The organism is Pseudomonas sp. S5D5, assembly GCF_003013355.1.
GTDB classification, from domain to species: Bacteria; Pseudomonadota; Gammaproteobacteria; order Pseudomonadales; family Pseudomonadaceae; genus Aquipseudomonas; species Aquipseudomonas aylmerensis.
Genome location: NZ_PTEO01000001.1, coordinates 1680109 through 1737779 on the forward strand (window position 1 = coordinate 1680109; position 57671 = coordinate 1737779).

The window sequence follows — 57671 nt, forward strand, 5'->3', positions numbered from 1 at the left end:
CACGTATAGAGCTGGCATCTGCACTCCATGCCCGCGCGGCTCAAGCCGGCAGCGGGCGGGTTACTGAGGGGGCGCTGTGGGCCGGCGCGCTCGGCAGGCGAGTCAGGCGCAGGGCGTTGAGCACCACGGTCAACGAACTGAGGGACATGCCGATCGCCGCCCAGATCGGGGTGATCCAACCGAGGGCGGCAAACGGCAGCATCAGGCCATTGTACAGCCCGGCCCACAGCAGGTTCTCAATGATTACCCGGCGGGTGCGCCGCGCCAGGCTGAAGGCTTGCACCAGCGCGTCGAGGCGGTTGGACAGCAGCACCGCATCGGCGCTGGTCTTGGCCAGATCAGTGGCCGAGCCCATGGCCACGCTGATATCGGCAGCGGCGAGTACCGGCACATCGTTGACGCCATCGCCGAGCATCAACACCGTGCGGCCTTGCTGGTGCAAGCATTGCAACACCTGCAGTTTGTCGTCGGGGCGCAGGCCGCCGTGGGCTTCGTCGATGCCCAGCTCAGCGGCGACACTCGCGACCATCGGCGAGGTGTCCCCCGACAGCAGCAGCGTGCGCCAGCCACGCGCCTTGCACGCGGCCAGCAACGCGGGTGCGTCGCTGCGCAGGCGGTCGTCCAGCACGAACCAGGCGAGGGCGCCGTCACGGTCACCGAGCAGCAGCCATTGGCCGGCTTCGTTCGGCGAGGCCGGCATCGGGCAGCCACTGAGTTCGCAGACAAACCCCGGCTGGCCGATGCGCAGCAGGCGTTCACCGACGCGGCCTTCCAGGCCGAGCCCGGGGAAACTCAGCACTTCATCGGCGGCCATGGGCGCGCGGCCAAACGCGCGGGCAATCGGGTGTTCGGAGCGATTTTCGAGGGCGGCGGCGAGGGCCAGGCACAAGTCGCTGCTGGTGGCGCCCAAGGTGCGGATGGCTTTGAGTGCCAGGCGGCCTTCAGTGAGGGTGCCGGTCTTGTCGAAAATCACCGTGTCGATCTGGTTCAAGCCTTCGAGCACGTGGCCCCGGGTCAGCAGCAGGCCGAGTTTGTGCAGGGTGCCGGTGGCGGCGGTGAGGGCGGTCGGCGTGGCCAGGGACAGCGCGCACGGGCAGGTCGCAACCAGCATCGCCAGCACGATCCAGAACGCCCGCGACGCATCCAGCTCCCACCACACCAGGCCGATCACCGCCGCGGCGATCAGCGAGCACAACAGGAACCACTGCGCGGCGCGGTCGGCGATCTGCGCCAGGCGCGGTTTCTCGGCCTGGGCTCGCTCCAGCAGGCGCACGATGGCGGACAGGCGCGTGTCGTGGCCCAAGGCCCGCACCTCGACCTTCAGGGCGCCCTCGACATTCAGGGTGCCGGCAGTCACCGCATCGCCCGCGCGCCGCGGTTGCGGCAGGTATTCGCCGGTGAGCAGCGATTCATCGATGCTCGATTGACCGTCGAGGATCACCCCGTCCGCAGGCAGTACCGCGCCGGGATGCACCAGCACCCGGTCGCCCACCGCCAGTTCGCTCAAGAGGATGCGCTCGCTCTGGCCATCTCCCTTCAGGCGCAGGCACGAAGCCGGCAGCAGGTTGACCAATTGCGCGGTGGCCGCCGCCGTTCGCTCGCGTGCGCGGCGCTCCAGGTAACGGCCGGCGAGCAGGAACAGGGCGAACATGCCGACGGCGTCGAAGTACAACTCGCCGACCCCGGTGATCGCCGTCCAGATACCGGCCAGATAGGCCCCGCCAATCGCCAGGGATACCGATACATCCATGGTCAGGTGGCGGGTGCGCAGATCGCGCAGGGCGCCTTTGAAAAACGGCGCGCAGCTGTAGAACACGATGGGTGTTGTCAGAAACATCGCCACCCAACGCAGGATCACGTGCAGCTCGGGGCTGAGGTCGATATTGAATTCCGGCCAGGTGGCCATGGTCGCCATCATCGCCTGGAACCACAGCAAGCCGGCCACGCCCAATTGGCGCAGGGCCAGGCGGTTTTCGCTGGCCAATTGCTCGGCGGCACGGTCGGCCTGATACGGGTGCGCAGCGTAGCCGATGTGGCGCAGTTCGCTGAGCAGTTGGCTCAACGGCAACTGGCCATCGGCCCAGCGCACCTGCAGGCGATGGTTGGACAGGTTCAACCGCGCCTCGGCGACGGCGGGCAGGCTGCGCAGGTGTTTTTCGATCAGCCAGCCGCAGGCCGCGCAGCTGATGCCTTCCATCAGCAGTGTCGCTTCGGCGAGATCGCCGTCGTGGCGCACGAAGGGTTTTTGCACGTCGGCGCGGTCATACAGCGCCAGTTCGTCGACCAGTTGCACGGGCAGCGCCTCGGGGTTGGCCGAGGCTTCGCTGCGGTGCTGGTAATAGCTTTCCAGGCCCCCGGCCACGATGGCTTCGGCCACGGCCTGGCAGCCGGGGCAGCACAGCTCGCGGCGCTCGCCGAGGATCACCGCCGTGAAGCGGCTGCCGGGCGGGACGGGGAGGGCGCAGTGGTAGCAGGGGGTTGGGCTGGTCATGGGTAGGGATTCTAGCCGGCTGGGAGGGCCGCATCGCCGGCAAGCCGGCTCCTGCAGGGTAACGCGTCAGGCCTGCAGGCGCCGGCTTGCCGGCGATGCGCGAAGCGCAGGTGGATTATTTTTTCAGGTCTTCGGCACCCTGCAGTGGCTCATCACCCAGCAGCAAGTCCTTGTCGTGGCTGACCTGTTCTTCTTCGAACATGCGCCAGGTGCGGTCGCCTTCCACGCCGAGCAACTCGACGAAACGACGGCCTTCGACTTTGTCGGTGACCTGGCCGATGTAGCGGCCGGCTTCGCTGTCGCTGCGGGCCAGGTTGATCTTGCGATCCTTCTCCGGCTGGGTCGGGGAGATCAGGTTCAGTTCCAGGGTTGCCGGGTTGCTGTTGCCGGTCAGGTGCACGTCGACTTCGCCGGTCAGCTCGTCCAGGTGCACCTTGGCGCGCAGTTGCAGGGTCTGGGCCAGCAGTTCGCGGTCCAGTGAGCGGTTGATGCCTTTGCCGGCCTCGTAGTAGTTGTCGTTGACCAGGTTGTCCGGGTTGTTCACCGCGATGGTCACCATGGACAAGGTCAAGGTCACCGAGCAGGCCAGGATCCCAATGATGATCCAGGGCCAGAGGTGCTTGTACCAGGGGCTTGCGGCAGTAGCTACGGACATTCTCATGCTCTCTGTTTAACGGACTTGTGGGCCGATGAATCGGCTCTTGGCTTCGATCTGGACGCTGGTGTCATCAGCATCGCGCAGGATGAAGGTCACCTCGTTGGTGCTCGACGGCAACTGCTCCGGTGCACTCGACAACTCCACCGGCATGCTGACGATATCGCCGGCGGCCACCTTGATTTCGCGCCGGCCCTGCAGCTTGAGATCCGGCAGGCCGGCGGCGTCGAGCACGTAGGTGTGGTCGCGCTGGTCCTTGTTCATGATCTTCAGGCTGTAGACGTTTTCGATCCGGCCCTCGGCATTTTCGCGGTACAGCACGCGGTCTTTGCTGACGTCGAAACCCACCAGCGAGCGCATGAAAAACGCCCCGACCAGCAGGCCGATCATCGCCAGCAACACCAGCGCGTAACCGATCAGGCGCGGGCGCAATTTGTGGGTCTTCTGCCCGGACAGATTGTGCTCGGTGGTGTAGCTGATCAGGCCGCGCGGGTACTCCATCTTGTCCATGATGTTGTCGCAGGCATCGATGCAGGCGGCGCAACCGATGCACTCGATTTGCAGGCCGTCGCGGATGTCGATGCCGGTGGGGCAGACCTGCACGCACATCGTGCAGTCGATGCAATCGCCGAGGCCCTGGGCCTTGTAGTCGACACCCTTTTTACGCGGGCCACGCACTTCGCCACGGCGGGGGTCATAGGAGACGATCAGGGTGTCCTTGTCGAACATCACGCTCTGGAAGCGCGCATACGGGCACATGTAGATACACACCTGTTCGCGCAGCCAGCCGGCATTGCCGTAGGTGGCGAGGGTGAAGAACCCGACCCAGAAATACGACCAGCCATCGGCCTGGCCGGTGAAGAAGTCGAACACCAGTTCGCGGATCGGCGAGAAGTAGCCGACAAAGGTCATGCCCGTGACAAACCCGATCAACAGCCACAGGATGTGCTTGCTGAATTTGCGCAGGAACTTGTTGATGCCCATGGGCGCTTTATCGAGCTTGATGCGCTGGTTGCGGTCGCCTTCGGTGACTTTTTCGCACCACATGAAGATCCACGTCCACACGCTTTGCGGGCAGGTATACCCACACCACACGCGGCCGGCGTACACCGTGATGAAGAACAGGCCAAACGCCGCCACGATGAGGATGCCCGAGAGCAGGATGAAGTCCTGGGGCCAGAAGGTTGCGCCAAAAATGAAGAACTTGCGCTCCGGCAGGTTCCACCACACTGCCTGGTGTCCGCCCCAGTTCAGCCACACCGTGCCGAAGTAGAGCAGGAACAGGCCGGCGCCACCGAGCATGCGCAAGTTGCGGAACAGGCCGGTGAAGGCGCGGGTGTAGATTTTCTCTCGCGACGCATAAAGGTCGACGGATTGACTGGCGTTTTTGGCAGGCGGGGTAACGTCATGTACCGGTATCTGGTTGCTCATCATTGCATCCCACGGCGGTGGAGATTTGCCTCGGCCAGTACGTGCCAACCGGGGTCAAATTAAGGGTGTTGCAGTGGCCTAATGATACGCCCCCGACAGTGCGCAAAGGGTGCGACCTTTGGTCGCGTTGGGGGAAATCAATTGATGGTGTACGTGACCTGGATCAATTGACTTGAGAAGTATGGACGTTTTTTGCCGGTGAACAGGTCATTCGTCCCACGGATTTATCAGGGCAACACCACTGGACTTGAAGTCGCTGATGTTACGCGTCACCACGGTGAGCCCATGCACCAGCGCAGTTGCGGCAATCAATGCGTCACTTTCGTTAGCTTGGTCCGGCACCTGTAAATGGGCACAACGCAGCGCAACGGCGGCATCAACCGGCAATATTCTGGCATCGAACGCTGGCATTACATGACGTTTGAGCCACGTACGCAGCACTTTCCCCTGGGCCGGGTCTCGGCGCTCCATCCGCAGTACGCCGGTTTCCAGTTCTTTCAGCGTAATTGCTGAGATAAACATGCGCGGGGCGATAACGCTTTTTGCCCAGGCGACCACTCTTGCGTCAGCCTGAGGTTTACGAAGTTCAGAGATTACGTTGGTGTCGAGTAGGTACATTCAAGAGAGGTCCACGGGGCGGTGAGTGACCACGGCACGTTCGGTTTCAAAGTCGATTTCGGCCGCTTCCGGCATCACCAACAGGTCAACGATGTCGACATTCAGACCTGTCAGTTTCTGGTAGTCCTCAATGCTTAGCAGTACATGGGCTGGCTTGCCGCGATCAGTGATAAAAACCGGCCCCTGACGGGCGGCTTTTTTGGCACCGCTTGTGTCTTGGTTGAATTCCCGACTGGAAATGGTGGTGATAGTCATGGGCATCCTCCCTTCGGTAGATTGAATGTAGTTACGTTACTACTTTGTGGCGGTGGGCGACAAGCTCGATATTACGAGCGGTTGAGCATTCGGCCGTTGAAATGGCAGCAGCCAGAAACGACAAAGCCCCGTGATTCGGGGCTTTGTCATGACTAAAGGCTTACTGCTCTTCAGTCTTCTTGTCCCCATGGGACAAGCTGTACACATACGCCGCGAGCAGGTGCACCTTGTCGTTGCCCTGCAGTTGCTCCTGCGCAGGCATCTGGCCCTGGCGGCCCCAGCGGATGGTCTGCTGCAGTTGCGCGAAGCTCGAGCCGTAGATGAATGCGCCCGGGTGAGTCAGGTCGGGTGCGCCCATGGCGGGGGTGCCTTTGCCGGCCGGGCCATGGCAGGCCACGCAGTTGGCGGCGAAGAGTTTCTCGCCGTTGGCCACGTCAGCCTTGGTGCCTTCCGGCAGCTTGCGCCCATCGAGGTTGGTGACGACGAAGGCAGCCACATCGGCCACGCCCTGTTCCTTGAGGATATCCAGCCAGGCCGGCATCACCGCATGGCGGCCCTTCATGATGGTTTCCTTGATGGTGGCCGGCTCGCCACCCCAACGCCAGTCGGCGTCGGTCAGGTTGGGGAAGCCATAGGCACCCTTGGCGTCGGAGCCGTGGCAGACCGAGCAGTTGGAGGCGAACAGGCGGCCACCCATCTTCAGGGCCTGTGGGTCCTTGGCGACTTCCTCAATTGGCATCGACGCGAATTTGGCGAAGATCGGCCCGAACTTGGCGTCCGACCTGGCCATTTCCTTTTCCCATTCGTGCACGCCGGTCCAGCCGGTCTGGCCGTTGGCGAAGGGGGTTTGCTTGTCGTTGTCGAGGTAGTTGTAGCCCGGCAGCAGGCCTTTCCAGTTGCCCAGGCCGGGGTAGAGCGCCAGGTAACCGAGGGCGAAAATGATGGTGCCGACGAACAGCATGAACCACCACTTGGGCAGCGGGTTGTCGTACTCCTCGATGCCGTCGAACGAGTGGCCGACGGTCTCGTCGGTCTGCTCGGCGCGCTGGCCCTTGCGGGTCGACAGCAGCAGCCAGGTCAGGGCGAAGATGGTACCCAGACTGAGGACTGTGACGTACAGACTCCAGAACGTAGTCATTCTTTGTTACTCCTAGAAGCTTGCTCGACGTGCTTGATGGCTTCGGGATCATCCGCAAAGGGCAGCATGGTCGCGTCGTCAAACTCCGACTTGCGTCGCGGGCTGAACACCCACAGCGCCAGGCCGACAAAGGCCACCATCACTACAACGGTGCCCAGGCCTCGAATCATCCCGATATCCATGTAGGTCACCGTTTGCTTTTGATGATGGTGCCAAGGCCTTGCAGGTAGGCCACCAATGCGTCCATTTCAGTCTTGCCCTTCACGGCTGCAGCGGCACCGGCGATGTCTTCGTCGGTGTAGGGCACGCCCAGGGTGCGCAAGACTTCCATCTTCTTCGCGGTGTCCTTGCCGTCGAGCTTGTTTTCCACGAGGAACGGGTACGCCGGCATTTTCGACTCAGGCACCACGTTGCGCGGGTTGTACAAGTGCGCACGTTGCCAGTCATCGGAGTAACGCCCGCCGACACGGGCCAGGTCCGGGCCGGTGCGCTTGGAACCCCACAGGAACGGGTGGTCCCACACGCTTTCGCCGGCAACCGAGTAGTGGCCGTAGCGTTCGGTCTCGGCGCGGAACGGGCGGATCATCTGCGAGTGGCAGCCGACACAGCCGTTGGCGATGTAGACGTCGCGGCCTTCCAGTTCAAGCGCGGTGCGCGGCTTCATGCCTTCGACCGGCTTGTTGGTCACGTCCTGGAAAAACAGCGGGACGATCTGGGTCAGGCCGCCGATGCTCACGGCGATGACCATGAAGAAGGCCAGCAGGCCGATATTCTTCTCGACTACTTCATGCTTCATCAGTGGGCTCCCACAACGGCGATCTTGGCGGCGGCTTCGGCTTCTGCAGGGTCGGAGGCACGCACGGTGCGCCAGACGTTGTAGGCCATGAACAGCATGCCGGCGGCAAAGAACGTACCGCCCAGGGCGCGGACGATGTAGCCCGGGTGGCTGGCTTGCAGCGCTTCGACGAAGGAGTAGGTGAGGGTGCCGTCATCGTTGATCGCACGCCACATCAGGCCCTGGGTGATGCCGTTGACCCACATCGAGGCGATGTAGAGCACGGTGCCGATGGTGGCCAGCCAGAAGTGCGTGTTGATCAGGCCGACGCTGTGCATCTGCGCACGGCCGAACAGTTTCGGGATCATGTGGTACAGCGCGCCGATGGAGATCATCGCCACCCAGCCGAGGGCGCCGGCATGAACGTGGCCGATGGTCCAGTCGGTGTAGTGGGAGAGCGAGTTGACGGTCTTGATCGCCATCATCGGCCCTTCGAAGGTCGACATGCCGTAGAACGCCAGCGAGACCACGAGAAAACGCAGGATCGGGTCGGTGCGCAGCTTATGCCAGGCGCCCGACAGGGTCATCATGCCGTTGATCATGCCGCCCCAGCTCGGTGCCAGGAGGATGATCGACATCGCCATGCCCAGCGACTGCGCCCAGTCCGGCAGCGCGGTGTAGTGCAGGTGGTGCGGGCCGGCCCAGATGTACAGGGTGATCAGCGCCCAGAAGTGCACGATGGACAGGCGGTACGAGTAAATAGGACGTTCGGCCTGTTTCGGCACGAAGTAGTACATCATCCCGAGGAAACCGGTGGTCAGGAAGAAACCCACGGCGTTGTGGCCGTACCACCACTGGATCATCGCATCCGTCGCCCCGGCATAGGCCGAGTAGGACTTGAACAGGTTCACCGGCAACGAAGCGTGGTTGACGATGTGCAGCATCGCCGTGACCAGGATGAAGGCACCGTAGAACCAGTTACCGACATAGATGTGCTTGGTCTTGCGCTTGACGATGGTGCCGAAGAACACCACCGCATAGGTCACCCAGACGATGGCGAGCAGGATCGCGATCGGCCATTCCAGCTCGGCGTATTCCTTGGTGGTGGTGTAGCCCAGCGGCAGGGTGACAATGGCGCTGACGATGACCGCTTGCCAACCCCAGAAGGTGAAGGCCGCGAGACTGTCGGAGATCAGTCGCGTCTGGCAGGTGCGCTGCACGACATAGTAGGAGGTGGCAAACAATGCACATCCGCCGAAGGCGAAAATCACCAGGTTGGTGTGCAGCGGGCGCAGGCGGCCGAAGGTCGTCCAGGGCAAGCCGAAATTCAATTCCGGCCAGACCAGTTGCGAGGCGATGAACACCCCGAGCCCCATGCCAAGGATCCCCCAGACCACCGTCATGATGGCGAACTGGCGGACTACCTTATAGTTATAAGCAGTCGGACTGATTGCTGTGCTCATTCTAAGGTTCCACGGTTTAGGTTTTTTTATAGGTAAAATCGGCCGCAAGTATGTAGAAAGCGAGGGGCCATTGCAACGCAATGACTGACCTGTATCAATGCGTTCCACGCCAGATTCTGCGCCCTTTCCATGTTTTGCGTAGGGACAAAATCCGAAATCGAAAGCTGATCAAGTGGACAAGAATTTTCACAGGCCGCAGCGGGCAACGCCGTGCGCTCTGAACCGGTCCACTGTGCAAGGAAGCGTAGACCCGATTGGCAGGGGGGGAAAGTGGTGCTTTGGAAGGGTGTGACGAACTGACGCAGAGCGGCAGCCATAAGCGGCAAGTTGCATGCCGCAGGAAAAAACGGCTGCAAGATCCAAGTTGGGAACTCTTCTCTTGCAGCCTGAAGCTTGAAGCTTCCCGCTCACCGCCTGCTATTGATGGGACAGGCTATACACGTATGCCGCCAGCAGGTGCACCTTGTCATTGCCCTGCAGCACTTCCTGTGCCGGCATCTGGCCCTGACGGCCGTGACGGATGGTCTGCTGCAACTGCGCGAGGCTGGTGCCGTAGATATAGCCGGCCGGTTTGGTCAGGTCAGGCGCGCCCATCGCTTCCATACCGTGGCCTTGCGGACCGTGGCAGGCGACACAGGTGGTGTTGAACGCGGTTTGGCCCGCAGCCAGGTCGGCACTGCTGTCGGCCGGCAAGGGCAACTTGGCCAGGTCGTGGCGCACATAGGCGGCGACGTTTTTCACCCCCTCGTCACCCAGCATGTCACCCCAGGCCGGCATCGCCGCGTGGCGGCCGTTGAGGATGGTGGTCTTGATCGCCTCGGCCGAACCGCCCCAGCGCCAGATGTTGTCGGCCAGGTTCGGGAAGCCGAACGCGCCCTTGGCATCCGAGCCGTGGCACACCGCACAGTTGGAGGCGAACAGGCGTGCGCCCATCTTCAACGCCTGCGGGTCCTTGGCGACCTCTTCCAGCGGCATGGCCGAGAATTTGGCGAAGATCGGCCCGAACTTGGCGTCGGCCCTGGCCATTTCCTTGTCCCATTCCTTGGTCTGGGTCCAGCCGTCTTCATAGCCCGGCAGCACACCTTTCCAGTTGCCCAGCCCCGGGTAGAGGATCAGGTATCCGACGGCAAACACCAGGGTGCCGGCGAACAGCATGAACCACCACTGGGGCAGCGGGTTGTCGTATTCCTCGATGCCATCGAAGGCGTGGCCCATCGTCTGGTCGACGCTGCCCTTGGTCTCGCCCTTGCGGGTGCCGATCAACAGCCAGGTCAGGCCGATCAGGCTGCCGAGGGTCAGTACGCAGATCCATGTACTCCAGAATAGGGTCATGGCCGGTTGCTCCTTGTTGCAGGCTCTTCTTGAGCGTCGGATGGAGTGGGTTCATCGGCGAAGGGCAGCAGGCGCGCCTGCTCGAATTCCGCATTGCGCCGGTTGTTGAACACCCATAGCGACAAGCCGATAAAGGCGATGGCGACCACCAGCGTGCCGAGGCCGCGGATGGTGCCTGCATCGAATTCAAATCCCATGGCTCACCTCTTGCTCTTGATGGCGGTGCCGAGCACTTGCAGGTACGCCACCAGGGCGTCCATCTCGGTCTTGCCCTTGAGGCTGGCGACCGCACCACTGATGTCGTCGTCGGTGTACGGCACGCCGAGGGTGCGCATCACTTTCAACTTGGTCTCGGTGTGGCTGCTGTCGACGGGAGCGGTGACCAGCCACGGATAGGCCGGCATCTTCGACTCGGGCACCACGTTGCGCGGGTTGTACAAGTGCGCGCGGTGCCAGTCGTCGGAGTAGCGTGCGCCGACGCGCGCCAGGTCCGGGCCGGTGCGCTTGGAACCCCACAGGAACGGGTGGTCCCACACGCTTTCGCCGGCGACCGAGTAGTGGCCGTAGCGTTCGGTCTCGGCGCGGAATGGGCGGATCATCTGCGAGTGGCACTGTACGCAGCCTTCGCGGATGTAGATGTCGCGGCCTTCCAGTTGCAGCGCGGTATAGGGCTTCATGCCCTCGACCGGCTTGTTGGTCACGTCCTGGAAAAACAGCGGGACGATCTGGGTCAGGCCGCCGATGCTCACGGCGAGCACCATGAGCAGCATCAACAGGCCGACGTTCTTTTCAATCGTTTCGTGTTTCATCACAGACTCCTCAGGCCAGCTGCGCAGTGGTGGCGGCTTCGGCGGGTTGCGCCGAGCGCACGGTGCGCCATGTGTTGTAAGCCATCAGGAACATGCCGCTGAGGAACACCGCACCGCCTACCAGCCGCACGATGAAGCCAGGGTGGCTGGCCACCAGGGTTTCGACGAAGGAGTAGGTCAGGGTGCCGTCTTCGTTGACCGCACGCCACATCAGGCCCTGGGCGATGCCGTTGACCCACATCGAGGCGATGTAGAGCACGGTGCCGATGGTGGCCAGCCAGAAGTGCGCGTTGATCAGGCCGAGGCTGTACATCTGCTCGCGACCGAAGATTTTCGGGATCATGTGGTACAGCGCGCCGATGGAGATCATCGCCACCCAGCCGAGGGCGCCGGCGTGTACGTGGCCGATGGTCCAGTCGGTGTAGTGGGAGAGGGCGTTGACGGTCTTGATCGCCATCATCGGGCCTTCGAAGGTCGACATGCCGTAGAACGCCAGGGAGACCACCAGGAAGCGCAGGATCGGGTCGCTGCGCAACTTATGCCAGGCGCCCGACAGGGTCATCATGCCGTTGATCATGCCGCCCCAGCTCGGTGCCAGCAGGACCAGCGACATCACCATGCCCAGCGACTGTGCCCAGTCCGGCAGCGCGGTGTAGTGCAGGTGGTGCGGGCCGGCCCAGATGTACAGGGTGATCAGCGCCCAGAAGTGCACGATGGACAGGCGATAGGAGTACACCGGACGCTCGGCCTGCTTGGGCACGAAGTAGTACATCATCCCCAGGAAGCCCGCAGTGAGGAAGAAGCCTACGGCGTTGTGTCCGTACCACCACTGCACCATGGCATCCGTCGCACCGCCGTACAGCGAGTAGGACTTGGTCAGGCTGACCGGGATTTCCAGGTTGTTGACGATGTGCAGGATAGCCACGGTGATGATGAACGCACCGAAGAACCAGTTGCCGACGTAGATGTGCTTGGTGTTGCGCTTCATCACCGTGCCGAAAAACACGATGGCGTAGGCCACCCAGACGATGGTGATGAGGATGTCGATCGGCCATTCCAGCTCGGCGTATTCCTTGGAACTGGTGTAGCCCAGCGGCAAGGTGATCGCGGCCAGCAGGATCACCAATTGCCAGCCCCAGAAGCAGAACGCGGCGATTTTCGGCGCGAACAGCTGTGTCTGGCAGGTGCGTTGCACCGAGTAGAAGGAGCTGGCGAACAGCGCACAGCCGCCGAAGGCGAAGATCACCGCGTTGGTGTGCAGCGGGCGCAAGCGGCCGAAGCTGGTCCAGGGCAGGTCGAAGTTGAGCGCAGGCCAAACCAATTGGGCAGCGAGAAAAACCCCGAGCCCCATGCCGACGATGCCCCACACCACCGTCATAATGGCGAATTGGCGGACCACCTTGTAGTTATAGGCGGTACTTAAAGTAGTGTTCATGGTTCCCCATCCACGGTTCAACCCAAGCAGATGCGGCACTTGGGCTGGAGTTATAGGCAGACTAAAAAGCGAGGCAAGCATGGGCAAAGAGCACAAGGCCAGTATTGACGGGGATCAATGGGCGCACTGTGTGCGCGAACGCGGCTGGCTGTGGGATGTCGCGGCGGGCGAGGCGTCGGGGGCACCTGTCACGTTGATCCTGGCCCACGGCGCCGGCGCACCGATGGACTCATCGTTCATGAACGACATGGCTGCACGCCTTGCCGGGCACGGCGTGAACGTGTTGCGCTTCGAATTTGCGTACATGGCCCAGCGCCGGATGGACGGCGTTAAACGCCCGCCGAACCCGGCGCCGAAACTGCTGGAGGCGTGGCGCGAGGTGCATGCCGAGGTGCGACGTCATGTCGCTGGGAAACTGGCGATTGGCGGCAAATCCATGGGCGGGCGGATGGCCAGTTTAGTCGCGGATGAACTGGGCGCCGATGGGCTGGTGTGCCTGGGTTATCCGTTTTATGCGGTGGGCAAGCCAGAGAAGCCACGGGTCGAGCACTTGGCCGGGCTGAAGACGCCGACCTTGATCGTGCAGGGCGAGCGCGATGCGTTGGGCAATCGGGCGGCGGTGGAGGGGTATGGCTTGTCGCCGAGCATCGAGGTGATGTGGCTGGTGGCGGGGGATCATGACTTGAAGCCGTTGAAGGCATCGGGGTTCAGTCATGAGCAGCATCTGGAGGCGGCGGCAGTGAAGGTCTCAAGCTTTCTTGCTGGCCTTTAGGGCCTCATCGCAGGCAAGCCAGCTCCCACATTTTGATGTGTGAACACCGTCGAATGTGGGAGCTGGCTTGCCTGCGATAGCGATCTATCGGTTAAACCGCTCTACCAGCGAGTACTGGGTATTGGCGGTATGCGTCAGTTCTTCACTCAACTGCGCCGAGTTCAACGCCTGCTCCGAGGTCTGGTCCGCCAGCAGCGCAATGGTGCTGATATTGCGGCTGATCTCTTCGGCCACCGAGCTTTGCTCTTCGGTCGCGGCGGCGATCTGGGTGGTCATGTCGGTGATGTGCGCCACGGCTTCGCTGATGCCGACCAGCGCCTGGTCCGCTTCCATCACCCGTGCCACACCTTCTTCGGCCTGGCGGTGCCCGGCGTCCATGGTTTGCACGGCGGCCGCGGCGGTTTGCTGCAGCTTGGCGATCAGGGCATGGATCTGCCCGGTGGATTCGGCGGTGCGTTGCGCCAACTGACGGACTTCATCCGCCACGACCGCAAAACCACGGCCCATCTCACCGGCGCGGGCCGCTTCGATGGCGGCGTTCAGCGCCAGCAGGTTGGTCTGGTCGGCGATGCCTTTGATCACGTCGACCACGCCGCCGATTTCATCGCTGTCCTTGGCCAGTTGGGTGACGGTCACGCCGGTCTCGCCCACGGCCACCGACAGGCGCTGGATCGCCTCGCGGGTTTCGCCGGCGATATCGCGGCCACGGCCGGTCAGGCGATTGGCTTCCTGGGTGGCATCGGCGGTGCGCTGCACGTGGCTGGCGACTTCCTGGGTGGTCGCGGCCATCTGGTTGACTGCCGTAGCCACCTGCTCGGTTTCCACGCGCTGGCGCTCCAGGCCGGAAGAGCTGTTATGCGCCAGGGTGTTGGACTGTGCAGCCTGGTCGTTGAGGTGCTCGGCCGTGTCCTGCAAGCGCGTGAGGCAGGTCTTCAGACGCGCCTCCTGGCTGAGGATCGACATTTCCAGGCGCGCCTGGGCACCCCGGCTGTCGGTGTACATCTGCGCGATCAGCGGGTCGGACGTGGTCTGCTCGGCCAGGCGCAGCAGGCGCTTGAGGCCGCGTTGTTGCCAGCTCAGGCCCAGCAGGCCCAATGGCACCGACAGCCCGGCCGCCAAGGCGAAGCCCCAGTGGGAGTTGAGCGAGGCGCCGATCATGAAGCTCAGCTGGCTCACCAGGATAAACGGCAGCCAGTCCTGCAGCACCGGCAGCCACTTGTCGCGCTGGGGAATGGCCGACTTGCCCTGGTTGATGCGTTGATAGAGCGCTTCGGCACGGCGGATCTGCTCGGAGGTGGGCTTGATGCGCACCGATTCGTAGCCGACCACCTGGTTGCCTTCGAAGACCGGCGTCACATAGGCGTTGACCCAGTAGTGATCGCCGCTCTTGCAGCGGTTCTTGACGATGCCCATCCATGGCAAGCCTTGTTTGAGCGTGGACCACATGTGCGCGAACACCGCTGCCGGTACATCCGGGTGACGCACCAGGTTGTGCGGCGCGCGAAGCAGCTCTTCGCGGGTGAACCCACTGATCTCGACAAACGCGTCGTTACAGTAGGTGATCACACCCTTGGCATCCGTGGTGGAGATCAACCGTTGCTGAGCGGGGAAGGTACGTTCGCGCTGGGTAACGGGTTGGTTATTACGCATGATTGTTCAATCCGCAAGGCTTTCAGGGGGTATCGGCCATGGCGGGCATTTATTTAACTTATTTTTGCAACAATCATCCCGCCAGCATCGGGTAGGTAAACAACCCGAAGTGAAGCAGGTTCAAGCCAAAGTGCGTGGCAATCGCTGCACCCAGGCCACCGAAGCGATAGGCCAGGCCATATCCGACCCCGGCAATGCTCGCCAGCAACACCCAGTGCCAGCCCGCGCCCAGGTGCACCAGGCCGAACAGCAGTGAAGCCAGCAACAGCGCCAGGTTCTCGCCGTAAGGCAGATGCTGGAAGCGCTGGCGCAGGCCGCCCTGGATGTAGCCACGAAACAGTGCCTCTTCCACCAGGGTTACCAGCAGCAGGTTGTTGAGCACCCACAGCCAGGCCTGTTCCGGCCATTTCGGCGCCCAACTGATCACCCCCAGCAAGGCGGCGCCACCGAGTGCAGCTATGGCCGTGAGGGTCAGGGCCAGGGCCGTCACACACAGCGACAGGCGCAGGCTGCGCCGCGCCACAATCCACGGGCAGGCCAACAGCAGCCAGAAGCCGATCAGCGGTTTGTCCTGGTTCAGGTACATCGAGAAGGGCACGGCGTCGGGGGTGAATTGCTGCGAGCCGATGCCGCGCCCGTTGTAGAACCCCGGCAGCCAGTGCATGGCCAGGCTCACGGCGAGGACGATAAACAAACCATGACCGAGGTAACGGGCCCACGGCGTGCGCTGCTGGCGTACCGCGTACCCGGCGATCAGCAGCAGGGCCACGGACACCAGCGCCAGCGCGCCGAGTTGCCCGTAGGCCAGGGCCATCACATAGCCAATGGAAAGAAGCGCCAGGTACAGCCAGGGCAATGCGAGCATGGGAAATCCTTGGAAAAAAATCGGGCGCATTATAGCGACGCCCCCACGCCATCACTGTGAAAACTGCGCCAGGCAAAAACGCGTTGGCCAAGTCATTGCCATACCTGTCGCCGGCTGGGTATAGTCGGCGCGTCTTTATCCCTTCAAAAAGATCAGCACATGCCAGCTTCCTTGCGCATAGCGGTAGTCGATTCAGCGGTCAACGCTGCGGTCGTGCCGTGCGAGGACAAGCAGCCTGCGCAGATCAGCCACTACCCCCCACCTGTCAGTAGCACGCCGGTGTACGCAGTCGTATCACCGCCGGGTGTTGGCATTTCGGGCTGATCAGCAATTCGCTGTGCCCCTCTGCCTGCCTGAAAAAAACCTACTGAGTTTCAGCTTCAGCTGAATTGGCTTTTTTGCCTGATTACAGGTGGTAACCATGTCTGTCATTTCGAAACAATCCGTGGCCGCGGCGGCCTCGACGAGCCTGTTCGTCCTGCTCTGGAGCAGTGGTGCGATCTTCTCCAAGCTGGGCCTGGCCCATGCTTCGCCCTTTGCGTTTTTGCTCATCCGTTTTGCCATCGCCCTGGTGGGCCTGGTGTTCCTGGTGCCGATCCTCAAGTTGCAATTGCCGCGCCCCGGCAAGCCGATGCTGTACGCGGCGGCGACCGGGCTGGTGTTGTTGGGGGCGTACCAGATTTTCTACCTGCTGGCCCTGGATCTCAAAGTCACGCCCGGAATGATGGCCACCATCATGGGGGTGCAGCCGATCCTCACGGTGGTGCTGATGGAGCGCCAGCGTTCCTGGCGGCGGCTGTTTGGCCTCGGGCTGGGCCTGGCGGGGTTGATCATGGTGGTCTACCAGGGCATCGGGCTGGCGGGCATGTCCCTGGCCGGGATGCTGTTCGGGCTGCTGGCCCTGGCGAGCATGACCTTTGGCTCGATCATGCAAAAGCGCATCACCGACAACCCATTGGGCACGCTGCCCGTGCAGTACCTGGCGGGCTTGCTGCTGTGTTCGGTGTTTGTGCCGTTCCAGCCGTTCCATTTTGAACACAGCGCCGGCTTTTACCTGCCGGTACTGTGGATGGGCGTGGTGGTGTCGTTATTGGCGACTCTGCTGCTGTACCGCTTGATCGCCCGCGGCAACCTGGTGAATGTCACCAGCCTGTTCTACCTGGTGCCGGCGGTGACGGCGGTGATGGACTACCTGATCTTCGGCAACCGGCTCGCGCTGCTGAGCCTGCTGGGGATGGGATTGATCATCATCGGCCTGGTGTTCGTCTTCCGTAAGGCCTGACACCACCCCCGTCCTGTAGGAGCGCGGCTTGCCGGCGATGAACGCCATCGTCGGCAAGCCGGGTTCCTACAGGATTTTTCTCGGCCGCAAGACCAGCCACAACGCCCCCGCGATCAACACTCCGCCATACACGTGCGCCATCGACAGCGGCTCATCCAGCAGCAACGCGCCCCACAGCACGCCGAATGGCGGAATCATGAAGGTCACGGTCATCGACTTGACCGGCCCGATGGATGACAGCAGGCGGAAATAAAGGATGTAGGCAAGTGCCGTGCACACCAGTCCCAACCCCAGCAGCGACAACCACACCTGCCACCCACCCCAACTGGCGGGCGGGCGGCTGGCTGATCGCGCTGTAGGCAAAGAACGGCAACAGGAACAGGGTGGCGCCGAGCATGCTGCCCAAGGCCGACAGGCGGCTGTCCAGGCCACCGCGCTGGTCCAGCCAGCGCCGTGCCAGGAACCCGGCAAACCCATAACAGGTCGTCGCCAGCAGGCAGGCCAGCGCGCCCATCAACAACTCCAGGTCGAACGCCACCGGCCCCGCGCGGGTCAGCACGCCCACGCCCAGCAGGCCCAGGCACACCCCGGCGACTTTCGAAGGCGTGAGGCGCTCGCTGAAGAACAGCCCGCCAATCAGCACGCCCATCAGCGGCGTGGTGGCATTGAAGATCGCCGAGTAACCCGCCGGCAGCACCTGGGCCGCCACCGAGTACATGGTCGCCGGGATCCCGGAGTTGATCACCCCCAGCAGCAGGACCGTCTTGAACTTGCCCTGGAAATCCCAGCTCACCCGCATCAGCGCCAGGATGACCAGCAACCCGGCGGCGGCAATCGACACGCGGAAAAACGCGGTCGGCACGCTGCCGATCTCCGGCGCGATGATGCGCATGAACAGAAAGCTCGCGCCCCAGATGGCGGCGAGCCCGAGCAAATACAGGGTGTCGACAGGTCTCACGGAAAACTCCTACGCGAACAAGGCCGCGAGTGTGCCCAGTGACTTGGCCCTGCACAATCACTGTTTAAAGGATAAACCGCGTCACCATGCCATTGAGGTCCACCGCCAGGCGCGACAGTTCCTGGCTGGCCGCCGAGGTCTGCGTGGCGCCGGCGGCGGTCTGGGTGGACAGGTCGCGAATGTTCACCAGGCTGCGGTCCACATCGCGCGCCACCAGCGCCTGCTGCTCGGCGGCGCTGGCAATGACCAGGTTGCGCTCGCTGATCTGCGAAATCGCCGCGGTGATTTTTTCCAGCGCGCTGCCGGCACTGTTGGCCCGCTGCAGCGTCTGGCCGGCGTGTTCGGCACTGCTGTTGAGCGCGTCGACGGTGTCCTGGGTGCCTTGCTGGATGCCGGTGATCATCTGCTCGATTTCTTCGGTGGAGTCCTGGGTGCGCTGCGCCAGCGAGCGCACTTCATCGGCGACCACCGCAAAACCACGCCCGGCCTCACCCGCACGGGCGGCTTCGATGGCGGCGTTGAGCGCCAGCAGGTTGGTTTGCCCGGCGATGCCACGAATCACTTCCAGCACTTTGCTGATGTCCTGGGCCTGCACGGCCAGGCCTTCGGCCTTGTTCGACGCGCCGAGCACTTCATCCACCAGGTTCTGGATCGAACTGATGGTTTCGCTGATCTGGTAGTGGCCGTGCTTGCTGTCTTCATCGGAAGCCTTGGAGGCTTCGGCGCTGGACACTGCGTTGCCGGCCACCTCGTCCACTGCTGAACTCATTTCGGTCACGGCCGTCGCGGCCTGTTCGATTTCATCGTTCTGTGCCTGCAGGCCACGGGTGCTCTGCTCCATCACCGAGCTCATCTCTTCGGCGGCGGAAGCCAGTTGTTGGGCGGATTCGCTGATGCCACGAATGGTGCTTTGCAACTGTTCCTGCATGGTCGCCAGGGCGCCCAGCAGTTGCGCCGGCTCGTCATGGCCGTGCACCACGATCGGCTGGCTGAGGTCGCCGCCGGCGATGGTCCGCGCCACGATCAACGCCTGGCCGAGCGGCGCGGTGATGCTGCGGGTCAGCAGCCACGCCAGCAGCAAGGTGGCAATCAGCGCGACCACGATGATCAGCCCGACAACCCACTGCGCGCTCGAATAGGTCTCGGCAGCCGCGTCGGCTGCCGCTTCGACACCTTTCTGGTTGAACGCGATCAGGTCTTCCAGGTTCTGGTTGAGGGCCATGCCCTGGGGGGCCAGGCGCACGTTCAGCAGGTCGATGGCGTCTTGTTGCTGGTCCTTGTCGACCAGGGCAACCATCTGGCCGACGGTGCCCAGGTAGGTCGCCACATTGCTTTTTGCCTGCTGGAGCATTTCACGCTCTGCATCGTTGTTCAGCAGGCTTTCGTGACGCTCCAGCAGCGCTTGCAATTCACTGGTGTTGCGCGTGATCAAGGCCCTGCTGGTGTCGCGTATCCGCGATTCATCGGTGGTGACCAGGCGCAGGCCTTCCAGGCGAATGTTGGCGACGTAGGCGGCGATGTCGTGGGCGTTCTCGATGCTCGGCATCCAGGCGTCTTCGATGACCAGCGCGCTCTCGCGCAGCTTGGCCATCTGGCCCAGGCCAAACAGGCCGACAATCACCAGCAGACTGGCCAATACCCCAAAGCTCAATCCGGCACGCAGGCCGATTTTCATATTCCTCAATGACATCTCAATGCTCCTTGGGCAATTAAAACCTGATCCCGGATCGGTCTTTGGACCTTGTTAGGGTGGGAAAGGGCGCGCTATATATCAAAGTGCCATCAAGGTGGTAATCAGGGTTTCCCTTAGTTGGATCCAAAGCTCTGCTAGGGGTATGTACCCTCGAGGCGCCGCGCGATTTTCCTGGTTCACGCTGGCAGGCCACGTCGATGAAGGCCTGGAGTGAAAACGGCGTGCGACTTTTTGGTGCGTTTATTGACCGGACAGTCGAAATAAATAAATTGAAAATAAATGTACAAAGTGAACGAAGTTGTACAACGGGGCGCTGAAAGTCACCCTTCTCCTGTCTCACTACACTGGCTAAGCTCAGGACTTCCCGATGCCCGTTCGAGGTTTCCCGCATGTCGCTCACCACGCCCGCACTCGCCATTGCCCGCACGATCCTTGAAGGGTTCGACGACTACCGTGAGCACTTTCGCCAGATCACCGACGGTGCCCGCGAGCGTTTCGAAAAGGCCCAGTGGCAATTGGGGCAGGCGGCCTCGGCGGCGCGTATCAACCTGTATGAAGAGAAGGTCGGCGAGGTGACCGCACGCCTGCGGGCAAATTTTGCCGACGCGGCATTGCTCGATATAGAGGTGTGGCCGTTGGTGAAAAGCGCCTACATCGGCCTGATCGACCTGCGTTTCGACGATGAGCTGTCCGAGACCTGGTACAACTCGATTTTCTGCGGCCTTTTCAGCCATGACCTGATCAGCGATGGCTGCATGTTTATCCACACCACCCGGCCCAGCCTGCGCCGGGCACGGGCGGCGCAGACGCGCACGTATACGCCGGGCGGCCAGATCGCCGAGATGCTGGCGCAGATCTTCGCCGATTACCGTTTCAGCGAACCCTACGCGGACCTCGCCGCCGACCTGCGCCGCCTCGAAGTGCAACTGCGCGAAAACCTGCCGGACTGGGTATGCAAGGACCCGGACCTCAACGTCGAGCTGTTTTCCTCGGTGCTTTACCGCAACAAGGGCGCCTACCTTGTAGGACGTATCTACACCCGCGACGAGCAGTGGCCGTTGGTGATCCCGCTGCTGCACCGTGAAGGGCAGGGCATCCAGATTGATGCACTGATCACCGACGAAGCCGATGTGTCGATCATCTTTTCATTTACCCGTTCCTACTTCATGGTCGACGTGCCGGTGCCGGCGGAATTCATCGGTTTTCTCAAGCGCATCCTGCCGGGCAAGCACATTGCGGAGCTGTACACCTCCATCGGCTTCTACAAGCACGGCAAATCCGAGTTCTACCGCGCGCTGATCAACCACCTGGCGACCACCGACGACCGCTTTATCATGGCCCCCGGCGTGCGTGGCATGGTCATGAGCGTGTTTACGCTGCCCGGCTTCAACACCGTGTTCAAGATCATCAAGGACCGCTTTTCGCCGTCGAAAAACGTCAACCGCGCCACGGTGATCGAGAAGTACCGCCTGGTCAAAAGCGTCGACCGCGTCGGGCGCATGGCCGACACCCAGGAATTCGCCGACTTCCGCTTCCCCTTGAGCAAATTCGAGCCGGAGTGCCTGGCCGAGCTGCTCGAAGTCGCCGCTGGCACCGTCGAAGTCGAAGGCGACACTGTGCTGATTCGCCACTGCTGGACCGAACGGCGCATGACCCCGCTCAACCTTTATCTCGACAACGCCAACGACGCCCAGGTGCGCGAAGCCCTGGAAGACTACGGCCTGGCGATCAAGCAACTGGCGGCGGCGAATATTTTCCCCGGCGACATGCTGCTGAAGAACTTCGGCGTCACCCGCCACGGCCGCGTGGTGTTCTACGACTACGACGAAATCTGCTTTCTCACCGAAGCCAACTTCCGCCATATTCCTGCGCCGCGCACGCCCGAGGACGAAATGGCCTCTGAACCCTGGTACTCCATCGGCCCGCTGGACGTGTTCCCGGAAGAATTTCCGCCGTTCCTGTTCGCCGATGCGGGCCAGCGCAAGTTGTTCAATGAACTGCATGGCGAGTTGTACAACGCCGATTACTGGAAAAGTTTGCAGGACGCGATTCGCGCGGGGAAGGTGATTGATGTGTTTCCGTATCGGCGTAAAGAACGCACTCACTCCTGAGGAGTGAGTGCGCCTGTGGACGAAAACAGCAGCGTTCCTGGTGTCGTTATTTAAATTTCGACCGGGCAGGGCATTATGTTTTGCGGTTTTCCTTGCGTATTTCGCCAAACCAAGGCGTGCCGCGACCCATCAGCGTTAAGGCCTCGAGGGCTATCTCCCCATCTGCTCCGTTGACTTTTGCTTCTGACTGTTTGAATCCGTTTTTTTCCCATTCAGGAATTCGTTCAGTCTTAAAAGCGCCCTTTTCCGCTTGTCTATATAAGCCCATCATTGACTTATTGTATTCGGCGTCAAGTTGTTTGTGTGCGTGTGAATTAGTTATTCTCTTCAGTGGATTTTTACTTTCCGGCGTGTCTTCACTTTTTCTGATGATTTGCTCCAGTAAATTGGTCGGCTTCTGGAAAAGCTCCTTAGGTAGATCCGGGCGCGAGTACTTATTCGCCATTCCCTCCAGCGTTTCTTTGGTCTTCTTTAATTGATCAAGTTCTTTTTGCTTGGCCGGACTCATTGCTGAGAGTGGCTGTTTGGCGATGAGCGGGGTCCACGAGCTGCTACTGGTAGCGGGGGTGTCCTGCTCCCAGGAGCTTTTTCGTCTGTAGGTTTCAGGCGCGATACTTTGGTGTTTAGTGGCGTATCGTCCAGCGTAGTCGCTGGGGCTGTAGCTATAACGACCGGAGTCAATGGGCATACTAAGGTCCTTTAACGAGCGAGCTCGATATGTCTAGTGGTGCATCACCGTGAATCGCTCGGCTATAGAGCGAACATGAAATTTATTTCTCGATTTGCCTGGCTCGGGGTCATAGTCATTAAATAGCCTTTAAATGAAATAGAGGACACCTCTGTGTTTTCTTGTGCGGACCTGCGCTGCTCATCCGAGCCGTCATTTTAAACGCGAGACAATAAGCTCATCAGTCCGTTCGTAACGCTGTTTGCGATTCGATTCGCCGTCAGGTTGGTGGCCGGCGCGGATGGATCATGGCTATTACGGGGCGAAGGCTGAATGCCTGTTGCTTGCGCAGGTTCATAGAGCGGCGGGCTCTCAGGGCGCATTACTCCAGCGTTAGAGGGCGTGCCAGTTGCTTGCGCATAGCTCGCAAGATGTTCATAGGGCGGCGGGCTCTCAGGGCGCATTGCTTCAGCGTAAGAGGGCGGGTTATCTGGGCGCGTAGTGGTCGGCGGGATCAGCATGGAAGCTCCGGTTCACGTTAAAAAATAGAAGCTGTTGTCTGGAAGTCTCATTTAACCTTTCCTATGCCCTCCACCCCATCGGACTTCTGCTGTTAAAAACGCCGAATGATCCACTCAATGTCGTAGTAAATGTCGCCGTAAGCGGTAGGTCACGTCAGTCATGATTGACTGACCGTCTCCCTACTTGTCGAAATCTGCGACAATCCCCATCCTCTCTGATGACTTACGCTGCGCAGGCCTCACCTGCCTCACCCAAAAGACCCTTGCCGCCCTGATGACTGACCAAGCGCCCGCTATCGACCAACTGCTGAAAAACCTCGATCACGCCATGCTCGCCGACCGCCACCGCTTGCGGCGGCAGTTGCTCGAGCTGCGCAAGAAACCCGACGAGGAGAAGTTGGCGCAGTGGGTGACGCGCATGCAGGCGTCCTGTGCCCAGGTGACGGCACGGCGCGCCAGCCTGCCGGTGATTCGTTACGACGACAGCCTGCCGATTGCGGCCAAGCGTGACGAGATCAAGGATGCGCTGAACAAGCATCAGGTGCTGATCATTGCCGGTGAAACCGGCTCGGGTAAAACCACTCAGTTGCCGAAGATCTGCCTGGAAATCGGCCGCGGCCAGTACGGCCTGATCGGCCATACCCAGCCGCGCCGGATTGCCGCGCGCAGCGTTGCCAGCCGGGTTGCCGAAGAGTTGGCGACGCCATTGGGCGCGCTGGTCGGTTATCAGGTGCGCTTTGAAGACCAGAGCGATTCCAACACTCTGATCAAGCTGATGACCGATGGCATCCTGCTCGCCGAAACCCAGAACGATCGGTATCTGGAACGCTACGACACAATCATCGTCGACGAAGCCCACGAACGCAGCCTCAATATCGACTTCCTGCTGGGTTACCTGAAAACCCTGCTGCCGCGTCGCCCCGACCTGAAAGTTATCATCACGTCGGCGACCATCGACCTGGAGCGTTTCTCCAAGCATTTCGACGATGCACCGATTGTCGAAGTGTCGGGCCGCACCTTCCCGGTCGATACCTGGTACCGCCCGCTGACCCTGGAGCAGGACGAGGAAGGCAACCGCGTCGAGGACGACCTGACAGTCGACCAGGCGATCCTCGCCACCCTCGATGAAATTGCCGCCTATGAGCGCAGCGAGCGCCGCAGCCCCGGCGACGTGCTGGTGTTTTTGCCCGGCGAGCGCGAGATCCGTGACGCTGCCGAGATGCTGCGCAAGGCCCAGCTCAAGCACACCGAAATTTTGCCGTTGTACGCGCGGCTGTCGCCGGCCGAACAGCAGCGGATTTTCCAGTCCCACCCTGGACGGCGCGTGGTACTGGCGACCAACGTCGCCGAAACCTCGCTGACCGTGCCGGGCATCCGCTATGTCATCGACAGCGGCACCGCGCGCATCAGCCGCTACAGTTACCGCGCCAAAGTGCAGCGCCTGCCGATAGAGGCGATTTCCCAGGCCAGTGCCAACCAGCGTAAGGGCCGATGCGGGCGGGTTGAGCCGGGCATCTGCGTGCGCTTGTACAGCGAAGAGGATTTTATCGCCCGTCCGGAATTCACCGACCCGGAGATCCTGCGTACCAACCTCGCCGCCGTGATCCTGCAGATGCTGCACCTGCGCCTGGGCGAAATCACCGATTTCCCGTTTATCGAGCCGCCGGATGGCAAGGCGATCAGCGACGGTTTCAATTTGCTGCAAGAACTCTCGGCGGTAGACCGCAACAGCCAGTTGACGCCGCTGGGCCGCCAACTGGCGCGCCTGCCGGTGGACCCGCGCATGGGCCGCATGCTGCTGGAAGCGGCCAAGCTCGGCAGCCTGCAGGAAGTGTTGATTGTCGCCAGCGCCATGTCGATCCAGGATCCGCGCGAGCGTCCGCCGGAACGCCAGCAAGCCGCCGACCAGGCGCACGCCCAGTGGAAAGACGCCGACTCGGACTTCGCCGGGTTGGTCAATTTGTGGCGCGGCTTTGAAGAGCAGCGCCAGGCATTGACCGCCAGCCCGCTGCGCAACTGGTGCCGCAAGAACTTCCTGAATTATCTGCGCCTGCGCGAGTGGCGTGATTCCCACCGCCAGTTGAGCCTGATCTGCCGCGACATGCAGCTGACCGTCAATAAAGAGCCGGCGGACTTCCCGAAACTGCACAAGGCGGTGCTGTCCGGCCTGCTCAGCCAGATCGGCCAGAAGACGGAAGAGGGCGATTATCTCGGTGCACGCCAGCGACGCTTCTGGATTCACCCGTCCTCGGGCATCGGCAAGAAGCGCCCGCAATGGCTGATGACCGCCGAACTGGTGGAAACCACCAAGCTCTACGCGCGCATGGTGGCGAAGATCGATGCCGACTGGATCGAGCCGCTGGCCGGGCACCTGATCAAGAAAAACCACTTTGAACCGCATTGGGAAAAGAAGCGCGGCCAGGTCGTCGCCTTTGAACAGATCACCCTCTTCGGACTGATCGTGGTCGGGCGTCGTCCGGTGCATTACGGGCCGATTGACCCGGTGGTGTCGCGCGAGCTGTTTATCCGCGAAGGCCTGGTGCGTGGCGAAATTCAGTCGCGGGCCAAGTGCCTCACGGCCAATCAGCAACTGCTTGAACAGCTCGATGAGCTGGAGGCCAAGGCGCGCCGGCGGGATATTCTCGCCGACGAAGAAACCCTGTACGCCTTCTACGATGCGCGCCTGCCGGCGGAGATCCACCAGACCGCCACGTTCGACAGCTGGTACAAGGTCAACAGCCAGAAAGACCCGCAGCTGCTGATCATGCGCGAAGAAGACGTGCTGGCTCGCGAGGCCAGCGAGGTCACCGCCGCGCATTATCCGGACACCCTGCACCTGGGCGACCTAGCGCTGGCCTTGAGTTACCACTTCGAGCCCAATCATCCACGCGACGGCGTAACCCTGCGCGTCCCCGCACCGCTGCTGCCGGCGTTGCCGCCGGAGCGCCTGGAATGGCTGGTGCCCGGGGTGATCGAAGCCAAATGTATCGCGCTGGTGCGCAACTTGCCGAAGGCGTTGCGCAAGAACTTCGTACCGGTGCCGGATTTCGTCAAGGCGGCATTGCAGCGCATTGAATTCGGCCAGGGCTCGCTGCCCCAGGCCCTGGGCCGGGAACTGTTGCGCATGACCGGCGCACGGGTCAGCGATGAAGCCTGGGCCGAGGCCGCGCAGCAGGTGGACAGCCACCTGAAGATGAACCTGGAAGTGGTCGATGGCGAGGGTAAGTTCCTCGGCGAAGGCCGCGACCTGGCCGAGCTGACGGCACGTTTTGCGCAAGCCAGCCAAGCGGCCTTGGCGGTACCGCAGACGGCGAAGAGCCAGCAGCCGGTGGAGGCCAAGGTGTTCGCCGCGGTGGCCGAGAAGACCCAGCAGAACATCGCCGGCCTGTCGATGACTGTCTATCCGGCGCTCGTGGAGGAAAACGGCACGGTCAAGGAAGGGCGTTTCTCCACCGCTGCCGAAGCCGAGTTCCAGCATCGCCGCGCGTTGCAGCGCCTGCTGATGCAGCAACTGGCGGAACCGGCGAAATTCCTGCGCGGCAAATTGCCCGGCCTCACTGAATTGGGCCTGATGTACCGCGAACTGGGGCGCATCGACGCGCTGGTCGAAGACATCCTGCTGGCCAGCCTCGACAGCTGCGTGCTGGAAGGCGAAGCGAGCTTGCCGCGTGACGGCGCCGGCCTCGCCGCGTTGGCCGAACGCAAGCGTGGCAGCTGGACCGAACATGCCGAACGCCTGGCACGCTTGACCCTGGAGGTGTTGAAACTCTGGCACGGCCTGCAAAAGCGCTTCAAGGGCAAGATCGACCTGGCCCAGGCGGTGGCCCTCAACGACATCAAGCAACAATTGAGTAACCTGGTGTATCCCGGTTTTGTGCGCGAAACCCCGGCGCAGTGGTTCAAGGAGCTGCCGCGATTCCTCAAGGCCATCGAATTGCGTCTGGAGAAACTGCCGAGCCAGGTGCAAAAGGATCGGGTGTGGAGCACCGAACTGAGCGGCCTGTGGGCGCAATACCAGAACCGCCTGAACAAACACACCCAGGAAGGCAAGCGCGACCCGCAGTTGGAGCTCTATCGCTGGTGGCTGGAGGAATATCGGGTGTCGTTGTTTGCCCAGCAGCTCGGCACCAAAGTGCCGATTTCCGACAAGCGCCTGAGCAAGCAATGGAGCCTGGTCGAGGCTTGAAATTGTGGTGAGCGGGTTTGCTAAGGCTGGCGGGCTTGTTGTGGCAGATGGGTTTTCTTGGTGGTGAGCGGCCTTTTTGTGGTGAGCAGGCTTGCCCTGCGTTGGGCTGCGCAGCAGCCCTAAAACCAGCTCACCGGATCTATCTGGCAGACCGAAGAGGTTGGACTGGGGCTGCTGCGCAGCCCAACGCAGGGCAAGCCTGCTCGCCACAACAAGCCTGCTCACCACAACAAGCCTGCTTGCCACCACAGGCTCGCCAGCCACAACAAGGCCGCTCATCAAGACAAGCCTGCTTGCCACAGGGCCAACACCACTGCACAGCAGGTTTATCGGGCACATGGCGCCAAATCCCAGGGTTTGTGGCAAACTTCGCGGTTATAAATGCCGGGATCGTCGGGATGGGCTGGCGTACAGCCACGGCGCGATGGAATAAAGCGTTGCCAGTTTGATGCCGCTGGACGGAATCGAACGACTTACAGTTTGGTACGACGGTACCAATATCTTCTGCCTGACAGATTTAGAGGAACGACCGTGCATAACGTCGTCATCAGCGGCACTGGCCTGTATACCCCGGCCAACAGCATCTCCAACGAAGAGCTGGTGCAGTCTTTCAATACCTACGTGCAGCAGTTCAACGCCGACAACGCCGCCGCCATCGAGCGTGGTGACGTTCAGCCGCTGACCGAATCCAGCGCCGCCTTTATCGAAAAAGCCTCGGGCATCAAGAGCCGCTTTGTCATGGACAAGGACGGCATTCTCGACCCGCAGCGCATGGCCCCGCGTCTGCCCGAGCGCAGCAATGACGAGTGGTCGGTGCTTTGCCAGATGGCCGTCGGCGCTGCCGAACAGGCCCTGCAGCGCGCCGGCAAGACCGCCGCCGACATCGACGGCGTGATCGTCGCCTGCTCCAACCTGCAGCGCGCCTACCCGGCCATTGCCATCGAAGTCCAGGAAGCCCTGGGCATCGAAGGATTCGGTTTCGACATGAACGTGGCGTGTTCCTCGGCGACCTTTGGCATCCAGAACGCCGCCAACAGCATTCAGCTGGGCCAGGCGCGGGCGATCCTGATGGTCAACCCGGAGGTCTGCACCGGCCACCTGAACTTCCGTGACCGCGACAGCCACTTCATCTTCGGCGACGCCGCCACCGCGGTGATCCTCGAGCGTGCCGACCTGGCCACCTCCGAGCACCAGTTCGACGTGGTCAGCACCAAGCTGCTGACCAAGTTCTCGAACAACATCCGCAACAACTTCGGCTTCCTCAACCGCGCGGCGGAAGAGGGCATCGGCGCGCCCGACAAGCTGTTCGTGCAGGAAGGCCGCAAAGTGTTCCGCGATGTCTGCCCGATGGTCGCCGAGCTGATCGGTGTGCACCTGGAAGAAAACCAGTTGAACGTGGCAGACGTGAAGCGCTTCTGGCTGCACCAGGCCAACCTGAGCATGAACCACCTGATTGTGAAGAAACTGCTGGGCCGCGAAGCCTCGGTGGAAGAAGCGCCGGTGATCCTCGATACTTACGCCAACACCAGCTCGGCCGGCTCGGTGATTGCGTTCCACACCTACCAGGACGACCTGCCCAAGGGCGCTGTCGCTGTACTCAGTTCGTTTGGCGCAGGCTATTCGATCGGTAGCGTGATCCTGCGCAAGCGCTGATCTACCGGGGTAACGCCGTCCCTGTAGGCGACGGCTTGCCAGCGATCGCATCAGCGCGGTGCGGCTGAATCACCCAGGTGCCTGCATCGCTGGCAAGCCAACTCCTACCAGGGCCTGGTTGCTGCATTAGCGGGCTTGCACAGTGGAATCGAGGTAGACATGGCAGCAGCGGACGACGCGCACCTGCTTGAACGTTTGCTCAAGGGTGAGCAGCGGGCCTACAAGGAATTGGTCACCACCTATCAAAGCGCGATGCGCGCGGTGGCCTATGCCATTGTCGGGCAGCGCCATGCCGACGAGGTGGTGCAGGACGCCTGGCTGTCGGTGGTGCGCAACCTGTCCCGGTTCGAGGGGCGCTCCAGCCTCAAGACCTGGCTGCTGACCATCACGGCCAACGCCGCCAAGGGTCGCTATAAGCAGAATCGCCGGGAAGTGCTGCTCGACGACCTGCCTTCGCCCCATGGCACCATTGGCGACGACCGTTTCACCCCCGATGATGGCCACTGGGCCGTCGCGCCCTACGCCTGGCACCAGGACACCCCGGAAGCCCTGCTGACCGAGGATGAACTGCGCAAGTGCCTGGAGCATACGTTGCTGAACCTGTCCGATTTGCAAAGCAGCGTGCTGGTATTGCGCGAACGCCAGGGCCTGGAGTTGGAAGAGATCTGTAATCTTCTGACACTCTCGCTCTCCAATGTCCGTGTGCTGTTGCATCGAGCACGGCTTAAAGTCTTCGCCACGGTGGAGCATTTTGAGGAAACGGGCGAATGTTGACCTGTAAAGAGCAAGTGGCGCGGTCCAGTGACTATCTCGATGGGCAATTGACCTTTCGCGAGCGTCTGCTGGTGCGTCATCACTTGATGTTCTGCCCGAACTGCCGACGGTTCATCCGTCAGATGCGCCTGATGCAGGCGACGCTGAAGATCATGCCGCAAGCGCCGGTAAAGGATGTGGATGCCTTGGCGCAGCGCCTGGCTGACGAGCGACTCAAGGATCAGAAAGACGGGGAATAGGCAGGCTCGCGTGGGTGGGGCGAACGGATGATGGGGATCTCCCCGCCCACGCAAGACTGTTACAACCACCTCGGGCCGTCCTGGCCCAAGGCGTTCAACGCTGACACTTAGAACTTGGCTTCTGCATCCAGCTGCAGGGTGTTGGCGTTCGCGTCGCGGTAGCCCGGGGCGCTGGCGTAATCGGCCTTGGTCAGGAAGTACGTGGCGCCGATGGCGAAGTTCTTGTCGATGTCGTAGCCGACCTTGAACTTGTGACCGCGCGCACCGGTGAAGCCGCCGGCGAAATCGGAGTCGGTGAAGGCGCCAACCACTGCGTAGCGCTGTACGTCGCGGTAGTTGTAGTCCAGGTTGAAGCCGAACACCTTGGACTTGGCACCCAGCAACCAGGCAGTGTCCTGATCTTTTTGAGTGGCTTCGTTGTTCTTCACGTATTGACCGTAGAACGACAACGGTACGGCCAGGCCGCCGATATCGACTTGGCTGAAGCCTTCATACAAACGGTACTCGCTGGCATTGCCGGCTGCGGTGTTGGCAATGGTTTCGGCCGGCGTCAGGCATTGAGTCGAGCCAGCGGTGGGGCAGCGGCTGTCCTGGTCGTTCTGAAAGGCGTAGACGCTGCCACCCAGGGTGACTTTCAGGTTGTCGGTGAGGGAGAAACGCGAGCCCAACTGGCCGGCCGTCATGCGCAGGTCATTGCGAAATTGCACGCCTTCGCCGTTGACGTTGTCCTTGAGGGTGTAGTTACCCAGGCTGCCGAACAGCTCGGCGCTGGTGCCCAATGGGTATTTGTAGGTCACCGCCAGGCCTTCCGGGTTGACATCGCTGTCCCAGATCACGTCGCCCATGCTGACCCAGGGTTGCAGCATCTTGCCGCCAATCACGTGCAGGTTCTTGATCTGGTCCGGGTGATAGTCGATGTAGCCGAGGTCCAGCCACAGCGACTTCTTGTTGAAGTAGCTGTCCAGGTCCTGGTTGGTGGAGCGCGCGTCTTCGCTGTTGCCGGTGGCGATACGGATACCGGTGTCGACCTGCGAGTTGATTTCGGTATAGGCGCCCAGGCGGGCACGGATGCGCTGGCGATCCTTGTCCTTGCCACCGTTGTTGGGGGTGCCGTCGATCTTGACGGTTTCCTGGCGGAAACGCACATCACCCTTGAGCTGGGTCTTCGCGGCCCAGGCCAGCTTCTGGTCGAACACGCTGAGGTCGTTGGTTTTTTTCGCGGTGGCCGCGATCTGTTCGTTGGTCTCTTGTTGAGCTTGCTGTGCGATCTGCTTTTCTTTCTGATCCTTGGCCAGTTCCGCTTGCAGCTCGGTGTACTGCGCCGCAGTGATCTGGCCATTGGCCTTGAGCATGTCGAGCAATTTAGCGTCGACTGCAGCGCTGGCCGGAACGCTCAGGGCCAGTAACAGGCCGCCGCACAGGACCGCCGCAGTTTTAGTGGAAGCAAGACGCATATCAATCTCCGAAAGTGAGGAGGGATGGCAAACCATCCAGGACACAACCGACCGATGACGGACGGAAAAATAACCACCTGTTAGAACCAGGCGCTCTAAAAACAGGCGTCAGTATCACGATCGTTTATGACGCAACAGTGGCGAAGTGATGTCATCTAGATGACAAATTATTTAAGAATGGAACTATCGGATTAGAGCCTTGTCGGGCGATTTGAGGGTGTGCTGGGCTCGGCGATAAGCGATACTCGCGAGGCTTTCACGCCATGACGTAGTGAGGATGCCGATGCCGTTGCAACGCCTGGACAGCCTGTCCGAAATCGCCCCGCAGGTTTGGGATGCACTGGTGCCGCAGGCCCAACCTTTCGTGCGACACGCTTTCCTCAGCGCGCTGGAAGACAGCGCAAGCCTGGGCCCGCAATCGGGCTGGCAACCGGAGCACCTGTTGCACTGGGAGGGCGATCGGCTGGTGGCGGCCTTGCCCAGTTATCGCAAGTGGCATTCCTATGGCGAGTACGTGTTCGACCACGGCTGGGCGGATGCCTGTGAGCGGGCGGGCATCGACTATTACCCCAAGCTGTTGACGGCCGTGCCGTTCAGTCCGGTCAGCGGGCCGCGCCTGCTGGCGGCCAATGCCGAGGACGGGTTTGAACTGCTCAACAGCCTGCCGGGCTATCTGGAAATCGAGGGCCTCTCCAGCGCCCATATCAACTTCACCGACGCGTTGGCCGATGATGCGCTGGCTCGGCAACCCGGCTGGTTGCAGCGCCTGGGGTGCCAATTTCACTGGCAGAACCGTGGCTACTGCGACTTCCAGGATTTCCTCGACGCGCTCAGTTCGCGCAAGCGCAAACAGATGCGCAAAGAACGCGAACAGGTGGCGGGGCAGGGCATCGACTTCGAGTGGCTGCAAGGCCATGAGCTGAGCGAAGCGCAATGGGATTTTGTCTACGCCTGCTACGCCAATACCTACGCCGTACGCCGCCAATCGCCCTACCTGACCCGCGCGTTTTTCAGCCTGCTGGCCGAACGCATGCCCGAGGCGATCCGAGTGGTGCTGGCCAAGCAAGGTAGTCGCCCGGTGGCCATGGCCTTCAGCCTGATCGGTGGCGACAGCTTCTACGGCCGCTACTGGGGCTGCCTGGCCGAGTTTGATCGACTGCATTTCGAAACCTGTTTCTACCAGGGCATGGACTACGCCATTGCCCACGGCCTGCAACGCTTCGACGCCGGCGCCCAGGGCGAGCACAAGCTGATTCGCGGGTTCGAGCCGGTGATTACCCGCTCATGGCACTACTTGCGTCATCCGGGGTTGAAGAATGCGGTCGAGGACTTCCTGGCACGCGAACAGGTGGGAATCCTGGCGTATGCCGAAGAAGCCTGGGCAGCCCTGCCGTATCGGCAGGGCTGACCGGTTTGCCTTAAGCCGGCTCCTCCTTGCCCAGCCATCGATAGGCCACGCCGGCTATCGCCGCACCCAGCAATGGCGCGAGCCAGAACATCCACAACTGCTGGATCGCCCACCCGCCCACGATCAGCGCCGGGCCCGTACTGCGGGCCGGGTTGACCGAGGTGTTGGTCACGGGGATGGAGATCAGGTGGATCAAGGTCAAGGCCAGGCCAATGGCGATGGGCGCGAGGCCCTTGGGCGCGCGATGGTCGGTGGCGCCGAGGATGATCAGCAGGAACATGGCTGTCATCACCAGCTCACAGACAAATCCCGCTGCCATTGAATAGCCGCCCGGCGAATGCTCGCCATAGCCGTTGGAGGCCAGGCCCGACGCGAGTTCAAACCCCGGTTTGCCGCTGGCAATGAAATACAGCAAGGCGGCGGCGAGTGTGCCGCCAATGACTTGAGCCACGATGTACGCCGGTAACTCCCTGGCCGGAAATCTTCCGCCCACGACCAGCCCCACCGAGACCGCCGGGTTGAGGTGACAACCACTGATGTGCCCGATGGCGACTGCCATGGTCAGCACCGTGAGCCCGAACGCCAGGGCCACCCCCAACAATCCGATCCCGACTGCAGGAAACGCTGCGGCCAACACCGCACTCCCGCAACCGCCCAACACCAGCCAAAACGTACCTAACCCCTCTGTGACTGAACGCTTGAACAAAGACATGCAACCCGTCCTTGATAGATCGCTCTACCCAATCCGTAAATCAGTGATGCTCCCTGCAGATTTACTTCAGCGCCCGTCTGGGCACTGCTCTGAAGTACAGCACGGATACGGCACAAATCCAGGCGAAAAAAAGCGCCAGCCCTTTGAAACAGAGGGCTGGCGCCGTTTTAACCTGGAGTCGGCTTGCCGGTGATGGCGCCCAAACACCTCGGTGATCTTTTGGGCCTCATCGCCGGCAAGCCGGCTACTACGGGGAGTTAACGGTGTTGTCTCAGTCGATGCCGACAAAACCGCCGGTCTGGTGCTGCCACAACCGCGCATACAAGCCGCCATGGGCCAGCAGTTCGGCATGGCTGCCACTTTCGGCAATCTGGCCTTTCTCCAGCACCACCAGGCGGTCCATGCGCGCGATGGTCGACAACCGGTGCGCAATCGCAATCACCGTCTTGCCCTGCATCAGGGTCTCCAGGCTTTCCTGGATCGCCGCTTCCACTTCCGAGTCGAGCGCTGAGGTGGCTTCGTCCATGATCAGAATCGGCGCATCCTTGAGCAACACGCGCGCAATCGCAATGCGCTGGCGTTGTCCGCCCGAGAGTTTGACCCCGCGCTCACCCACATGTGCATCCAGCCCGGTGCGGCCTTCGGAGTCGGACAGCAGCGGGATGAATTCATCGGCCCGCGCCTTGCGCACGGCGGCCCAGAGTTCTTCATCGGTGGCGTCCGGCTTGCCATACCGCAGGTTGTCGCGGATCGAGCGGTGCAGCAGCGAGGTGTCCTGGGTGATCATGCCGATCTGTTCGCGCAGGGTTTCCTGGGCCACCTCGGCGATGTCCTGGCCATCGATCAGGATGCGCCCGCCTTGCAGGTCGTACAGGCGCAGCAGCAAGTTGACCAGGGTCGATTTGCCCGCGCCGGAAGGGCCGATCAAGCCGATTTTCTCCCCGGCCTTGATGGTCAGGTTCAGGCCGCCAATGATCCCGCTCTTCTTGCCGTAGTGAAAATCCACCTGCTCGAAGCGCACTTCGCCGTGCGGCACGCTCAGGCGCGGGGCCTGGTCACGGTCGATTACGGCGAGCGGTTGGGCGATGGTCTTCAGGCCGTCCTGCACCATGCCGATGTTTTCGAAAATACCGTTGACCACCCACATGATCCAACCGGACATGTTGACGATCCGAATCACCAGGCCGGTGGCCAGGGCGATGGCGCCCACGGAGATCAGCGACTGGGTCCACAGCCACAGGGCCAGGCCGGTGGTGGTGACGATCAGCAGGCCGTTCATGGTGGTGATCACCACGTCCATGCTGGTGACCACGCGGCTGGCCAGCTGGGTTTTTTCGGTCTGCTCGATGATCGCTTCCTTGGCGTATTCCTGCTCGTATTGAGTGTGCGCGAACAGCTTCAAGGTGGTGATGTTGGTGTAGCCGTCGACGATGCGGCCCATCAGCTTGGAACGCGCCTCGGACGAGATCACCGAGCGTTCCTTCACGCGTGGCACGAAGTAGCGCAGCGCCAGGCTGTAGCCGATGATCCAGGTCACCAGCGGGATCATCAGGCGCCAGTCGGCCTCGGCAAACAGCACCAGGGAGCTGATGGCGTAGATCGCCACGTGCCAGATCGCATCGACCGCCGCCACGGCGGAGTCGCGCAGGGAATTGCCGGTCTGCATGATGCGCTGGGCGATGCGCCCGGCGAAGTCGTTCTGGAAGAAATTCAGGCTCTGCTTGAGCACATAGCTATGGTTCTGCCAGCGAATCAGGCTGGTCATGCCCGGGCTGATGGTCTGGTGTACCAGCAGGTCATGCAGGGCGCCGAAGATCGGGCGCAGCAGCAGGGCGACCACGGCCATCCAGATCAGCTCGGTGCTGTGCAGCTGGAAGAAGTTCGCCGGCGGCGTGCCTTGGGCCAGGTCGATGATGCGGCTCAGGTAGCTGAACAGCGCGACTTCGATCAGCGCACCGATCAGGCCCACCACCAGCAATGCGGCAAAACTCGGCCACACCTGGCGCAGGTAGTAGAGGTAGAAGGGCAGGACTTTATCGGGAGGGGCGGCGCTGGGCGCGTCGCGGAAAATATCGATCAGCTTTTCAAAACGACGATAGAGCATTAGGTTGACGCCCGCCTGGCGGGCTCTCCTGTTCAAATGCGCGCGCCGCCTCGTGGGCCGCGCGCGGAACTACCTGCAGACCTCAGTCGATGCGCTTGGCCGACTTGATCAGGACAGGATCGATTGGCACGTTCTGCATGCCTTGTTTGGTGGTGGTCTGCGAGTTGACGATGATGTCGACCACGTCCATGCCCTTGACCACTTTGGCGAATACGGCGTATCCGGCATCGCGGCCCGGGTCGAGGAAGGCATTGTCGGCCACGTTGATGAAGAACTGGCTGGTGGCCGAGTTCGGGTCATTGGTACGCGCCATGGACAAGGTGCCACGCACGTTATGCAGGCCGTTGCTGGCTTCGTTCTTGATCGGTGCTTCGGTCGGCTTCTGCGACATCGACTGGGTAAAGCCGCCACCCTGGACCATGAAGCCCGGGATCACACGGTGGAAAATCGTGTTGGTGTAGAAGCCCTTGTCGACATAGGCCAGGAAGTTCTTGGTACTGATCGGCGCCTTGACCGGGTCCAGTTCGATTTCAATCTCGCCGTTGGTGGTGGTGATCAGCACGTGAGGTGCCTTGGCGGGCTCGGCGGCCATCAGGTTGGCAGCGAACAGAACGGAACCGGCAAAGAAGGCGATTTTTTTCAGCATGGGTCAGTGATCCTGGGTAGTGGTTTCGACTGTCTCTAGAAAATCGAGCAGGGTGGTATTAAAGACTTCGGGTTGATCCAAGGGCGTGGCATGGCGTGAATCTTCGATCACCACCAGCCGCGCATCGGGCAGCAGTTTCACATAGTTTTCTTTGTGCGCCACGGGGGTGTAGTCGTGGTCGGCGCTGATGACCAGGGTTGGACAGGTAATTCTCGAAAGTCGTTCCTGTACGCCCCAGCCCACAATCGCATCGAAGCTGGCGAGATAAGCACGTTTGTCGTTTTTTGCCCAGCGTTCGGCCATCTTGCGCCGCAGGTCGGCCTGTTCCGGCTTGGGGAACAACCGGTCGCCGAGGGCCTTGCCGATGGTCGCGAGGCTGAGCACCCGGGCGAGCGTCCAGCGCTTGGCCCACCACCCGTATTCCTGGAGACTGCGCACCTTGACCTCGGGCGCGCTGTTGACGATGCACAGGCTCTTGACCCGTGCGGGTTCGTCCACCGCAAGTTGAAACGCGATCATGCCACCCATGGACAGCCCCACCACGTGCGCGCCGGGCAGGTCCAGATGCTCGATGAGCGCGAGCAGGTCGTTGGTGAAGCCCTGGATGCTGTAGCGCTCGCGGGGTTTGTCCGAACGGCCGTGGCCACGTACATCCACCACGATCAGCCGATACTGACGGGCCAGCACCGGGACCTGCAGCTCCCAATCCTGGCTGCTGGAGCCCAGGCCGTGGATCAGGATCAGCGGGCTGCCGCGACCGTATTGCGCGTAGTGCAGGTTGCATCCTTCATGTTCGAACCAGGCCATGGGTGAACTCCGTTTCAGGCTTGCTGGGGGGCCGCGAACGGTGCGTCCAGCGGCGCAGTGTCAAAGGTGCGCAGCAGTTCCACGAGGATCTGCGTGGCCGGGCCCAAGGGTTTGTCTTTGTTCGAGTAGAGATAGAACGTCGGGTTGCGGCTCCCGCCCTTTTCCAGGGGCAGTTGCTTGAGCAGGCCTTCCTTGAGCTCGCGCTCGATCAGGTGGCGGGGCAACCAGGCAAAGCCCAGGCCGCTGCTGACGAACGTGGCGGCGGTGGCCAGGCTGCCGACGGTCCAGCGCTGTTCGGCGCCGAGCCAACCCACATCCCGCGGCTGCTGGCGGCCAGAATCGCGGATCACCACCTGCATCTGGCTTTCGAGGTCCTGGAAGCTCAGTTCGCGGTTGAGCCGATGCAGGGGGTGATCGGGGTGAGCCACGGCGATGAATTCCACGTCGCTCATTTCCGTGCCCAGGTAACCCGGGATGATGAACCCACTGATGGCCAGGTCGGCCATGCCATCGAGCAACAGTTCTTCAACGCCCGACAGTACTTCTTCGCGCAGTCGCACGCGGCAACCGCGACTCTGCGGCATAAAGGCGGTGAGGGCACGCACCAGGCGCGCGTTGGGGTAGGCAGCGTCCACCACCAGGCGGACCTCGGCCTCCCAGCCCTGTTCCATATGATGGGCGAGGTCTTCCAATTGGCTGGCGTTTTTCACCAATTGCCGGGAGCGGCGCAACAGCACTTCTCCGGCGTCGGTGAGCACCGCCTTGCGCCCATCGATGCGCAGCAAGGGCACGCCGAGCTGGTCTTGCATGCGGGCCACGGTATAGCTCACCGAGGACTGCGAACGGTGCAGCGCTTCAGCCGCCTGGGCGAAGCCGCCGTGGTCGACCACGGCCTGCAGCGTGCGCCATTGATCGAGGGTAACGCGGGGCGCTTTCAAGATGGGCTCCTCTTGTCCTAAGCTGACAGTCCTTATTGGAGACTGCCGAATGAGAAAATTCTGTTGCGTGTTGCTGGCACTGCTGCCGATGACCGCGTTTGCCTACCCCATCGACGTGACTAAAAAGATCAATGGGGTACAAATCGATTACACCGCTTCCGATGTGGACGGCGACATCAGCTCGATCCAGCTCAATAACTACGGCACCCAGGATGCCGTGTGTTCGGTAACCTTTACCAACGGTCCGGAGTCTCCACGTCGCCGTACGGTGACGGTGCCCGCCGGCAAAAGCACCAACACCACGGTCAAGTTCAACCGCGCCATCATCAAGATGCGAATCGCCTTGGACTGTGCGCCGAAATAAAGCAGCAGAGCAGGTCGACAGGAACACTGCACATATAAACAAATTTATAGATGGGTTATAGCAGTTTTTTGCGCTTTTTAATCGAATGAGCCCTGGTTAACCTTTTCTCCATCGCCTTACAGCATTTACAGATGGAGCCTACGAAGCCATGTCCAATGTTCTGATCATCGAAAGCAGCGCTCGCCAGCAGGATTCGATTTCCCGCCAACTGACCCGCCAGTTCATCAGCCAATGGCAGGCCGCCCATCCGGCAGACCAGATCACCGTGCGCGACGTGGCCCTCAACCCGGTTCCGCACCTGGACGCCAACCTGCTCGGCGGCTGGATGAAGCCTGCCGAGCAGCGCAACGACGCTGAGCAGGTGTCGCTCGACCGCTCCGATGAATTGACCCACGAATTACTCGCCGCCGATGTGCTGGTGATGGCTGCGCCGATGTACAACTTCGCCATCCCAAGCACCCTCAAGGCCTGGCTGGACCACGTGTTGCGCGCCGGTGTGACCTTCAAGTACACCGCTACCGGCCCGCAGGGTTTGCTCACCGGCAAGCGCGCGATAGTGTTGACCGCTCGCGGCGGCATCCACACCGGCGCCAGCTCCGATCACCAGGAACCGTACCTGCGCCAGGTCATGGCGTTTATCGGGATTCACGACGTGACCTTCATCCACGCCGAAGGAGTGAACCTGAGCGGGGACTTCCAGGAAAAGGGCATCAACCACGCCAAGGCCTTGTTGGCACAGGTGGCCTGATCCGTTAATCGCCAGATAATCGCGCGGTGTTTATCTAGTGCCACGCAAACCCTTCAAGTACGCGTAACGAACCTCCCTTTGCACTTTTGCTCCTGAGTGCTCCTGCCCGACTGACGCTTTAGCGAGGTCGGGTTTTTTTTGCCTCGAGTTTCGTCAATCGCCGAAAACCTTTAATGTCCGGCCCATTCGAAACGAGGCGCGCATGGGCTATCTACTGGTTGTCACCCTGATTCAGGCTTTTTCCTTCAGCTTGATCGGCGAATACCTCGCCGGTCACGTCGACAGCTACTTCGCGGTGCTGGTGCGCGTGGTGCTTGCCGGGCTGGTGTTTATCCCACTGACCCGCTGGCGCTCGGTGGAGCCGGCCTTCATGCGCGGCATGCTGCTGATCGGCGCCTTGCAGTTTGGCGTGACCTACGTGTGCCTGTACCTGAGCTTTCGCGTGCTGACGGTGCCGGAGGTGCTGCTGTTCACCATCCTTACGCCGCTGCATGTGACCTTGATCGAAGACGCCCTCAACCGCCGCTTCAATCCCTGGGCGCTGATCGCCGCGCTGGTGGCGGTAGCGGGCGCGGCGGTGATTCGTTTCGACCAGATCACGCCGCACTTCCTCATGGGCTTTTTGCTGCTGCAATTGGCCAACTTCACCTACGCCGCCGGGCAGGTGATGTACAAGCACCTGGTGGCGCGTTATCCGAGCGATCTGCCGCACTACCGACGTTTCGGTTATTTCTACGTGGGGGCGCTGCTGGTAGTGCTGCCGGCATTCCTGCTGTTCGGCAAAGCCGACTTCCTGCCCGACGCGCCGCTGCAGTGGGGCGTGCTGGTGTTCCTCGGGTTGGTCAGCACTGCGCTGGGCATGTACTGGTGGAACAAGGGCGCCTGCCTGGTGCAGGGCGGCACCCTGGCGGTGATGAACAACCTCCATGTGCCGGTGGGCCTGCTGCTGAATTTGCTGATCTGGAACCAGCATGAGCCGCTGGGACGGCTGGCGTTGGGCGGGCTGGTGATCGTGGGGGCGGTCTGGATCAGTCGGTTGGGCGTAAAACCGCCCAACCGCTCCATGGCTTAAATCGCGCGACTTTCCGGGGCCGGCAAATGGCTGGCCCCCAGCACCGCCGGCAACATCCCCGCGCGCAAATCACTGCCACTCGGCTGTTGATACAGGCTCAAGCCAAACTCCGGCAGCACGGCCAGCAGGTAATCGAAGATATCCCCCTGGATCCGCTCGTAATCCGCCCACGCGGTGGTGCGGGTAAAGCAGTAGATCTCCAGCGGCACGCCCTGGGCGGTGGTCTGCATCTGGCGAACCATGCAGGTCATGTTCGGCTGGATGTCCGGGTGGCTTTTCAGATAGGCCAGGGCGTAGGCGCGAAAGGTGCCGAGGTTGGTCATGCGGCGGCGGTTGGCCGACAGTTGCGCGCTGTTGCCCTGGGCTTCGTTCCAGGCCTTGAGTTCAGCTTGCTTGCGCCCGATGTAGTCGGTGAGCAGGTGCACCTGGGTCATGCGCAGTTCTTCATCGTCACGCAGGAAACGCACGCCGCTGGCGTCGATAAACAAGCTGCGCTTGATCCGCCGCCCGCCGGAAGCCTGCATGCCGCGCCAGTTCTTGAACGACTCGGACATCAGGCGCCAGGTGGGAATCGAGACGATGGTCTTGTCGAAGTTCTGCACCTTGACCGTGTGCAGGGTGATGTCCACCACGTCACCGTCGGCGCCGACCTGGGGCATTTCGATCCAGTCGCCGACGCGCAGCATGTCGTTGCTGGTCAGTTGCACGCTGGCGACGAACGACAGCAGCGTGTCCTTGTAAACCAACAGGATCACCGCCGACATCGCACCCAGGCCCGACAGCAGCAACAGCGGCGAGCGGTCGATCAGGGTGGCGACGATGATGATTGCGCCGAACACGAACAGCACCATTTTCGCCAGTTGCACGTAGCCCTTGATCGAGCGGGTGCGTGCGTGTTCGGTGCGTGCATAGATGTCCAGCAGTGCACTGAGCAGCGCGCTGATCGCCAGCACCATGAACAGGATGGTCAGCGCCAGGGCCACGTTGCCGATGAACAGGATGGCGGTCTTGCTCAGGTCCGGCACCAGGTACAGGCCGAACTGGATCACCAGCGACGGCGTCATCTGCGCCAGGCGGTGGAAGACTTTGTTGTGCCGCAGGTCGTTGAGCCAGTGCAGCGCCGGCTGCCGGCCGAGCAATTTGACGGCGTGGAGGATGAGGTAGCGCGCCACCCGTCCGAGCAGCAGCGCCACTACCAGCAACACCAGCAAGCCCAGGCTGGCGTGCAGCAGCGGGTGTTGATCGAGGGCGCCCCAGAGGTCCTGGGCGTTGAGCCAGAGCTGTTTGATATCCATGGGTGAAACCGATTCTTCTGTAAGACAAGACGAGGCGATTAGAGCATTTAAGTGCAACAAAGTTGATGTTCCGGACAAATGCCCTGACAAAAAAGCAGCTGATTAGCACCGTTCGCGTAAAGACACTCGGTTTGGACGCCCGAAACCGGTACCCTATGCAGCTGATTTTTTGTATTTCTTCGAGGTAGCACCCGTGTTTTCCCAATTCGCCCTGCACGAACGCCTGCTCAAAGCCGTGGCCGAGCTTAAATTTGTCGAGCCTACGCCTGTGCAAGCAGCGGCCATCCCGCTCGCGCTCGAAGGGCGTGACCTGCGGGTGACGGCTCAAACCGGGAGTGGCAAGACCGCCGCTTTCGTCCTGCCGATTCTTCACCGTCTGATCGGCCCGGCCAAAGTCCGCGTCAGCATCAAGACCCTGATCCTGCTGCCAACCCGCGAGCTGGCCCAGCAGACCTTGAAGGAAGTGGAACGCTTCTCGCAGTTCACCTTCATCAAGTCCGGCCTGATCACCGGTGGCGAAGACTTCAAGGTCCAGGCCGCGATGCTGCGCAAGGTGCCGGACATCCTGATCGGCACCCCGGGCCGCATGATCGAGCAACTGAATGCCGGCAACCTCGACCTCAAGGAAGTCGAAGTGCTGGTACTCGACGAAGCCGACCGCATGCTCGACATGGGCTTTGCCGACGACGTGCAGCGTCTGGTCGGCGAATGCGTCAACCGCCAGCAGACCATGCTGTTCTCCGCCACCACCGGCGGTTCGACCCTGCGCGACATGGTCGCCAAGGTCCTGAACAATCCTGAGCATCTGCAAGTCAACAACGTCAGCGACCTGAACGCGACCACGCGCCAGCAGATCGTCACCGCCGACCACAATGTGCACAAAGAGCAGATTCTCAACTGGCTGCTGGCCAACGAGACCTACCAGAAAGCCATTGTGTTCACCAACACCCGTGCAGCGGCCGACCGTATCTACGGTCGCCTGGTGGCCCAGGATTACAAAGCGTTCGTGCTGCACGGCGAAAAAGACCAGAAAGACCGCAAGCTGGCCATCGACCGCCTGAAGGCCGCTGGCGTGAAGATCCTGGTGGCCACCGATGTCGCCGCTCGCGGCCTGGACGTGGACGGCCTGGATATGGTCATCAACTTCGACATGCCCCGCAGCGGCGACGAGTACGTGCACCGTATTGGCCGTACCGGGCGTGCCGGCAACGATGGCCTGGCGATCTCGCTGATCTGCCACGGCGACTGGAACCTGATGTCGAGCATCGAGCGCTACCTCAAGCAGTCGTTCGAGCGCCGTACCATCAAGGAAGTCAAAGGCACCTACACCGGGCCGAAGAAGGTCAAGGCGTCGGGCAAGGCCGTGGGCGTGAAGAAGAAAAAGACCGACGCCAAGGGCGACAAGAAAAAGGCCGGTGCCAAGTCGCCGACCAAGCGCAAGATTGCCAACCGCCCGAAGACCGACAACCTGTCGTTGGTCAGCAAGGACGGCATGGCGCCCCTCAAGCGCCGCAAGCCAGAAGCACCGGCTGCTGAGTGATTCAGGGCTGATATGAAAAAACCGGACAATGTCCGGTTTTTTTATGCCTTCAGTTTTTCGCCTTGGCGGCGGCTTCTTTCAATTCTTTCAAGCGGGCGTCGATCAGCTGGCACTTGTCGGGGAATTCCGCGCTTTCCGTGTCCAGGTTCATTTTCTGCAATTCATCATTCATTTCCTTGGCCTTGGTCGGGTTCTGCTCGGTGAGCTTGGCCACTTCCTGGGCGAGTTGCTCGCGCTTGGCGGTGGCCTCCTCGGGCGTGCAGGCCCAGGCGGGCAGGGCGGGCAGGGCGGTCAGGAGCGTGGCGGCGATGGCCAGGTTCATCAGGGTTTTCATGGGGGACCTCCTTGGCGGTTATGCTTAGTTGAGGGGGCGAACGTCTGGAAAGTTCAGAGAAATCACGCCCGTCCGGTCGGCTGAACGGCGAGTGGCGTGGCGTGTCACACCTTTAGACGGGCTACTTTCCTTAGGCCTGCAGGAGGAATCAGGATGACGACTTACAACTGGGATTTGATCGAACGTCTGCTGCATGAAGTGCAGAACGGCGAAGGCAGCTTTGCCCCTCGCAAATATGCCGAGCAGGAAGCCGCCGAGAAGGCCACGGCGGGCGAATCCACGGGCAATCTGGACGCGCTGAAAAAGACCGCTGCCGATTACGAAGCGCTGCTGTTCAAGCGAGGGTTTATTGAGTCGCGGCCTGAGGAGGAGGGCGGCAATGGTGAGAATTTCATCCTGACCGCGCTCGGCGCGCAACTGCTGGCGCTGATCGACAGCTCGATACCCGGCAATGATCACCCGCGCCAGGTGCTCGATGAGCAAGCGGATGCGCTGGACCCGGCAACGTTTGCCGAGGTGGCTTCGAAGGCCCAGATTGCCTGAGCGGCCAACGTGCGGGCTTGCCTTCGAAAGAGGTGTGTCAGTCAACGAATATGCTGGCTGATCCACCGCCTTCGCGGGCAAGCCCGCTCCCACATTTTTGATCGCGGTGAAGCCGGGGATCTGGCCGCGTGGCTGAAATAGCCGGGCCTTGCACAGCAGGCGTGGACAATGCCTCTCTCCCTGTGGGAGCGGGCTTGCTCGCAAATACGGGGTGTCAGCCAACGAATATGCTGGCTGATCCAGCGCCTTCGCGAGCAAGCCCGCTCCCACATTTTTGATCGCGGTGAAGCCGGGGATCTGGCTGCGTGGCTGAAATAGTCGGGCCTTGCACCGCGGGCGTGGACAACGCCTCTCTCCCTGTGGGAGCGGGCTTGCCCGCGAATACGGTGTGTCAGTCAACGAAGATGCTGGCTGATCCACCGCCTTCGCGAGCAAGCCCGCTCCCACATTTTTGATCGCGGTGAAGCCGGGGATCTGGCGGCGTGGCTGAAATAGTCGGGCCTTGCACAGCAGGCGTGGACCACGCATCTCTCCCTGTGGGAGCGGGCTTGCCCGCGAATACGGGGTGTCAGTCAACGAATATGCTCGCTAATTCACCGCCTTCGCGAGCAAACCCACTGCCACATTTCTAGATCGCAGCACCCTTCAGGCATTTGAGCGCCTTGAAGTCACTGCGCACGCCGTCGATTTTTTGCGTCAGCTTCAGTCGCTGCTGCACGGTGCTCTCAGCCATCAAGTCGACGATCAAACTGCGCGCAGCCGCTTCGGTCTGGGCATAGGCCGCGCGGTATTGCGGGGTCCACAGACTTTCGCGATCTACCAGCAGTTGCTGCATTTTCTGCGGGAAGTCGGGGCTCTGGCGCTGCTTCACCGCTTCGATAAATTGTGCCTGCCAATGCGCGCGGTTGCCGATCCATTCCTGGTTTTGTTCACCCAGGGCGATGGACCAGGCGGTCACGCGATTCTGCTGGCTGGCACTCAAAGGGCCCATCCAGGCGTCCAGGCGTTTGCTCATGCGTTGGGCGCGTTCCTTGATCTGCTGCTCAAGCGGCGGCTTGAGGTACTCGTCCTGACGCTTGCGCAGGTCTTTGGCCAGCGCATCGTTCATGTCCTTGACCTGTTGGTCGTCCAGCCCCTTGAGCAGTTCGATGGCCGACGGGGTAATCTCGCGGGCGACATCGGCAATGGCCTGTTTGGCTTCGGCGGTACGCGTCTGCAAAGCGGCGTCGGTGACCTGGTTGGTGTCGACCATCTGCTGCAGGCGGTCCAGCCAATCCAGGTAACCCGGCAGTTGCGTGGTGCAGTGCCAGGCCAGGTGTTCCTTGAGTTTGTCGTTGAACCAGCTCTTCTGCCCGGCATTCATGTCCAGGTAGTCGTTGAGGGTCCACGGGATGATGACGTCGAGGTTGCGATAGGCCAGGCCCACGCGATTGCAGCCGGCGAGCACCAGGCTCAGGGTCAGCAATATCACCAGTAGTTTGAGCCGACGCAGCATGGGCGGGTCCTTGCGCTGAGGGGGTTAGTGCATGTGAACCCGCGGCAGGCGCGACAGTTCAGCCCATCAATAAAACGACCGCGCGGCCTTCAAGGTCAACAGGCCGTCGCATTGCGAGTTGTGTCCGGAGTACGCCGAGCAGTCGCCGCCGCTGAGGCTGGAGTCGCTGTAGATCAGGTTCAGGTCCACGCCCATCCACTGGCGGGAGAACTGCACCGACCAGTCACTGAACGTGCTGATGGAGCCGCCCTCCACCGAGACCGGGGTGCCCAACTGATGGGTGGTGTATTTCATGCTCACACCGATGCCGAACGGCTGCGTGCCGCCGAGGTCGGCGAACAGCGTGCTGTCCTGGCGGTCCGGATCATTGCTGAACGACGCACCGAAGCGGTTGCCCAGCAGGTTCAGGCCACCGTAGAACTCCTGGCTGTCGAGAGGGCTGAGCTTGGGATAGCTGTAATGGATCAGGCCCACTTCATAACCCAGGGTCTGGTCGAAGGGGTGTTTGAAGCCCATGTACGAGTCGACCTCAAGATTGCTGGTCGAGGACAGTCCCATGTTCGGCGAAAACTGGCCGACATACAGGCCGCTGTCGTGGCTCAGGTCCAGCCCGCCGTGGAACGAGTCGCTGCCGGGAGAAGTCGGTTTGACCAGGCCCTGTGCCATGCTGCGGGTAGGTGTGGTGCCCAGTTTGAGGTCGAAGTCGCCCAATTCGCGCTGGAAGATCTGCGCTTCGGCGAGGGGGCTGGTGGCCAGGGCTGCGACCAGGAAAATGCAGGGTTTGAACATGCTTCACTCCGTGAAAAGCGAGGAGCAGTGACGAAGAAAGTCGGGGAGATGCCCGTGCTAGACGTGTGCAAGCATACCGGCGAATGCCAGGAGCTGAGCCCCGTTCGTCGATTGGCGCGAGATTGAGTGTGTTTAAGAGGGAATTTGCGGCTCTAGTCCTAGCGCCTTGATGGCAAGGCGCTTAGGGACCAGGTGTGTTGCGCGGTGTTACTTTTTACCCAGGCTGATCTGCTTGGACGGGCCGAAAGTCTGGCCGCTGACGCCCTTGGCAATTTGCTGGATTTCGCCACCGGACTTGAGGAAAGCAGCAATCTGGCTGTTGATCGATTCGCTGGTTTCAACGGCGGGAGCTGGCTTTGCTTTGCTGTTGGATGCTTTTACGCGCATGGCGGCCACTAACCTGTAGAAAATTAACTTGGCCAGGCATCGTACAGGAAATACTTGACAATTGCTTGGCAAATATCCCCCGGGAATAAGTCGTGAGGCGGGAAATGCGCAAACTTGGTTTTTGAATTAACCCCCTAACTTACTGTTTTAACTGGAAACCAGTGGGCTGTGAGGCGTGACGGGCGCGCCGAAATTCAGCCGAATGATCGGACGAGCGGGGCGGTGCCAGTAGAACGCCACGCACGTCGCGATTTTTCAGGCGCGCGCGCGTGGCGAGCGCAACTCGGGTAGAATGCCGCCCACGCAATGAGGGTATTTGGAAATGGCTTTAGTCGGGCGCTACAACAGCTTGCAAGTGGTTAAACACACGAACTTCGGTTTGTACCTGGACGGTGCGCAAGACGGTGAAATCCTCTTGCCTAATCGGTACATCCCCAAAGATATTCCCAGTGAAGATGAAGACTGGCTTAACGTTTTCATTTATCTGGACAGCGATGACAAACTTATCGCCACGACCGAAAAACCCAAAGTTCAAGTTGGCGAGTTTGCCAGTTTGAAAGTTGTTGAAGTCAACAGTATCGGCGTGTTCCTCGACTGGGGCTTGCCCAAGGATCTGTTGCTGCCGTATTCGGAAGAAAAACGCCAGTTGAGCGCCGGTGAATACTGCGTGGTGCATGTTTATCTCGACAAGCACACCAAGCGCATTACCGCCACCGCGCGGCTTGATCGCTACCTCGACAAGACGCCTGCCAACTACCAGGTGGGCCAGGAAGTCGACCTGCTGGTCGCGGAAGCCACCGACATGGGCTTCAAGGCGATCATCAACAACAAGCATTGGGGCCTGATCCACAAGAACGAAGTGTTCAAGTTCCTGCGCCCGGGCAAGGAAGAGAAAGGCTTTATCAAAGAGATCCGCGCCGATGGCAACATCAGCCTGAGCCTGCAGCCGGTCGGCCAGGAAGCGGCCTCCAGCCTCAACTCCAAGATCCTCGCCAAGTTGCGTGAAAACAACGGCACCCTGCCGGTCAGCGACAAGAGCGACCCGGCGGTGATCAGCAACTTGTTCGGCGTGAGCAAGGGCAACTTCAAGAAAGCCATCGGTGCGCTCTACAAGCAGGGCCAGATCGTGATTCATGCGGATCGCATTGAACTAAGCTGAGTGCGATTTGCTCTCCTGTAGGCGCCGGCTTGCCGGCGATGAGGCCAGTGGCCTTTAAGGTGTTTCCTCACACGCCGTCGCTGGCCAGCCAGCGCCTACAGAAGGTCACTGCAATGTCCAAACGATCGCTGTTCGCCTACCTCGGCACGTTGCTCGCGTTTCTCGTCCTTGACGGCCTTTGGCTCGGCGTCCTGATGGGCCCGACCTACAAATCCTTGCTGGGCCCGCTGATGCTTGATCAGCCGCGCCTGTTGCCCGCGGTGCTGTTTTACCTCCTTTATGCCCTCGGTTGTGTCGTCTTCGTGGTCTTGCCCAGCGCCAGCTGGCAACGCGCCGCGCGCCTTGGCGCCTTGCTTGGGCTGGTCGCCTACGGCACCTATGACCTGAGCAATTGGGCCACGCTGTACGGCTGGTCGGCCGCTCTTGCGATCATGGACATGGCGTGGGGCACCTTCCTGACGGCGGCCTGCTGCACCGTGGGATTCCTGTGTGCACATCGAGTGCACCAATGATTGTGTACAGGATTTACGTGCACCGTTACTGAGCGAAACCCAGTCTCTCACCACTGAAAAAGCCCTTTGGAACGCCGTCACACAGGGATTGTGTGCCATTGGCATGTATTCTGCTGAATACCTCGTATACAAATCATGCCGCCTTCCGTATGCACCCGCTACGGTAGCGCAGGCAGGTATTTCGAGGAGCCCAGCGATGACCGAACACTTGCCCAAAGGCTACAGCCCGCGCCTGTACAACCAGGACCTGGGGCCGCTGCCGCAGAAGTGGACCTGGTACAACATTTTTGCCTTTTGGATGAGTGACGTGCACAGCGTCGGCGGCTACGTGTTCGCCGCCAGCCTGTTCGCGTTGGGGCTGGCCAGTTGGCAGGTCTTGATTGCCTTGCTCGCCGGCATCTGCATCGTGCAATTGATCGCCAACCTGGTGGCCAAACCGAGCCAGCAAGCGGCAGTGCCTTATCCGGTGATCTGCCGGCTGGCCTTTGGCGTATTCGGAGCGAATATTCCCGCGGTGATTCGCGGCCTGATCGCCGTGGCCTGGTACGGGATTCAGACGTACCTGGCGTCGAGTGCCTTGATCATCGTGGTGCTGCGCTTTTTCCCACAGATGGCGGTGTATGCAGAGCCGCATTTCGCAGGCTTGTCGTACTTGGGCTGGTTTGGTTTCCTCAGCCTGTGGGTGCTGCAGGCAGCGGTCTTCTGGGCCGGCATGGAGTCGATTCGCCGCTTCATCGACTGGGCCGGTCCGGTGGTCTACGCGGTGATGTTTGCCCTGGCTGGATGGATTGTGTGGAAGGCCGGCTGGGCGAATATCAGCTTCACCCTGGCAGAAAAGTCGCTGTCGGGCTGGCAGGCGTTCGGTCAGGTGATCGTGGCGACGGCGCTGGTGGTGTCGTACTTTTCCGGGCCGACCCTGAATTTTGGCGACTTCAGCCGTTACTGCCGCAGCATGCGCGACGTGCGGCGCGGCAACTTCTGGGGGCTGCCGGTGAATTTCCTGGCGTTTTCCCTGGTCACCGTGGTGATCGTCTCGGGCACTTTGCCGGTGTTTGGTGAAATGCTCCATGACCCGATCGCGACGGTTTCGCGCATCGATAACAGCATGGCGGTGTTGCTGGGCGCCTTTGCCTTTGTCACGGCGACCATCGGCATCAATATCGTCGCCAACTTCGTCTCCCCGGCGTTTGACTTCGCCAACGTCGCACCGAGCAAAATCAGCTGGCGCGCCGGCGGGATGATCGCGGCTGTGGCATCGATCTTCATCACCCCCTGGAACCTGTTCAACAACCCGCTGATGATTCACTACACCCTGGACATCCTCGCCGCCTTCATCGGGCCGTTGTTCGGGATTCTGTTGGTGGATTTCTACCTGATCAAAAAGCAGAAGATCGATGTCGATGCGCTGTTCGATGACAGCCCAGGCGGGCGCTATTACTTCGACGGCGGTGTGAATTGGACGGCGGTCAAGGCGCTGGTGCCGGCGACGCTGGTGGGCGTCGCGATCACCTTCACCCCGGCGTTGCAGGGCATGGCCAATTTTGCCTGGTTTACCGGATGCTTCCTGGGTGGGCTGTTTTTCCTGGTGTTGTCGCGGCGCGAACAGGTGCGAGTGCCTGCACCGATGGTTGCCGGCTGACCAACACCCCGCCCGCTACCAGCAGGCCCGCACCGGCGACTACCAGCGCCGGTTGCAGGCCGCCGCTGAGTTGGCTGCTGACCGACGCCAGCAATGGACCGCTCAGTTGGCCGATCGCAAAGCTCGCGGTCAACAGCCCGGTGCTGCGCTGGTAGCCGTGGGGGGCGACTTCGCGCAAGCGCGCCATCACCAATTGCATGCACGCCAGGAACGGCCCGCCGCACAGCAGCACGCCCAGCGCCAACCCCCAGCCATTGCCCAGCAGGCAGGCGAACACCCCGGCCGCTTGCAACCACAGGGTCGCCATCAACCAGCGGCGGGTAGTGTGCGGGTCCTTGCGGCGCAGGCTCGCGGCCACCACGCCAATCGCCGCGGCCAGGCCAAAGCAGGGCCAGAACAGGTCGGCCTGCCAGGCGCCCTTGAATTGCGCGCTGGCCATCTGTGACAGAAACGTTGCCGGAATGATGTAGCCCAGGCCGTACAGCACGTAGATCCAGCACAGGTGCGTGATGCTGCCATTACTGGCCACCTCGGTATGGCTGGAAACGGGCGCGCTGGCGGCGGAAGGCTTGGGCAAAAACGGCAGGATCGCCAGCAGCATCACCAATGCCACCCCGCCATACACCAGCCACAGCGTTGCAGAGTTTTGGCCCAGCAGGTTCGAGCCCAGCGCCAGCAACCCGGTCAGCAGAATCCCCAGCCCGGGCCCGGCAAACACCAGGGCCCCGAGGCGTGGACGGCCGGCGGCAATCGCCAACGGCTGGCTCAGGCTGGTGATCATCACCAGCGCCCAGGCGCTTGCCACACCCGTGCCGAAACGCAGCAGCAGGTGCGGCCAGAACCCGTGGGCCCAGTACGACGCCAGCGTCAGCAGCACACACAGCCACAGCCCGCCGTACAAGCGACCGCGTACGTGGTGATGGCTGCGCGCGAAGATCGAATCCACCGCGCCGACAAAGTAGCCCAGGTAATTCGCGGCAGCGATCAGTCCGGCGCCGGTCAAGTCGATCTGCCCCTCGCTGAGCAGATGCGGCATTTGCGGGGTGAGGGCGAAGCGGCCGATGCCCATCGCCATCATCAAGGCGACAAAGCTGGCAAGTAAGCGGATCAAAGGGGACATGGTCAGGTTTCCTGCGGGTCAGCGAATACCCTCAGGCTAAAGCGGATTGACTTTCTGTAAAAATGAATAATAGTGAGTAACTTGTTCAGTTTTGGAGAAAGGTATGGAGTTCAGTCAATTACGCATCTTCCAGGCCGTGGCGGAAGAGGGCTCCATCACGCGGGCGGCTGACCGGTTGCACCGGGTGCCGTCAAACCTGTCTACGCGCCTCAAGCAAATGGAGGAGCAGCTCGGCGTAGAGCTGTTCGTGCGCGAGCGCCAGCGTTTGCAGCTTTCTCCTGCAGGTAAGGTGTTGTTGGACTACAGCACGCGCCTGCTGGCTTTGCACGACGAAGCCCACGGCGCCGTGCAAGGCGGGCAACCGGCGGGTGATTTTGTACTCGGCAGCATGTACAGCACGGCTGCCGTGCATTTGCCGAAGCTGCTCGCGCGTTATCACAAGGCTTACCCGATGGTGAACCTGCAGGTGCAATCGGCGCCCAGTGGCGAGTTGCTTGAAGGTCTGATTACCGGTCGCCTGGATGCTGCATTTGTGGACGGCCCGATCACGATCGCCACGCTGGACGGCGTGGCCTTGTGTGAAGAGCGCCTGGTGCTGATTTGCGAAGCCGACCATCCGCCAGTGCGCGGGCCGCAGGACGTCGCCGGCCGCGCAGTGTTCACCTTCCGACGCAGTTGCGCCTACCGGGCGCGGTTGGAAACCTGGTTTTCCCACGAGCGTGTGGCCATGGGCCGGGCGATTGAGATCGAATCCTATCAAGGCATGCTCGCGTGCGTGATCGCAGGCTCCGGCGTGGCGCTGATGTCTGAATCCATGCTCGACAGCCTGCCGGGCAAGGACAGCGTGTCCGTTCATCCGCTGACAGGGCCTTTCGCCACTGCTACCACTTGGCTGATGTGGCGAAAGGGTATGCTCGGCGCTAACCTCAATGCGTGGATCGACCTGCAGCAAGAGGGCAAGGCCGAGTTCCTGCCGGACACGCGCGCAATCGCTTGAACGATCTGTCAGGATTTTGATCAATCCAGTAATAGTTCGTTGTGGTTTCGTTCAAGCAATACGTAGGACTTCGGGCTACTATCAGTGTAGGAAAGGGCGACAGAACTTGCGCCTACCAGCATTACCCTCAAAGGGGGCAACCATGAAAGAGAAAATCCAGAACTGGCTCCACGACCTCGGTGTTGCACTGGGCTTGATCGAGCCGCCACTGCAGCCGGTGCCGATCCGCACCGACGATGAGCAGCGTCGTCCACGTCGCAGGTAATCTTCGGTCGCAACAGGATTAAAAGTGGGAGCGGGCTTGCTCGCGAATACAGTGTGTCAGTTAAGGTTAATATTGACTGACCCACCGTATTCGCGAGCAAGCCCGCTCCCACAGTTGTTTGTGTTAGGCGCAGACTACGGTCGTGATATCTGACGCCGCATCTGCCCAACAATGCGCACTAAGGCCAGTCGCACCGCCCTCCGCTTGAGCCACTATCGCCTCAGGCTTGCATAACCGCACCTCCCCTCATCACACATCCGCCCAAATGACCTGAGCATTTGTACGGATGACAACGCCTGGTTCCAGGAAACGCCTGCTGGGTCGCTCCACGATCATTCGGGTAAGTAGTCCAAGCGCATGCATGTCAATCAGGCTTTTGACGTTTAAGTGTCGGAATAAGGCTACTTGTTCATCGGAATCGGCTGGCTTATTCAATTCAAAAGATGAGCGTAGGTTGCGTTATGTGAGGCATTAGTCAGTCAGAATTGTTGGAGACAACGCTATGAGGCCCTCTTCCATTCCGCCAGTCGCCACGTCACTCATCGCCATCACCGGAAATATTCTCCATATCGCACCGGTATCGAGAGCCTGGAAGGCCCATGCACCCAGCAACGTAGTGTTCCTCCCCCCGACATTGACCAAACAGGACCTGCTGATACAGATCGGCCTCCTCAGCCCAGTGGCGATTGTTGTCGGGGATCAAGCGATCGATGCCGACGTCATTGCCCAATGGCGCATCTCTCATCCATTTGGCGACCTCCATTTGCTCCGCAGAGGTACGAGCCTGGATAAGGTGCGACTGGATCTTTGCGGCTCCAACGACATTCGCGTGATCAATACGCCAGGGGTTAACGCGCCGCATGTCGCTGCCTATATTGCGCGCTGGCTGACCATGGCCGACGGCTCCCTGCCTCGTGACATCTGCGTACTGGGATACGGCAATGTGGGTAGAGAGCTGGTCGAGTTGTTGCTTGATCGAGATCCGGATGTTCGGATCAAGGTATTGGATCGACACGGACGAGCACCGGACACTTCCGGCAATGCCTGTTCCGACACCAGAGTGTCCTTTGGCGTGGACTGGTATGAAGCGCTGGAGGGGAGCCGTGCTGTGGCGATATGTGTGCCCCTGAACGATGAGTCGATGCATCGTATTGATTGCGCCCTCATTCAATGTCTGCACAGGCAAGCTCGCCTTGTGTGTGTCGCCAAGCCGGATGTCTTCAGTGATGACGCTTTGCAGGCCCTGGCAACGGCTGACGACATCCAACTGGTCCTGGACTACGGGTTTGAGACGTTGGATGCCTTTCGAGTGCGCGCACAGGTGCTCGGTTGCACTGTCTCCAAATGGCGCAAACCGGCGACGCTGACTACCCAGGCGGCAACTACCGAAGCCTGCCATTGCGATCTTGACTATGCCGTCTCGATTCAACTCAGCTTGACCGCCTTGCGCGGCCTTGTCAGGCGCAAACTTGCCCACTCGTTAATGATCCCCACGCAGCGGGCAGAAGCCGACGCGCCGCGCGTGTCGATTATCGGCAGGGGCATCAATGGTCTGTTTCAGGCCGTGATGTTCCGCTTGGCCAATTATCAGGTGTCAGTCTACGGAGGAAATCAGCAAAGCGATGGGGCCAGTCATAAGCAGGTGAATATGCGCCATCTGTCAGCCACGGAGACGACTGCAAAGCCGCTAGGTAACGATTATCTGACACCTGGAAATCAGTATTTGACGGTTGAGTGCAATCGCGCGGGCATTGAGCTGTTTGAAAAGCTCCTGGTCGATAACCCTTCGCTGGCACGATTCGCACGGTCGCGGCTGGTGCGAGCCTACATGGACGACGCCAGTGAAGTAGAAGTCGCGATCCGCGAGCAACGCGATATCGAAAAAAGGCCTTGGCCGAGTGGCAAGCCGGGATGTGAGCTTGCAGAGATCACTCCACTGCAATTCCAGACAAGTTATGGCATCCCTGGGATTGGTCGGGCTCTTGAGGTATCGGGCTACGATCTGGAATTTGTACAGCTAAGGGATGAGATAGTGGCGCTATTGGCGCGCTCTGGGGTTCAGTTCCTACCCCGGCATCTAAGCTCGATCCAAATTGCTGACTTAAGCAGGGAACACTTCGTCGTCACTGCAATGGGAGTCGAGCAAGAAGAAGTCATTGCGATCATTGGCTGGTTTTTCAAGATGAGTGCTGTTGGTAATGAAGCTGTCGGACTGCGCGGACTCAAGCTGCAGTACGATCTGCCCATTGGCGTAATGAATTGCCGCTTGGACGGGGACTTCATTCTTGTCTCCGGTGGGCAGGTTCCGCCTGATTCCACGCCCGAGTACAAGGCGCAGATACTGGCGGCATGTCAGGCCGCCGTTTCTCGTCACTTTCCAAAGTCCTATCGCAGGGCGATCGAAAATGGTGACTTGCAAATTATTGAATGTGCGAGGCCCGGGACTGCGGATGGGCTATCAATCGTTTATTGCGCCGCCTACAACCTAATTGCGGCCGGAGGGACTTATGCCGGGGGAACGACACAGGGATTGGTCTGGGCCTCTCTGGTCCAGGAAATCATCCAGGCAAAAGCGCCTGTCGTTTCGGCAATGTATCAATAAAAAAAACGGGCGCGACATCCGACGTCGCGCCCGCTGAAGAAACCGCTCTAAATCCCGCTGTATCTCAAACCGCGCTGGCCGTCACACCCGCTGGCCGGCGCGACAACAAACTCACCAGCACAAAACTCACCAGCCCTACTGCCAGGCTGTAGTAGATCGGTGTGTTGGCATCCAAGCCATCCTTGATCATGAACACCAGCGCTGTCACAAAGCCCAGGGTCATGGACGTAATCGCCCCCGAGGTGGTCGCGCGTTTCCAGAAGATCGCACCGATCAGCGGGATCAGCATGCCGCCCACCAACAGGTTGTAGGCCAGGGTCAGGGCGCTGATCACGTCGCTCACCACCAGCGCGATACCCAGCACGGCAATGCCGGTCAGCATCGTGAAGAGGCGGTTGATGCTCAGGCTCGACTGTTTGCCACCGCGCAGGCGCGGCAGCAGGTCTTCGGTCAGCACGGTAGAGGCGGCCAGCAGGCCGGCGCTGGCGGTGGACATCATCGCTGCCAGTGCAGCGGCGATCACCAGGCCACGAATGCCGTCCGGCAGCGACATTTTGACGATAGCTGCAAAGGCGTTGTTGACGTTGTCCAGGTCCGGAATCAGCACATGGGCGGCCATGCCGATCAGTGCACAGGCCAGGCCGTAGAGGATGCAGTAGAAGCCGGCGAACGTACCTGCGTACTTGGCGACCTTTTCGTCACGGGCGGTGAATACTCGTTGCCAGATGTCCTGGCCGATCAGGATGCCGAAGAAGTAGATCATGAAGTAGGTAATGATCGTGTCCCAGCCGATCGCGGTGAAGCTGAAGCTGGATGCCGGCAGCTTGGCCACCAGTTCATCCCAGCCGCCCACGCGGTAGAGGCAGATCGGCAGCAGGATAAACATCAGGCCGACGGTCTTGATCACGAACTGCACGATGTCGGTCAGGGTCAGCGACCACATGCCACCGATGGTCGAGTACACCACCACCACGCCACCACCGAGAAGCACCGAGATCCAGAACGGCAGGCCGAACAGCACCTGCAGCACCGTGCCGATAGCCAGGATCGAGGTCACGCCGATCATCAGCGCGTAGGCCAGCATGATCACCGCACTGGCCTGGCGGGCCATGGGGTTGTAGCGTTTTTCCAGGACCTGGGTGACGGTGAAGATCTTCAGCTTCAGCAGCGGCTTGGCCAGGAACAGGTTCAGCGCAATGATGCCCATGCCCAGCGCGGCACACAGCCAGAAGCCGGAGATGCCGTGCACGTAACCCAGGCGCACGGTGCCGACGGTGGACGCCCCGCCCAACACCGTGGCGGCCATGGTGCCCATGTACAGCGACGGGCCCAGGTTGCGGCCAGCCACCAGGTAGTCTTCGTGGGTCTTGGCGCGGCGCATGCCGTAATAGCCGAGCACGAGCATGCCGGCGGCGTAGATGAGTACGACGAATAAATCCAAAGCCATGACGGCGGTTCTCCGATTATTTTTTTAGGCTATTGAGGCGCTTTTTGTGGCGGGGGAGCTTGCTCCCGTGGGGCTGTGCAGCAGCTCCCTGGGGCCATAAACGGCCGCTGGTTCCGGGAACACACGCAGCAAGGTCAGGTACACCACCGAGGCCAGTCCCAGCGTCACCGGCAGGCTGATATCAATCCCGTCGGCCAGGTTGCCCAGCGGCCCGACAAACTGCCCAGGCAGGTTGACGAAGCACAGGCCGACCAGCGCGCTCGGGATCCAGGCCCCCAGCCCGCGCCAGTTCCAGCCGTGGCTGAACCAGTAGCGGCCGCCGGTTTCACCGCGGGTGAAGACCTGCAGGTCATCCGGGCAGTAGAAGCCGCGACGCACGATCAGGCCGATGATCATCATCACCATCCACGGCGTGGTGCAGGTGATGATCAGCACGGCGAAGGTCGACACGCTCTGCACCAGGTTGGCGGCGAAACGTCCGATAAAGATGAAGGCAATCGACATCACCCCGATCAGCAGCGTGGCCTTGACCCGCGACAGCAGGCGCGGGAACACGCTGGACATGTCCAACCCCGTGCCATACAGCGAGGTAGTGCCGGTGGACATGCCGCCGATCACCGCGATCAGGCACACCGGCAGGAAGAACCAGCTGGGCGCAACCGCCAGCAGGCCGCCGACGTAGTTGTTGGCCGCGATGTAGTCCGGTGCCTTGACCGCCACGATGGTCGCGGTGGCCAGGCCGAACAGGAACGGGATCAGCGTGGCGATCTGCGCGAGGACCACCGCCAGCATGATGCGCATTTTCGGCGTTTCACGCGGGATGTAGCGCGACCAGTCGCCGAGGAATGCACCGAAGGAAATCGGGTTGCTCATGGCTACCAGCGCAGCGCCGATGAAGGCCGCCCAGAACCCGGCCTGGCCCATGGCGACGGTGCCGGCGAAGTGGCTGTCGAAGGCCGGCGCGAAGGCGAAGATCCCCAGCAGGAACAACAGGCTCGCCGCCCACACCGCGATGCGGTTGACCCACAGCATGAAGCGAAAGCCGTAGATGCAGACGGTGAGGACGAGCAGCGCAAACAGCCCGTAGGCCAGGCCCAGGGTCAGGTCAGTTTCAGGCAAGCCCACCAGGCGTTTCGCACCGCCTACCAGCGCATCGCCTGAACTCCACACCGACAGTGAGAAGAACGCAATCGCGGTCAGCAGCGACAGGAACGAGCCGACAATCCGCCCGTGCACACCAAAGTGCGCACCGGAAGACACGGCGTTGTTGGTGCCATTGATCGGCCCGAACAGGCCCATCGGCGCCAGGATCAGCGCACCCACCAGCACGCCCAGCACGATCGCCCAGACGCCGGCCTGGAACGACAAGCCGAACAACACCGGAAAGGCACCCAGCACGGCGGTGGCAAAGGTATTGGCACCGCCGAAGATCAGTCGAAACAGATCCTTGGGGCCGGCGGTACGCTCGTGGTCCGGGATCTGTTCGACCCCGTTGGTTTCTATTTTGCGAATACTGTTTTC

At 61.2% G+C, this 57671-nt stretch carries 51 protein-coding genes and 1 pseudogene (2 of these 52 only partly in view); 19 read left to right on the forward strand and 33 right to left on the reverse strand.

From position 1 onward, the window contains the following. The 14 genes from ccoS to ccoN (C9990_RS08130) form a co-directional block, all read right to left on the reverse strand. Positions 1-18, reverse strand: partial view of a cbb3-type cytochrome oxidase assembly protein CcoS gene (gene ccoS / locus C9990_RS08065; protein ID WP_065909596.1) — the beginning only. 201 nt of this gene lie to the left of the window's left edge; only the first 18 of its 219 coding nucleotides appear in the window; its start codon is at positions 16-18; its stop codon lies off the left edge, out of view. A 22-nt stretch (positions 19-40) separates the two neighbouring features. After that, positions 41-2491 carry a heavy metal translocating P-type ATPase gene (locus C9990_RS08070; protein ID WP_106802983.1) on the reverse strand — a complete coding sequence of 817 codons (2451 nt, stop codon included), beginning with the start codon at positions 2489-2491 and terminating at the stop codon, positions 41-43. A 115-nt stretch (positions 2492-2606) separates the two neighbouring features. Continuing rightward, complete coding sequence (locus C9990_RS08075) at positions 2607-3146, reverse strand: FixH family protein (RefSeq protein WP_106802984.1); 540 nt, start codon at positions 3144-3146, stop codon at positions 2607-2609. A gap of 15 nt (positions 3147-3161) precedes the next feature. After that, positions 3162-4577 carry a cytochrome c oxidase accessory protein CcoG gene (gene ccoG, locus C9990_RS08080; protein ID WP_106802985.1) on the reverse strand — a complete coding sequence of 472 codons (1416 nt, stop codon included), beginning with the start codon at positions 4575-4577 and terminating at the stop codon, positions 3162-3164. Positions 4578-4784: 207 nt separating this feature from the next. Continuing rightward, a complete protein-coding gene (locus C9990_RS08085; RefSeq protein ID WP_065909602.1) occupies positions 4785-5195 on the reverse strand; it encodes a type II toxin-antitoxin system VapC family toxin in 411 nt (136 codons plus the stop codon). Next, the gene (locus C9990_RS08090) at positions 5196-5450 is read right to left on the reverse strand and encodes a type II toxin-antitoxin system Phd/YefM family antitoxin (RefSeq protein ID WP_106802986.1); all 255 of its coding nucleotides are present in this window, start codon (positions 5448-5450) and stop codon (positions 5196-5198) included. A 160-nt stretch (positions 5451-5610) separates the two neighbouring features. After that, a complete protein-coding gene (gene ccoP, locus C9990_RS08095) occupies positions 5611-6588 on the reverse strand; it encodes a cytochrome-c oxidase, cbb3-type subunit III (protein ID WP_065909604.1) in 978 nt (325 codons plus the stop codon). Beyond that, positions 6585-6770 carry a CcoQ/FixQ family Cbb3-type cytochrome c oxidase assembly chaperone gene (locus tag C9990_RS08100; RefSeq protein ID WP_005790274.1) on the reverse strand — a complete coding sequence of 62 codons (186 nt, stop codon included), beginning with the start codon at positions 6768-6770 and terminating at the stop codon, positions 6585-6587. Before C9990_RS08100 ends, ccoP (C9990_RS08095) begins: the two co-directional genes overlap by 4 nt. 5 nt (positions 6771-6775) lie before the next feature. Continuing rightward, entirely contained in the window at positions 6776-7384 is a 609-nt protein-coding gene (ccoO, locus tag C9990_RS08105) for a cytochrome-c oxidase, cbb3-type subunit II (protein WP_003193167.1), read from the reverse strand. Next, positions 7384-8826: a cytochrome-c oxidase, cbb3-type subunit I gene (gene ccoN, locus C9990_RS08110; RefSeq protein WP_065909606.1), complete on the reverse strand. Its 1443-nt coding sequence runs from the start codon at positions 8824-8826 to the stop codon at positions 7384-7386. The genes ccoO (C9990_RS08105) and ccoN (C9990_RS08110) overlap by 1 nt, the downstream gene beginning before the upstream one ends. A 417-nt stretch (positions 8827-9243) precedes the next feature. After that, the gene (gene ccoP / locus C9990_RS08115) at positions 9244-10158 is read right to left on the reverse strand and encodes a cytochrome-c oxidase, cbb3-type subunit III (protein WP_065909608.1); all 915 of its coding nucleotides are present in this window, start codon (positions 10156-10158) and stop codon (positions 9244-9246) included. Continuing rightward, a complete protein-coding gene (locus C9990_RS08120; protein WP_065909612.1) occupies positions 10155-10355 on the reverse strand; it encodes a cbb3-type cytochrome c oxidase subunit 3 in 201 nt (66 codons plus the stop codon). Before C9990_RS08120 ends, ccoP (C9990_RS08115) begins: the two co-directional genes overlap by 4 nt. 3 nt (positions 10356-10358) lie before the next feature. After that, positions 10359-10967, reverse strand: coding sequence for a cytochrome-c oxidase, cbb3-type subunit II (gene ccoO / locus C9990_RS08125; protein WP_065909614.1), 609 nt, complete (start codon positions 10965-10967; stop codon positions 10359-10361). Between the two features lie 10 nt (positions 10968-10977). Next, complete coding sequence (ccoN, locus tag C9990_RS08130; protein WP_065909616.1) at positions 10978-12402, reverse strand: cytochrome-c oxidase, cbb3-type subunit I; 1425 nt, start codon at positions 12400-12402, stop codon at positions 10978-10980. Positions 12403-12481: 79 nt separating this feature from the next. On the opposite strand from ccoN (C9990_RS08130), the gene C9990_RS08135 reads away from it, so the two are divergent. Then, positions 12482-13174 (forward strand): alpha/beta family hydrolase, encoded by a 693-nt coding sequence (locus C9990_RS08135; RefSeq protein WP_106802987.1) that lies wholly within the window; start codon positions 12482-12484, stop codon positions 13172-13174. Between the two features lie 84 nt (positions 13175-13258). Here C9990_RS08135 and C9990_RS08140 read toward each other — a convergent pair whose 3' ends face one another. Beyond that, the gene (locus C9990_RS08140; protein WP_065909619.1) at positions 13259-14824 is read right to left on the reverse strand and encodes a PAS domain-containing methyl-accepting chemotaxis protein; all 1566 of its coding nucleotides are present in this window, start codon (positions 14822-14824) and stop codon (positions 13259-13261) included. A gap of 73 nt (positions 14825-14897) precedes the next feature. Further along, positions 14898-15689, reverse strand: coding sequence for a CPBP family intramembrane glutamic endopeptidase (locus C9990_RS08145; protein WP_065909622.1), 792 nt, complete (start codon positions 15687-15689; stop codon positions 14898-14900). A gap of 421 nt (positions 15690-16110) precedes the next feature. Between C9990_RS08145 and C9990_RS08150 the strand changes: the two genes are divergently transcribed. Further along, a complete protein-coding gene (locus C9990_RS08150; RefSeq protein ID WP_106802988.1) occupies positions 16111-16971 on the forward strand; it encodes a DMT family transporter in 861 nt (286 codons plus the stop codon). A 66-nt stretch (positions 16972-17037) separates the two neighbouring features. On the opposite strand, the pseudogene C9990_RS08155 reads toward C9990_RS08150, so the two are convergent. Both C9990_RS08155 and C9990_RS08160 read right to left on the reverse strand, forming a co-directional pair. Beyond that, positions 17038-17929, reverse strand: a pseudogene (locus C9990_RS08155) (DMT family transporter). Between the two features lie 64 nt (positions 17930-17993). Next, on the reverse strand, positions 17994-19619 hold the full coding sequence (locus C9990_RS08160) for a methyl-accepting chemotaxis protein (RefSeq protein ID WP_106802989.1): 1626 nt from the start codon (positions 19617-19619) through the stop codon (positions 17994-17996). Between the two features lie 392 nt (positions 19620-20011). On the opposite strand from C9990_RS08160, the gene aceK reads away from it, so the two are divergent. Then, the gene (gene aceK, locus C9990_RS08165; protein ID WP_106802990.1) at positions 20012-21733 is read left to right on the forward strand and encodes a bifunctional isocitrate dehydrogenase kinase/phosphatase; all 1722 of its coding nucleotides are present in this window, start codon (positions 20012-20014) and stop codon (positions 21731-21733) included. Positions 21734-21806: 73 nt separating this feature from the next. Here aceK and C9990_RS08170 read toward each other — a convergent pair whose 3' ends face one another. Further along, complete coding sequence (locus C9990_RS08170) at positions 21807-22421, reverse strand: hypothetical protein (protein WP_065909632.1); 615 nt, start codon at positions 22419-22421, stop codon at positions 21807-21809. A gap of 774 nt (positions 22422-23195) precedes the next feature. Here C9990_RS08170 and hrpA point away from each other — a divergent pair. From hrpA to C9990_RS08190, 4 genes are all read left to right on the forward strand, one after another. Continuing rightward, on the forward strand, positions 23196-27107 hold the full coding sequence (gene hrpA / locus C9990_RS08175; protein ID WP_106802991.1) for an ATP-dependent RNA helicase HrpA: 3912 nt from the start codon (positions 23196-23198) through the stop codon (positions 27105-27107). Between the two features lie 531 nt (positions 27108-27638). Continuing rightward, positions 27639-28760, forward strand: a complete 1122-nt coding sequence (locus C9990_RS08180; protein WP_065909636.1) for a beta-ketoacyl-ACP synthase III — start codon at positions 27639-27641, stop codon at positions 28758-28760. Between the two features lie 159 nt (positions 28761-28919). After that, complete coding sequence (locus tag C9990_RS08185; RefSeq protein WP_106802992.1) at positions 28920-29534, forward strand: RNA polymerase sigma factor; 615 nt, start codon at positions 28920-28922, stop codon at positions 29532-29534. Beyond that, positions 29528-29773, forward strand: coding sequence for a zf-HC2 domain-containing protein (locus C9990_RS08190; protein ID WP_106802993.1), 246 nt, complete (start codon positions 29528-29530; stop codon positions 29771-29773). Before C9990_RS08185 ends, C9990_RS08190 begins: the two co-directional genes overlap by 7 nt. A 107-nt stretch (positions 29774-29880) precedes the next feature. On the opposite strand, the gene C9990_RS08195 is transcribed toward C9990_RS08190, so the two are convergent. Next, complete coding sequence (locus tag C9990_RS08195; protein ID WP_065909643.1) at positions 29881-31227, reverse strand: putative porin; 1347 nt, start codon at positions 31225-31227, stop codon at positions 29881-29883. A gap of 283 nt (positions 31228-31510) precedes the next feature. Between C9990_RS08195 and C9990_RS08200 the strand changes: the two genes are divergently transcribed. Next, positions 31511-32635 (forward strand): GNAT family N-acetyltransferase, encoded by a 1125-nt coding sequence (locus C9990_RS08200; RefSeq protein ID WP_106805613.1) that lies wholly within the window; start codon positions 31511-31513, stop codon positions 32633-32635. A 10-nt stretch (positions 32636-32645) separates the two neighbouring features. Here C9990_RS08200 and aqpZ read toward each other — a convergent pair whose 3' ends face one another. The 5 genes from aqpZ to C9990_RS08225 form a co-directional block, all read right to left on the reverse strand. Next, complete coding sequence (gene aqpZ / locus C9990_RS08205) at positions 32646-33347, reverse strand: aquaporin Z (protein ID WP_065909644.1); 702 nt, start codon at positions 33345-33347, stop codon at positions 32646-32648. Positions 33348-33618: 271 nt separating this feature from the next. Continuing rightward, positions 33619-35451 carry an ABC transporter ATP-binding protein gene (locus tag C9990_RS08210; RefSeq protein ID WP_065909647.1) on the reverse strand — a complete coding sequence of 611 codons (1833 nt, stop codon included), beginning with the start codon at positions 35449-35451 and terminating at the stop codon, positions 33619-33621. Positions 35452-35533: 82 nt separating this feature from the next. After that, on the reverse strand, positions 35534-36097 hold the full coding sequence (locus tag C9990_RS08215) for a peptidylprolyl isomerase (protein WP_065909649.1): 564 nt from the start codon (positions 36095-36097) through the stop codon (positions 35534-35536). 3 nt (positions 36098-36100) lie between these two features. After that, positions 36101-36904, reverse strand: coding sequence for an alpha/beta fold hydrolase (locus C9990_RS08220; protein WP_106802994.1), 804 nt, complete (start codon positions 36902-36904; stop codon positions 36101-36103). Between the two features lie 14 nt (positions 36905-36918). After that, entirely contained in the window at positions 36919-37842 is a 924-nt protein-coding gene (locus C9990_RS08225) for a LysR family transcriptional regulator (RefSeq protein WP_065909653.1), read from the reverse strand. A 49-nt stretch (positions 37843-37891) separates the two neighbouring features. Here C9990_RS08225 and C9990_RS08230 point away from each other — a divergent pair, with 49 nt between their 5' ends. The 3 genes from C9990_RS08230 to C9990_RS08240 all read left to right on the forward strand — a co-directional run bounded on the left by C9990_RS08230 (position 37892) and on the right by C9990_RS08240 (position 40026). After that, a complete protein-coding gene (locus C9990_RS08230) occupies positions 37892-38206 on the forward strand; it encodes a 3-phosphoglycerate kinase (protein ID WP_065909655.1) in 315 nt (104 codons plus the stop codon). Positions 38207-38354: 148 nt separating this feature from the next. Beyond that, complete coding sequence (locus tag C9990_RS08235) at positions 38355-38954, forward strand: FMN-dependent NADH-azoreductase (protein WP_106802995.1); 600 nt, start codon at positions 38355-38357, stop codon at positions 38952-38954. Positions 38955-39156: 202 nt separating this feature from the next. After that, complete coding sequence (locus C9990_RS08240; protein ID WP_106802996.1) at positions 39157-40026, forward strand: carboxylate/amino acid/amine transporter; 870 nt, start codon at positions 39157-39159, stop codon at positions 40024-40026. On the opposite strand, the gene C9990_RS08245 is transcribed toward C9990_RS08240, so the two are convergent. Then, positions 40023-41321 (reverse strand): mechanosensitive ion channel family protein, encoded by a 1299-nt coding sequence (locus tag C9990_RS08245; protein WP_106802997.1) that lies wholly within the window; start codon positions 41319-41321, stop codon positions 40023-40025. The two genes, C9990_RS08240 and C9990_RS08245, sit on opposite strands and share 4 nt — an antisense overlap. A 193-nt stretch (positions 41322-41514) precedes the next feature. Between C9990_RS08245 and C9990_RS08250 the strand changes: the two genes are divergently transcribed. Further along, positions 41515-42861: a DEAD/DEAH box helicase gene (locus C9990_RS08250; RefSeq protein ID WP_106802998.1), complete on the forward strand. Its 1347-nt coding sequence runs from the start codon at positions 41515-41517 to the stop codon at positions 42859-42861. A gap of 49 nt (positions 42862-42910) precedes the next feature. Here the strand turns inward: C9990_RS08250 and C9990_RS08255 are convergent, their stop codons facing one another. Further along, positions 42911-43195, reverse strand: a complete 285-nt coding sequence (locus C9990_RS08255; protein ID WP_106802999.1) for a hypothetical protein — start codon at positions 43193-43195, stop codon at positions 42911-42913. A gap of 153 nt (positions 43196-43348) precedes the next feature. Here C9990_RS08255 and C9990_RS08260 point away from each other — a divergent pair, with 153 nt between their 5' ends. Further along, positions 43349-43738, forward strand: a complete 390-nt coding sequence (locus C9990_RS08260; RefSeq protein ID WP_017134854.1) for a hypothetical protein — start codon at positions 43349-43351, stop codon at positions 43736-43738. A 628-nt stretch (positions 43739-44366) separates the two neighbouring features. Here C9990_RS08260 and C9990_RS08275 read toward each other — a convergent pair. The 3 genes from C9990_RS08275 to C9990_RS08285 form a co-directional block, all read right to left on the reverse strand. Beyond that, positions 44367-45233 carry a DUF6279 family lipoprotein gene (locus C9990_RS08275; protein ID WP_106803001.1) on the reverse strand — a complete coding sequence of 289 codons (867 nt, stop codon included), beginning with the start codon at positions 45231-45233 and terminating at the stop codon, positions 44367-44369. A gap of 66 nt (positions 45234-45299) precedes the next feature. Beyond that, positions 45300-46022, reverse strand: coding sequence for a TorF family putative porin (locus C9990_RS08280; protein WP_106803002.1), 723 nt, complete (start codon positions 46020-46022; stop codon positions 45300-45302). A gap of 207 nt (positions 46023-46229) precedes the next feature. After that, a complete protein-coding gene (locus C9990_RS08285) occupies positions 46230-46409 on the reverse strand; it encodes a hypothetical protein (protein WP_003193095.1) in 180 nt (59 codons plus the stop codon). 322 nt (positions 46410-46731) lie between these two features. On the opposite strand from C9990_RS08285, the gene C9990_RS08290 reads away from it, so the two are divergent. From C9990_RS08290 to C9990_RS08300, 3 genes are all read left to right on the forward strand, one after another. Then, entirely contained in the window at positions 46732-47568 is an 837-nt protein-coding gene (locus C9990_RS08290; protein WP_034099624.1) for a S1 RNA-binding domain-containing protein, read from the forward strand. A gap of 113 nt (positions 47569-47681) precedes the next feature. Further along, a complete protein-coding gene (locus C9990_RS08295; protein ID WP_106803003.1) occupies positions 47682-48080 on the forward strand; it encodes a DUF2177 family protein in 399 nt (132 codons plus the stop codon). Between the two features lie 196 nt (positions 48081-48276). After that, the gene (locus C9990_RS08300) at positions 48277-49719 is read left to right on the forward strand and encodes an NCS1 family nucleobase:cation symporter-1 (protein ID WP_065909676.1); all 1443 of its coding nucleotides are present in this window, start codon (positions 48277-48279) and stop codon (positions 49717-49719) included. On the opposite strand, the gene C9990_RS08305 is transcribed toward C9990_RS08300, so the two are convergent. After that, positions 49631-50839 carry an MFS transporter gene (locus C9990_RS08305; RefSeq protein WP_106803004.1) on the reverse strand — a complete coding sequence of 403 codons (1209 nt, stop codon included), beginning with the start codon at positions 50837-50839 and terminating at the stop codon, positions 49631-49633. The two genes, C9990_RS08300 and C9990_RS08305, sit on opposite strands and share 89 nt — an antisense overlap. Before the next feature lie 103 nt (positions 50840-50942). On the opposite strand from C9990_RS08305, the gene C9990_RS08310 reads away from it, so the two are divergent. The 3 genes from C9990_RS08310 to C9990_RS08315 all read left to right on the forward strand — a co-directional run bounded on the left by C9990_RS08310 (position 50943) and on the right by C9990_RS08315 (position 54703). Next, a complete protein-coding gene (locus tag C9990_RS08310) occupies positions 50943-51836 on the forward strand; it encodes a LysR family transcriptional regulator (protein ID WP_065909679.1) in 894 nt (297 codons plus the stop codon). A gap of 142 nt (positions 51837-51978) precedes the next feature. Then, positions 51979-52101 carry a PA1414 family protein gene (locus C9990_RS32700; protein WP_003193089.1) on the forward strand — a complete coding sequence of 41 codons (123 nt, stop codon included), beginning with the start codon at positions 51979-51981 and terminating at the stop codon, positions 52099-52101. A gap of 502 nt (positions 52102-52603) precedes the next feature. Continuing rightward, entirely contained in the window at positions 52604-54703 is a 2100-nt protein-coding gene (locus tag C9990_RS08315; RefSeq protein WP_106803005.1) for an FAD-dependent oxidoreductase, read from the forward strand. 64 nt (positions 54704-54767) lie between these two features. Here C9990_RS08315 and C9990_RS08320 read toward each other — a convergent pair whose 3' ends face one another. Both C9990_RS08320 and C9990_RS08325 read right to left on the reverse strand, forming a co-directional pair. Next, positions 54768-56150 carry a sodium:solute symporter gene (locus C9990_RS08320; RefSeq protein ID WP_106803006.1) on the reverse strand — a complete coding sequence of 461 codons (1383 nt, stop codon included), beginning with the start codon at positions 56148-56150 and terminating at the stop codon, positions 54768-54770. A 24-nt stretch (positions 56151-56174) separates the two neighbouring features. Beyond that, on the reverse strand, positions 56175-57671 hold the 3' portion of the coding sequence (locus tag C9990_RS08325; protein WP_106803007.1) for a cytosine permease. The gene runs 18 nt beyond the window's last position; the window shows 1497 of its 1515 coding nt (coding positions 19-1515); its start codon lies off the right edge, out of view; the stop codon is at positions 56175-56177.

Coding starts and splice junctions, on each gene's coding strand:
- C9990_RS08070 (WP_106802983.1), bottom strand. CDS start 2,491: ATGACCAGCCCAACCCCCTGCTACCACTGCGCCCTCCCCGTCCCGCCC.
- C9990_RS08075 (WP_106802984.1), bottom strand. CDS start 3,146: ATGTCCGTAGCTACTGCCGCAAGCCCCTGGTACAAGCACCTCTGGCCC.
- ccoG (WP_106802985.1), bottom strand. CDS start 4,577: ATGAGCAACCAGATACCGGTACATGACGTTACCCCGCCTGCCAAAAAC.
- C9990_RS08085 (WP_065909602.1), bottom strand. CDS start 5,195: ATGTACCTACTCGACACCAACGTAATCTCTGAACTTCGTAAACCTCAG.
- C9990_RS08090 (WP_106802986.1), bottom strand. CDS start 5,450: ATGACTATCACCACCATTTCCAGTCGGGAATTCAACCAAGACACAAGC.
- ccoP (WP_065909604.1), bottom strand. CDS start 6,588: ATGACTACGTTCTGGAGTCTGTACGTCACAGTCCTCAGTCTGGGTACC.
- C9990_RS08100 (WP_005790274.1), bottom strand. CDS start 6,770: ATGGATATCGGGATGATTCGAGGCCTGGGCACCGTTGTAGTGATGGTG.
- ccoO (WP_003193167.1), bottom strand. CDS start 7,384: ATGAAGCATGAAGTAGTCGAGAAGAATATCGGCCTGCTGGCCTTCTTC.
- ccoN (WP_065909606.1), bottom strand. CDS start 8,826: ATGAGCACAGCAATCAGTCCGACTGCTTATAACTATAAGGTAGTCCGC.
- ccoP (WP_065909608.1), bottom strand. CDS start 10,158: ATGACCCTATTCTGGAGTACATGGATCTGCGTACTGACCCTCGGCAGC.
- C9990_RS08120 (WP_065909612.1), bottom strand. CDS start 10,355: ATGGGATTTGAATTCGATGCAGGCACCATCCGCGGCCTCGGCACGCTG.
- ccoO (WP_065909614.1), bottom strand. CDS start 10,967: ATGAAACACGAAACGATTGAAAAGAACGTCGGCCTGTTGATGCTGCTC.
- ccoN (WP_065909616.1), bottom strand. CDS start 12,402: ATGAACACTACTTTAAGTACCGCCTATAACTACAAGGTGGTCCGCCAA.
- C9990_RS08135 (WP_106802987.1), top strand. CDS start 12,482: ATGGGCAAAGAGCACAAGGCCAGTATTGACGGGGATCAATGGGCGCAC.
- C9990_RS08140 (WP_065909619.1), bottom strand. CDS start 14,824: ATGCGTAATAACCAACCCGTTACCCAGCGCGAACGTACCTTCCCCGCT.
- C9990_RS08145 (WP_065909622.1), bottom strand. CDS start 15,689: ATGCTCGCATTGCCCTGGCTGTACCTGGCGCTTCTTTCCATTGGCTAT.
- C9990_RS08150 (WP_106802988.1), top strand. CDS start 16,111: ATGTCTGTCATTTCGAAACAATCCGTGGCCGCGGCGGCCTCGACGAGC.
- C9990_RS08160 (WP_106802989.1), bottom strand. CDS start 19,619: ATGTCATTGAGGAATATGAAAATCGGCCTGCGTGCCGGATTGAGCTTT.
- aceK (WP_106802990.1), top strand. CDS start 20,012: ATGTCGCTCACCACGCCCGCACTCGCCATTGCCCGCACGATCCTTGAA.
- C9990_RS08170 (WP_065909632.1), bottom strand. CDS start 22,421: ATGCCCATTGACTCCGGTCGTTATAGCTACAGCCCCAGCGACTACGCT.
- hrpA (WP_106802991.1), top strand. CDS start 23,196: ATGACTGACCAAGCGCCCGCTATCGACCAACTGCTGAAAAACCTCGAT.
- C9990_RS08185 (WP_106802992.1), top strand. CDS start 28,920: ATGGCAGCAGCGGACGACGCGCACCTGCTTGAACGTTTGCTCAAGGGT.
- C9990_RS08190 (WP_106802993.1), top strand. CDS start 29,528: ATGTTGACCTGTAAAGAGCAAGTGGCGCGGTCCAGTGACTATCTCGAT.
- C9990_RS08195 (WP_065909643.1), bottom strand. CDS start 31,227: ATGCGTCTTGCTTCCACTAAAACTGCGGCGGTCCTGTGCGGCGGCCTG.
- C9990_RS08200 (WP_106805613.1), top strand. CDS start 31,511: ATGCCGTTGCAACGCCTGGACAGCCTGTCCGAAATCGCCCCGCAGGTT.
- aqpZ (WP_065909644.1), bottom strand. CDS start 33,347: ATGTCTTTGTTCAAGCGTTCAGTCACAGAGGGGTTAGGTACGTTTTGG.
- C9990_RS08210 (WP_065909647.1), bottom strand. CDS start 35,451: ATGCTCTATCGTCGTTTTGAAAAGCTGATCGATATTTTCCGCGACGCG.
- C9990_RS08215 (WP_065909649.1), bottom strand. CDS start 36,097: ATGCTGAAAAAAATCGCCTTCTTTGCCGGTTCCGTTCTGTTCGCTGCC.
- C9990_RS08220 (WP_106802994.1), bottom strand. CDS start 36,904: ATGGCCTGGTTCGAACATGAAGGATGCAACCTGCACTACGCGCAATAC.
- C9990_RS08230 (WP_065909655.1), top strand. CDS start 37,892: ATGAGAAAATTCTGTTGCGTGTTGCTGGCACTGCTGCCGATGACCGCG.
- C9990_RS08235 (WP_106802995.1), top strand. CDS start 38,355: ATGTCCAATGTTCTGATCATCGAAAGCAGCGCTCGCCAGCAGGATTCG.
- C9990_RS08240 (WP_106802996.1), top strand. CDS start 39,157: ATGGGCTATCTACTGGTTGTCACCCTGATTCAGGCTTTTTCCTTCAGC.
- C9990_RS08245 (WP_106802997.1), bottom strand. CDS start 41,321: ATGGATATCAAACAGCTCTGGCTCAACGCCCAGGACCTCTGGGGCGCC.
- C9990_RS08255 (WP_106802999.1), bottom strand. CDS start 43,195: ATGAAAACCCTGATGAACCTGGCCATCGCCGCCACGCTCCTGACCGCC.
- C9990_RS08260 (WP_017134854.1), top strand. CDS start 43,349: ATGACGACTTACAACTGGGATTTGATCGAACGTCTGCTGCATGAAGTG.
- C9990_RS08275 (WP_106803001.1), bottom strand. CDS start 45,233: ATGCTGCGTCGGCTCAAACTACTGGTGATATTGCTGACCCTGAGCCTG.
- C9990_RS08280 (WP_106803002.1), bottom strand. CDS start 46,022: ATGTTCAAACCCTGCATTTTCCTGGTCGCAGCCCTGGCCACCAGCCCC.
- C9990_RS08285 (WP_003193095.1), bottom strand. CDS start 46,409: ATGCGCGTAAAAGCATCCAACAGCAAAGCAAAGCCAGCTCCCGCCGTT.
- C9990_RS08290 (WP_034099624.1), top strand. CDS start 46,732: ATGGCTTTAGTCGGGCGCTACAACAGCTTGCAAGTGGTTAAACACACG.
- C9990_RS08295 (WP_106803003.1), top strand. CDS start 47,682: ATGTCCAAACGATCGCTGTTCGCCTACCTCGGCACGTTGCTCGCGTTT.
- C9990_RS08300 (WP_065909676.1), top strand. CDS start 48,277: ATGACCGAACACTTGCCCAAAGGCTACAGCCCGCGCCTGTACAACCAG.
- C9990_RS08305 (WP_106803004.1), bottom strand. CDS start 50,839: ATGTCCCCTTTGATCCGCTTACTTGCCAGCTTTGTCGCCTTGATGATG.
- C9990_RS08310 (WP_065909679.1), top strand. CDS start 50,943: ATGGAGTTCAGTCAATTACGCATCTTCCAGGCCGTGGCGGAAGAGGGC.
- C9990_RS32700 (WP_003193089.1), top strand. CDS start 51,979: ATGAAAGAGAAAATCCAGAACTGGCTCCACGACCTCGGTGTTGCACTG.
- C9990_RS08315 (WP_106803005.1), top strand. CDS start 52,604: ATGAGGCCCTCTTCCATTCCGCCAGTCGCCACGTCACTCATCGCCATC.
- C9990_RS08320 (WP_106803006.1), bottom strand. CDS start 56,150: ATGGCTTTGGATTTATTCGTCGTACTCATCTACGCCGCCGGCATGCTC.